A 57,671-nucleotide genomic window follows, 5' to 3' on the forward strand; every position below is an offset into this window, starting at 1 on the left:
TAAATCGGAACAAGATTTCTTTTGTTCCGATTTATTTTTTTCCATGTTTTCAATTTAACTTGATTTTGTAAATGTGCCTGATTTGGAGTAAGCATATTTATTGATAAATGTACTCTGATTTGATTGTAAAACAAGATAGATTCCTGAACCTGTTTTTTTAAGGCTTTAAAATCTTCAAAGGTTTCAAACAGTCCAAATTCTTCTTTCAAAATACCATTTACTCTTTCTGCAACTGCATTTTCATAAGGATCATAACTTTGAGTCATGCTTATTAGAATATTATTTTTAATTAAGTACTCCGTATATTCTTTACTGCAGTATTGCAATCCTCTATCTGAATGATGTATCAGATTACTATCTTTATTTTTATTGGCAACAGCCATTTTTAAGGCTTCCAATGTGGAACTCGCCATTAGATTATCTGATAAATTGTAACCGACAATTTTCTTGGAATAAGCATCAGTTATTAGATGCAGGTAATGTGTTTTCTCTCTAGTTCTAAGATAGGTAATATCCGCAACCCAAATCTGTTCGGGTCTGTTAATCTCTGCTTCTTTAATTAAGTTTGGATATTTGCGCATCCAATGCCTTGAATTTGTTGTCTTATAATATCTTCGAACTTTAGGAACTAACAAATATTCTCCTCGTAGAAAATCAAATAATTTGTCTCTGCCAATTTTTATTTGATGCTTCTTTAAATCATCCCTAAGCATGTAATATAATTTTCTGCCTCCGGTTTTTGGAAGTTTTTGGCGCACGGACATTATTAAACATCTGAGATTCTCCTGGTTTAAATCTGATTTTAATAAAAGTGATTTTCTTTTATAATAAGCCTGCTTACTATATCCAAACAATCTGCATATTTCACATGGACTAATCCTGTAGATATGATTTATTTCTTGGACTGCTTGGAACCAGACTTTTTTACAATTTCGACTTTTAGCTCACGTTCGGCTATTTCAATAAATTTTTTAAAGACTAATAATTCCTGCTCTTTTTTAGCCAATTGTGCTTCAAGTTCTTTTATACGCTGAGATTGAGGGTCTTTCATTGGACGTCCGATGGTTAATTTATCTTGATATGTAAATTTACCATATTTTTTTAACCAACGCGGTATGCAGCTGTTTCCAGAAATATTATAACGTCGGCGAAGTTCCGCTTTTGTGAACAAACCCTGTTCAAATTCTTTTACAACTTGTTTTTTGAAGACCTCACTGTAAATTTTAGGGGCGCATACTTTTTTTAATTCTTCTCTTTCTATTGACATAATTTATTTAATTATAGTCAACTTTTTTTAGGACGAGACAAACAATACAAAAAACTCCACTATGACAGTGGAGTTTTTTGTTTAGAAAGCTTTTCCTTTCGTTTACTATTTAAATAATTCCTTACTGGAACATCATAAAATATCATAACTAAATAAGCAAATCCAACTAATAGAATTACCGCCGTTGGAACTATAAAAGCAAGTTGCGTCACATCAGGTTTGTAATTAGTATAATAATTCCCGAACATCCATAAAACGGCATAATGCGTCATATACAACGGATAGGAAATATTTCCAGAAAACACACATACTTTTTCCAATCCAGGTTTTAAGACAGCTCCGGCTCCTAATGAAATCAATAATGGAAAATAAAACAAAACAACTAAAGGTTCTGTTAACCAATTCCATTCTGAAAATGGCATTATAAAAGCCAGCAATAATAATCCGCTCAAACTTATAAATCCTAATTTGTTTTTAATAACCAAATTGAAACGGTAGATTAACAATCCTGCCAAAAAAGAATAAGATATTCTCGCACAGCCATCCCAAAAAGTCGGCCCGCTCCAGCCGCCTAATAAATTTCCAGAATTGTATGCTACAAAACAAATTGCAAAAGCTGCGATGATAGTCAGAACAAACAGAAGACTTTTTCCAATTCTATAAAGCACCACAGCATAAACTATATTAGCAATATATTCCCAAAACAATGACCAGGCAGGTGCATTAAAACTAAATAAATTAAAACCTCGGTCGGCAATTACTGGTAACGGAATTAAAAATAGAGAACAGATAAAAGTCAAAACAATTTTACCAGCGTTGTACAATTCCAAATGTCCCCCAAAAGGATCAAATAAAAAGGCTAATAATCCTAAAACAGATCCCGCAATAACCAATGGATGCAGTCGAATAATTCTTGCCACAAAAAAATTCCAGATTCCCATTTTTGAAATACGATCATCATAAGCATAACCAATTACAAAACCCGAAAGACAGAAGAAAAAATCAACAGCTAAAAAACCATGTCCAATGAAGTTTTTACTAGGATCGGTAAAAATCCATTCCATAAAATGGAAAACAACAACAGCAAAGGCTGCAACACCTCTAAGTCCGTCAAGAATTTCAAAATGTTGTTTGGTCTGCAGAACTGACGAAGATATTTTATTCGTTTCCATTAAATTGAATGCGGTTTGGTTTTTAGTTAATCATTTGGAGCTGTCGCAAGTTCTACAAATTAATACTTAAATCAAAATTAGATTTACTCAATAATTTAAATCGCTTAGAAATTAGATTTTTCACATTTAAATAACTTTTTATACTTTTTCATTCCGTTCGTTTTTCCTAAGTTTGCTAAAATACAAAAACAAATATGCACGTAGCAGGTTGTCTTTCGCCACCAGAAAATTAATAATACTTCTTTAGTATTGACACTAGACTGAATACCTCAGTCTATTATTCTATGTCTTTACCTCAAATAAAAATTATTAATATTCAAAAATAAATCCTCAAAAGGGATAGACAACTTCTTATGAAAAAATCATATTTGATACTGCACACCGCAGTGTTACTAGCTGGCTTTACTGGCGTTTTCGGAAAACTTATTGCTCTTAATGAACTAACATTGGTTTGGTACCGAGTATTATTTGCTTCGATTATTTTATTTTTTATTCTAAAATCATATAAGCTAAAAGGACTTCAATCTTTTTCAGAAATCGCAAAAATTTCTAAAGCAGGAATACTTATTACCATTCACTGGATCTTTTTCTACGCCAGTATTAAATACTCCAACATTTCGATTGGCGTAGTTTGTTATTGTTTGACAAGTTTTTTTACTGCAGTTTTTGAACCTATCATTAATAAAAAGAAATTCAATTTAGTTCAAGGTCTTCTTAGTTTATTCACGCTTTTAGGAATAAGCCTGATTTTCCATTTTGATTCTTCCTATCAACTCGGAATCATGCTTGGCGTAATTTCTTCAGCATTTGCCGCTTTGTACACCATTTACAACGAAAGATTAGTTCAGTTTTATGATAGTAAGCTGATTAACTTTTATCAAATGTTAGGAGGAACCATTGTTTTGGGATTAGCACTGCCAATTTACTTTTATTATTTCCCAGAAGAATCTTTTATTCCGAGTTTAAAAGATACTTTTTATTTATTTGTTCTTGCTTCTTGTTGCACTGTAGCTTTGTATGTAATGTTTGCAGAATCACTTAAAAAAATTCCGGCATTTACTGTAAACTTAACTTTCAACTTAGAACCTATTTATGCAATCATATTAGCTTTTCTATTTTTTGATGAAGGAAAATCAATCAACTTTTCATTCTACATTGGGATTAGTTTGATTATGACCTCAATTCTATTACAATCCTTAATTTCAATCAAGAAAAAAAACATTGTCGAAGAGCAGATTTCCTAGACAGCTAAAACAGAAAAACTCCTTTGTTAAAAAGGAGTTTTTTTATGCTTTTGTTCAATCTAATCGTTTAAACCTTTACCCGCTAAAATTTGCGGAATATTCTTTTCTACTCTTGCCTCTCTCGTTTTCGATTGTTTTGGCTGAGAGAAATGAAGCAGATAAGCTCTTTGTCTTCCCGGAGTTAAAGCATAAAAAGCTTTTTTCAAATCAGGATTTTCATTTAATTTAACCTGAAACTCCTCTGCGATTTCAAATTCCGAAACTTTTTTCAATTCTACTTTTAAACCTGCTTTTTCAATTTCAGCCGCTTCGTAAATATAGTTTCTCAAAAAATCTTTTTTGCTAATAATATCTTCAATGCTGGTAAAACGAACCTGACGTGCGGCCTGAACATTTTCTGATTGTTGAATTAATATTTTATTCGGATCTTTCATCAGCGCTCCTTTAAAAAACAAAAAAGCACAATATTCTTTAAAAGCGTGAATCAAAACTATATTAGCCTTGTTAAAAGTATAACAAGGACTTCCCCACTTTAATTCTTCCACTAGATGACAATCCAAAGCGATGGTTCGCAATAGTTCTAATTCTTTTTGCCATTTCTCTGCTTTTTCGAAATAAAAATCAACTTTAGGATTTACACTATACTCTGTCATAAAATGGTCAATTAAAATAATTAACTAAAATTAGTAAAATTGAAAATTATACAGCAGACTCATTAGAATTAAAATCATTTTCGATAACCTTTTATAATACCGCGTTTTGAATGGCGTATAAAATCTAAAACTTTATCCCGTTCTATGGTCTGCTCAAATTCATTTTCTATTAATTGTAAAGCAAATTTTGTGTTTCTTTTTTCCTGAAATAAAATTCTATAAATTGCTTTAAGTTCTTCTAGCTTCTCAGAATTAAATCCTCTTCTCTTTAAACCCACTAAGTTTAATCCTAAATACTGCAAAGGATCGTGCGCCGCGATAATGTAAGGAGGAACATCCTTTACAACTCGGCTTAAACCACTAATCATGGTATGTTCTCCAATAATAGAAAATTGATGCACTGCAGTCAATCCACCAATATTGGACCAATCACCAACCTTTACTTCCCCAGCCATTCCAACACTAAAACCAATAACACAATTATTACCAATAATACAATCGTGTCCAATATGAGCATTAGACATAATCAAGTTCGAATTTCCTATAACAGTTTTCCTCTTTGAAGCTGTTCCTTTATTAATCGTAACAAATTCCCGAATCAAATTATCATCGCCGATTTCCAGCAAGGTATACTCATTTCTGTATTTTAAATCTTGAGGAATTCCGCCTAATATTGTATTGGAATGAATCTGACAATTTTCGCCAATTCTTGTACCGCTTAAGATCGTAACATTATTCCCAATAGAGGTATTGTCGCCAATAATAACATCATCCTCAATAGTCGTAAAATTTCCCAGAGTAATATTACCCCCTAAAGCAGCATTTTGATGAACCAAAGTATTTTTCAATTTCTGAACTTTTTAAAATAGTCCACAAAAATCAAAAGAAAAGAAAGAATATTTTTTGATGTAATATCAAGAAATTGAAGCTCGAATTCTGCTCAAAGTTTCCTGACTAACACCAATAAGTGAAGCGATATGTTTAAGTTTGGCTTTAATAACAATTTGAGGAAAAGAATGTAAAAGAAACTCATACTTCTGTTGCGCAGTCATTACCCTAAACAAATGATGAAATTCATTTATTTTAGAAAGATATAATCGCAACTGATTTACATGAAATTTTAAAAAGAGTGGATATTGCATCAAGATTTGTTCATCTGAATAAGATAACGAATAAAGCACCGAATTTTCACAAGCTTGAAAACTTTCAAATGAAGGTTTCTGCTCAAAAAAGCTACTCATAGAGGTCACAAATTGATTATTGGTATAAATCCATTTCGTAACTTCTAATCCTTCCTCAAAACAAAATCTGCGAACAGCCCCCGATTGAATGAAATATACTTTATTACATATTTTACCTTCCTGAATTACAAATTCATCTTTCTTAAAATTTTCAAGAACAAAATACTTTCGCACAGCAAGCTCCGTTTCTAAATCTAATTTTTGAAAACTATTTATGATCTGAATTAACTCATCCATTCTAATTAGTGTTTTTTAAAAGAAATTAAATTTAAAATTTTAATTATAAAGCAAGTTAAAAAGGAAAATAAACAATGAAAAAAAAAAACTTTAAATAATAAGCATTTTAAAAGCTTTTAAAGCAAGATTATTGTTAGCAAAAAGAAATTACATAGATTCAGCTAAAAGTAAAGTATTGAAATCAAATTATCCTTAAAATAATCATAGCGTCTCCCTCCGGGCCGGGCTGTCTGCTGTATCTTTTGTTTTTTAAAGAAAAAAACAAAAGGATGCCGCTTCCATCCCTGACGCATCCAGTTTAAAAAGAACTTTCGGGGATTTCAGCATTAAAACAAAAAAATGATATAAAACAAAAAACCCCGTTTCGTAAGAAACAGGGTTTTCAAAAGAAAGGCGACGACATACTCTCCCACAAAACTGCAGTACCATCTGCGCAGGCGGGCTTAACTTCTCTGTTCGGGATGGGAAGAGGTGAGCCCCGCCGCAATAACCACCTTAAGGTTTTCAGTAATTAATATCTAATTACCTTCCGCGTGCGGACAATATTTTAACATACTGAGATAAAGAAACATAAGTTTTTTAAGAAAGTTCCTTCTCTCCCGTCTGGGACGGGAGAGAAAAATTATGTACATAAGCTTACGGATTATTAGTACTACTCGACTATGACATTACTGCCTTTACATCTATAGCCTATCAACGTGGTCATCTTCCACGATCCTTAAAAGAAATCTCATCTTGTGGTGGGTTTCGCGCTTATATGCTTTCAGCGCTTATCCCTTCCAAACGTAGCTACTCTGCGGTGCCCCTGGCGGGACAACAGATACACCAGCGGTTTGTCCAATTCGGTCCTCTCGTACTAGAATCAGATCCACTCAAATTTCTAACGCCCGCAGTAGATAGAGACCGAACTGTCTCACGACGTTCTGAACCCAGCTCGCGTGCCACTTTAATGGGCGAACAGCCCAACCCTTGGGACCTTCTCCAGCCCCAGGATGTGACGAGCCGACATCGAGGTGCCAAACCCCCCCGTCGATATGAGCTCTTGGGGGAGATCAGCCTGTTATCCCCGGCGTACCTTTTATCCTTTGAGCGATGGCCCTTCCATGCGGAACCACCGGATCACTATGCTCTACTTTCGTACCTGATCGACCTGTATGTCTCTCAGTCAAGCTCCCTTATGCCATTGCACTCTACGCACGGTTACCAAGCGTACTGAGGGAACCTTTAGAAGCCTCCGTTACTCTTTTGGAGGCGACCACCCCAGTCAAACTACCCACCAAGCAATGTCCCCCGATACTCGGGGTTAGGCCTCAGATAAACAAAGGGTTGTATTTCAACAATGACTCCAGAGCGCCTGGCGACGCCCCTTCAAAGTCTCCAACCTATCCTACACATCATTTATCCAAGGTCAATACTAAGCTATAGTAAAGGTGCACAGGGTCTTTTCGTCCCACTGCGGGTAAACGGCATCTTCACCGTTACTACAATTTCACCGAGCTCATGGCTGAGACAGTGTCCAGATCGTTACACCATTCGTGCAGGTCGGAACTTACCCGACAAGGAATTTCGCTACCTTAGGACCGTTATAGTTACGGCCGCCGTTTACTGGGGCTTCAATTCAATGCTTCTCCGAAGATAACATCTCCTCTTAACCTTCCAGCACCGGGCAGGTGTCAGGCCCTATACTTCATCTTACGATTTTGCAGAGCCCTGTGTTTTTGATAAACAGTCGCCTGGACCTCTTCACTGCGGCCACGCCTGAGCGTGGCGACCTTTCTCCCGAAGTTACAGGTCTATTTTGCCTAATTCCTTAGCCATGAATCTCTCGAGCACCTTAGGATTCTCTCCTCAACTACCTGTGTCGGTTTACGGTACTGGTACTAATTACCTGAAGTTTAGAGGTTTTTCTTGGAAGCCCTTAGGCGCACTATCTCTTTGTCCGAAGACTCCGAGTACTATCGTATTTCACCAAAACCTGCGGATTTGCCTACAGGTCTTATAGCTAGGTACTTCAACGAACTATTCCGTCAGTCCGCGGCGCTTTCATCACTCCGTCACCCCATCACAGTAATTAGTAGTACGGGAATATTAACCCGTCGGCCATCGACTGTCCCTTTCGGGTTCGCCTTAGGTCCAGACTAACCCACAGCTGATTAGCATAGCTGTGGAAACCTTAGTTTTTCGGTGTGCGGGTTTCTCGCCCGCATTATCGTTACTTATGCCTACATTTTCTTTTCTGACCGGTCCAGCATACCTTACGGCACACCTTCTGCCCTGTCAGAATGCTCCCCTACCACTTGCAGTAAACTGCAAATCCATAGCTTCGGTAATATGTTTATGCCCGATTATTATCCATGCTCGTCCGCTCGACTAGTGAGCTGTTACGCACTCTTTAAATGAATGGCTGCTTCCAAGCCAACATCCTAGCTGTCTGGGCAGACAAACCTCGTTCTTTCAACTTAACATATATTTGGGGACCTTAGCTGATGGTCTGGGTTCTTTCCCTCTCGGACTTGGACCTTAGCACCCAAGCCCTCACTGCTGGCAAACATTATACAGCATTCGGAGTTTGTCAGGAATTGGTAGGCGGTGAAGCCCCCGCATCCAATCAGTAGCTCTACCTCTGTATAACTATGTCCAGCGCTGCACCTAAATGCATTTCGGGGAGTACGAGCTATTTCCGAGTTTGATTGGCCTTTCACCCCTACCCACAGGTCATCCGAAGACTTTTCAACGTCAACCGGTTCGGTCCTCCACTGTGTGTTACCACAGCTTCAACCTGCCCATGGGTAGATCACACGGTTTCGCGTCTAACACTGCCGACTAAAGCGCCCTATTCAGACTCGCTTTCGCTGCGGATCCATACCTGAAGTACTTATCCTTGCCGGCAACGTTAACTCGTAGGCTCATTATGCAAAAGGCACGCCGTCACCCCACTTAAGGGCTCCGACCGCTTGTAAGCGCATGGTTTCAGGATCTATTTCACTCCGTTATTCACGGTTCTTTTCACCTTTCCCTCACGGTACTGGTTCACTATCGGTCTCTCAGGAGTATTTAGCCTTAGCGGATGGTCCCGCCGAATTCAGACAGGGTTTCACGTGCCCCGCCCTACTCAGGATACTGCTGTCCATTACACTTGTTGCCCATACGGGGCTGTCACCCTCTACGGCGTTCCTTTCCAGAAACTTCCGGTTCCTTGTGCATGAAGTAGCGCAGTCCTACAACCCCACCCATGCCGTAACATGGATGGTTTGGGCTAATCCGCGTTCGCTCGCCACTACTTACGGAATCACTTTTGTTTTCTTCTCCTCCGCCTACTTAGATGTTTCAGTTCAGCGGGTTTGCCCACCTATCGGTGTGCTATATCTTCAATATAGCGGGTTGCCCCATTCGGATATCTGCGGATCAGTCTGTGTGTGCCAGTCCCCGCAGCTTTTCGCAGCTTATCACGTCCTTCATCGCCTCTGAGAGCCTAGGCATCCCCCATGCGCCCTTATTTTGCTTATTGTACCAATCCTGTTAATTAAAACAGGACCGTTTTTTTTGTTTTTATTATTGCTAATAAAAACGCTTTCTACTTTCTTATTATTTTCTTATCTCAATATGTCAATGAACTTTTATTTACTTCTCTGAGTAAATTCGTGGAGAATAACGGAGTCGAACCGTTGGCCTCCTGCGTGCAAGGCAGGCGCTCTAGCCAGCTGAGCTAATCCCCCGTTTTTTCAGTATGCAGTTAACAGTTTTCAGTTAACAGTTCAAAACGGTTCACTAAAAGTGCAACTCAACCTCTAAAATTTCCTTTTCCTAAGCCAAATAGTAGTCCCGGGCAGACTCGAACTGCCGACCCCTACATTATCAGTGTAGTACTCTAACCAGCTGAGCTACGAGACTCTGTTTTACTTAAGTTTTATCATTTTTTTAAATTAACAGCAAGAGTAATACAATCTTAAATCCAAAACCTTATTTAAGGCATCTTATTTCCCTGACGTGCATCAATGCTAACGGTCAGGGCTCTAGAAAGGAGGTGTTCCAGCCGCACCTTCCGGTACGGCTACCTTGTTACGACTTAGCCCTAGTTACCAGTTTTACCCTAGGCAGCTCCTTGCGGTCACCGACTTCAGGCACCCCCAGCTTCCATGGCTTGACGGGCGGTGTGTACAAGGCCCGGGAACGTATTCACCGGATCATGGCTGATATCCGATTACTAGCGATTCCAGCTTCACGGAGTCGAGTTGCAGACTCCGATCCGAACTGTGACCGGCTTTATAGATTCGCTCCTGGTCGCCCAGTGGCTGCTCTCTGTACCGGCCATTGTAGCACGTGTGTAGCCCAAGGCGTAAGGGCCGTGATGATTTGACGTCATCCCCACCTTCCTCACAGTTTGCACTGGCAGTCTTGTTAGAGTTCCCGACTTGACTCGCTGGCAACTAACAACAGGGGTTGCGCTCGTTATAGGACTTAACCTGACACCTCACGGCACGAGCTGACGACAACCATGCAGCACCTTGTAGACTGTCTTGCGAAAGTTCTGTTTCCAAAACGGTCAGTCTGCATTTAAGCCTTGGTAAGGTTCCTCGCGTATCATCGAATTAAACCACATGCTCCACCGCTTGTGCGGGCCCCCGTCAATTCCTTTGAGTTTCAAACTTGCGTTCGTACTCCCCAGGTGGGATACTTATCACTTTCGCTTAGCCACTGAAGTTGCCCCCAACAGCTAGTATCCATCGTTTACGGCGTGGACTACCAGGGTATCTAATCCTGTTCGCTACCCACGCTTTCGTCCATCAGCGTCAATCCATCAGTAGTAACCTGCCTTCGCAATTGGTATTCCATGTAATCTCTAAGCATTTCACCGCTACACTACATATTCTAGTTACTTCCTGATAATTCAAGTCCTGCAGTATCAATGGCCGTTCCATCGTTGAGCGATGGGCTTTCACCACTGACTTACAGGACCGCCTACGGACCCTTTAAACCCAATGATTCCGGATAACGCTTGGATCCTCCGTATTACCGCGGCTGCTGGCACGGAGTTAGCCGATCCTTATTCTTACGATACCGTCAAGCCTCTACACGTAGAGGTGTTTCTTCTCGTACAAAAGCAGTTTACAATCCATAGGACCGTCATCCTGCACGCGGCATGGCTGGTTCAGGCTTGCGCCCATTGACCAATATTCCTCACTGCTGCCTCCCGTAGGAGTCTGGTCCGTGTCTCAGTACCAGTGTGGGGGATCTCCCTCTCAGGACCCCTACCCATCGTTGCCTTGGTAAGCCGTTACCTTACCAACTAGCTAATGGGACGCATGCTCATCTTTCACCGTTGTGACTTTAATAGTGTGTTGATGCCAACTCACTATACTATGAGGTATTAATCCAAATTTCTCTGGGCTATCCCTCTGTGAAAGGCAGATTGCATACGCGTTACGCACCCGTGCGCCGGTCTCTGCACCCGAAGATGCATACCCCTCGACTTGCATGTGTTAAGCCTGCCGCTAGCGTTCATCCTGAGCCAGGATCAAACTCTTCATCGTATATTTTTATATTATTTATGCGATGCCTTATCTATCGGTTCTTTTTCGAATCTTCCGATTCTATTACTCTTATTCTTTCTGTTTCAGCATCTCTGCCGAAACGGCTGTCAATTCAATATGTCTACGAACGTGTATTTCTTTTTATCTCCGCCTGTATCTCAAAGCGGGTGCAAAACTAAAAATTCTTTTTGTTTCCTGCAAGGAAAATTTGAAAATTTTTGAAACTTTTTTTTCGTTTCATTTCTTCAGCATTCCCTCCCAATCTTTCAGTGAACTTCCCGTATTTGCGGGGTGCAAATGTAAAACGCTTTTCCCAATCCTGCAAGACTTTTTTAATCTTTTTTTTCGAAAATCTCTTTTCTCTTTCTGATCAGTCTCCTGCCGGTATTGCTGTGAACGTCTTCGCTTCTGCGGGTGCAAAAGTAGAACCTTTTTCCGCTTCTGCAAGCTTTTTATCCGCCTTTTTTTGTTCTTTTTACAATCTTTTTCTTAACTCACTCATAACAGCTGATTTACATGGAAAATTTTTTTGACGATTTGTCGGTTTTTTCTTTATATCGCCATTTATTGGGCTGTTTTGCCGCAAAGGCACTAAGCCACAAAGCCTTCTTTTACGCTTTTTTTATTCCCGCAAAGGCGCAGAGCCGCTAAGTTTTTCTCTTTCTTTCCTGAAACACCCCCCCCTTTTCTTCCGTGAAATCTCTTCTGAAAACCGATCCCCTAGCCCCGATAGAAGCGGAAATCCTTTTTGTGGCGGGGTTCGACGCAAAAAGATTGCAGCGGATAGCGGGAATTTGCTCCTAATCAGCATTAAATTTCTAATTGAATTATCGTAAATTTTATTTTCTATCACATCCCCGGTACACATTAGACACACTGCGGTACGTCTCTACAGAAAATTGGAATGCTACATTTAAATATCTATCTACATATATATGCAGAAAAAGCAAACCCGACAGGTTTTGAAACCTGTCGGGTTGAGATTATAGTTTAAATTATTTTATGCATCAATCATAACGAATAGCTTTGACTGGAGATATTTTGGTTATTATATAGGACGGTATTAACAGCACTAAAAAACAAACTCCAACCGTAAGTAGATTCAACAAAAGAATATAAATCCAATTCAAATAGACGGGTGCTTGATTTACATAATAATTTTCAGGATTTAACTGAACTATTCCGAATTGCTGCTGTATTAAAAGAATAGAAATACCAATTAGATTCCCCCATAACAATCCTCGAAGAATCAAATAAAATGCATTATACAAAAATATTTTTCGAACAGCCCCGTTATTAGATCCCATCGATTTTAAAATACCTATCATTTGCGTTCTCTCTAAAATAAGAACCAACAAAGCCACAATCATATTAATAGTAGCCACAAGAATCATAATCGCTAAAATAATTACAATATTAAAATCAAACAATTTAAGCCAGTCAAAAATATAACTGTATTTCTCAACGATAGTTTTAGCATCTAAATTCGAATTTATTTCCTGATAGACCTGATTACCGACATTTTTAATTTCATCAAAATCTTTAACAAAAATTTCAAATGCCCCGACCTGATCCTCATTCCATTTATTAATTCTCTGAATATGGCGAATATCCCCAATAATATAAGTTGCATCAAAATCTTGAAATCCAGAATTGAATATAGCAGCAATCTTAAAACGACGGCTATTCGGAAGTTTTCCTTGCTCTTCTTTTACAAAAAAAGTATTAAACTGATCTCCTACTTTTAAATTTAAACGATCAGCGAGAAACTTTGAAATAACAACATCCTCATTTACTGCTTTTGTAAAATCTGGCAATTTGCCACCAACTATATATTCATTAATACTATTCCAATCATAATCTGCTCCTACACCTTTAAACACGATTCCTTCAAACGCATTTTCTGTTCGGATAATTCCAGCCTTAGTAGCAATTGCCTGAACATGGCTCACTTCTGGAATCGATTTAAAATTGGGATAAAAATTCTGTTTTTTTGAAATTGGAACTATAGTAACTTCAGAATTATTATTGTCAAAATTCGAAATTATAATCTGTCCGTTAAATGCCGAAACTTTGTCGCGTATTTTTTTTTGCAAACCTATTCCAGTTGCAACAGAAACAATCATCATAATCATTCCTATAGCAATTGCCGAAATAGCAATTTTAACTATTGGTGCCGAAATACTGCTTTTATTATCTTTTGCAGCAATAAGCCTTTTGGCTATAAAATATTCTAAATTCAAATTAATAGTATTTCTTTAGATTGTTTGATCATTAGTTTTTCAAAAATACATCTTAAAAAAAGAAAACAAGATATTGTTTAAAAACATTTCTACTTTATAGCGGGAGTTTCTTTTTCATTTCTTCTACTATATTATAAGCCGCAGGACAAATTTCAACATTTTTCAGTGTTAAGTTAGAAATCTGATAAAACTTATTTCGATCAGTATGCGGAAATTCACGACAAGCTTTTGGGCGCACATCGTAAATCATACAATAATTTTCATTATCCAAAAAGGTACAAGGCACACGCTGTAAAACATAATCTTTATCTTCATCGATTCTAAGGTACTGCTCTATAAATTGTTGCGGCTTCTGCCTGAAATGTTTTGAGATTCTTTCGATATCCCCCATTGTAAACAAAGGACCTGTTGTTTTACAGCAATTAGCACATTTTAAACAGTCTGTTCTTTTAAATTCAGCATCATGCAAATCTTGCATAACGTAATCTAAATTCTTCGGCGGTTTCTTTTTGAGCTTATCGAAATACTTTTTATTCTCGATATGCTTATCTTTGGCTAACTTATTTAAGTTATTTAAAATCTGTTTCAAGTTTAAAATTTAAAGTTGATCTGCAAAATTAAGCAACTTTAAACTTGAAACCTTAAACTTTGAACTAAAACAATGAAAGATCTTTTTGGAAAAGCCATATTTGATTTCCATACCAATAATTCACCTGAAGATATTATAACCGAAACTTCAATTTCTGAAGAAGACGAAATGAGTGTTGAATATCTTTTTCGTACTTATAATGAAATGCCGAAAATTGAACAAAAAGCATTACAATTAGCTAAAGGAAAAATACTTGATGTGGGATGTGGTGCCGGAAGTCATGCTTTATCACTGCAAAATGAACGAAATTTAGAAGTAATAGCAATTGATATTTCTGAAAAAGCAATTGAAACCTGTCTTCTAAGAGGTGTTAAAAGCGCTAAAGTTCAAAATATTCTAGACTTTGAAGGAGAAAAATTTGATACCATTTTACTTCTAATGAATGGTACAGGTATTTTTGGCAAGTTAAAAAACTGCAATGAATATCTCACTAAATTAAAAATGCTATTAAATCCAGATGGACAAATTTTAATTGATAGCTCTGATATCATTTATATGTTTGACGAAGACGAAGATGGAGGTAAATGGATTCCTTCTGAAAACGACTATTACGGAGAACTTGTATTTAATATAAAATATAAAAATGAAAAAGAAGAACCATTTGACTGGTTGTATTTAGACTACAACACTCTTCAAAATGCCGCAATTGCTAATGGATTAAAATGCGAACTTATCCTTGAAGGCGAACATTATGATTATTTAGCAAAACTTTCTATCTAAACAAATTTAAAATTATGACAGAATTAGATTTAGAAAAATTAAAATATCCAATTGGAAAATTTACAGCTCCTGATCATTATTCTCCAGAATATCTTTCAGAAAAAATGGAAGAAATCAAGACTTTTCCTGATAGATTAGAAAAAGAGGTAATTCATTTAACCAACGAACAACTGGACACCCCTTATCGCCCTGATGGATGGACTGTTCGACAAGTAGTTCATCATTGCGCCGAAAGCCATATGAATTGCTATATTAGAATTAAATGGGCGTTAACTGAAAATAATCCTGTAATCAAAGCATATGATGAAGTTCTTTGGTCTGAATTAAACGATAATTTAACAATGCCAATTGAACCAACTCTAGAATTATTAAAAGGACTTCATTTTCGATTGGCCTATATTATGAAAAACCTATCTGAATCTGATTTAGAAAAGACCTTTGTTCATCCTTCTGATAATTCTGAAAACAAACTCAAAAAAATTATTGGAATGTACGCTTGGCACAGCAATCATCATTTAGCACATATCACTACTTTAAAAAGCTATAAAGACTGGAAATAGTTATTATAGATAAAAAAAAATCTCTTCAAATGAAGAGATTTTTAGTTTATGGTATGTTCAAATATTTATGTGTCTGCAATGAGACTCTCCATTTCGGGTTATTCATTACATAATCAACAATAAGCGGCGTCATTTCTTCTTTTTTACTCCATTCTGGCTGCAGAAACAAAATAGCATTATCATTAACCAATTCTGCTTGTTCTTCTGCAAAAATAAAATCGTGCTTATTGTAAATGATTACTTTTAACTCATGCGCATTGTCGTACACAGTCTGAGTTGGCAATTTATTTTTTTTAGGAGAAAGACAAATCCAATCCCAAGTTCCAGATAATTCAAAAGCACCAGAAGTTTCAATATGGACTTTTAAATTCTTCTCTTTTAATCTATTTGTTAAAAGAGTCATATCCCAAGAAAGAGGCTCTCCACCAGTTACAACAACCGTATCAGCATATTTTGCCGCATTTTCTACAATTAAATCAATGCTAGTTGGCGGATGAATTTCAGCATTCCAGCTTTCTTTCACATCACACCAGTGACATCCTACATCGCATCCTCCAATTCTAATAAAATAAGCAGCTCTTCCTGTATGCGAACCTTCTCCTTGAATGGTATAAAACTCTTCCATCAAAGGAAGCATAGCTCCTTTATTTACCTCTAATTGTATTTCTTTTGATAACATTATTCTATTTTAAAGTGCAAAGATAGTCAATAATATACGGAACAAAAAAAACCGATAGTTTATTGAACTATCGGTTTTCTATTTATTTTAAAAATCTAGATTATTTTAAAGATTTTATAGACTGCGCAGCGTATGAATTTGCTGGATCTAATACTAAAGTTTTATTGAAATATTCAATCGCTTTAGCTTTATCAGTATTAGCATAAGCTGCACCGATACTGTTGTAAGACTCTATAATTTTTTTAGCTGTAGCCGGTTTAGCTAATTCTTCAGCACCTTTAGCTGTCATTTTAGCAACATACTCTTCGTAGTTTTTTATGATCAAATCATCTTTATCTAGTAAAGAGTTGATTCTTGCTTTGTACAAATATGCTTCATCATAATTAGGAGCAGTAGTTAAAATTTTATCAAAAGCTGCATCTGCTTTACCTAAAGCTACTGCATCACGAGATTCTTTTGGTTTACTAGCATTTCCATAGTATAAAGAAATTCCATAATAAACACTATCATCTAAGTAATTTTTAGACTCTGGATTATTAGCTCCAAGTTCAAAAATAGCTGCAGCTTGATTGTATTGTTTTTTACCAAACAATTCTTTTCCAAAATCTGCAAATTCCTCAACTACTAGAGGCTCTAATTCGATTGCTTTTTTAATATCAGCCAAACCTGCATCAAAAGCAGCTTGATCAATTGTTCCGTCAGCAGCAGTTCCTTTTTTAATTTTTGACAATCCTAAGTAATAGTAATCTCTACCAATTGCTTTATTTCCTGGCGCTTTAATAAAATCCTCAATAGATTTGATAGCTACGTCAACGTTTCCATTTTCATAAGCAGCATATCCTAAATATCTGTAAATTCTAGGATTCACTTTATCCTCAGCAATCATTTTGTTTGCTACAGTTTCTAATTGCTTGTAATCTTTAACCAAGATCAAGAAATCTGCGTGACGCATTTTAGAATCTAAAGAGTAATCTGTTAAACTTAGATACTTCTCATAGTTTGTGATTGCGTTTTGTAAATTAACTTTAGCTGTAGAAGGTTTGTTTCTAGCCCATTTATAGTAAGTTTCAGCAAGCTCTCTGTAAACCGGCCCGTAATTAGCGTTTAAAGCAATTACTTCATTAAATGATTTTATTGCTTCATCATAAGATTTAGCTCCTTTTAACAAAACACCTAATTGCATTTTTGCTCTTAACAAAGTATTGTCAGCTGTAAATGCATCACGGTAAGATTTATAAGCATCGTTTTGATTGTTTGATCCATAATATGCATCCCCGATAGCTAAAAGAGCTTGAGCATTTTGCGGATCAACTAACAAAGCACGTTTCAAAACATCGACAGCACTTTTATAATCAGGATTTTCAGAGTTCATATAAGCTCTTGCGATATAAATAAATTCATTTACATCTTTCTTTCTCATATCTTTAGTTGCTAGCGTAAAATTTGCCTGAGCAGCAGCCGTATTTTTAGCATCTAAATCTAATTGCCCTAAACCAATATAGCTTAAGTTTTTCTTATCTGAAGCTTGCAATCCATTATTGTAGTAGATTTTCGCAGAATCTACAACAGACTGATTTAGATAAACATTCCCTAAAACAAAATTTGCCTCACCATCTGAAGGTTTAGATTTGATGATTGATTTAAGGATTGACTTTGCTTTATCAAACTGTTCTGCATCAATCGCTTTTTTTGCTTCGTTGATGTCTTGCGCTTTTGCCGTGGTAGCCGAAACAACTAAGGCAAGACTAAAAATTTTAAATTTATTCATCTTTATCGTAATTAATTTATTCTTTATCTTTTATAATTTCACTTCTAATATTAAGCTTACGTCCAGGAGTTTTATATGGCAGCAAACCAGATTTTAAAACAATACGCTGGCCAATATCTCCAGCTATAAACGAAGCAAACCCCATTCCTAATCCTGTGTATCCCTGACAATTAACAATAAACAAATCACGTGCCAAAGGATACTTACCTATCTCAAGGTCGTTTTGAGTAGGACTGTAGTATTCATTATCCTTCAATCCTTTAACATACAAAACATTTATTTTCTTTACAGTCTCCAACATATCTGGAGTTGGCTGGTAAATCCAATTTACTCCAATAACTCCAATCATTCCCTCATTCTCAGAAACAAACTTAATGACCTCATTATTTGTTTTAAAAGAAAAAACACCAGACTTAGGCACCTCGTTTATCTTAGCCAAATCTTTCATGTAACGAACAGTACTAGAATTTGGATTATCGAAAACTAAACCTTTAATTTTTGAATCTGATTTTCCCTGAAGAAAATCAATTACACTTTTCAACGCAATTAGTGTATCATTATTGCTCTTGCTTGAAATAAATGCAATAGCATCATGTGCAAAAGGTGTAACACGAGGATTAATCTTCTTTTTTTCAAAACGAGCCTTTTCTTCAGCTGTCAAATCTCTTGTTGTAATTGCAACTTTGGCTCTTTGATTTAGCAAATCATTAATGACTTCGGCTTCTGATTTTGGTTTAACTTTAATTTTTGCATCATAGTAAGTCCCTTCAAAAACAGCAACCTGATCGTCTACAATTTGCTTAACTGTTTCATCAACTGCAACATCAATTGAACCTTTCAAGATGGTTTCCTTTTCAGCTTCGTTCTTGTTTTTTTGGTTGCACATGACAAACAAAAAGACAAAAATTACCAATCCTAAAGTCTTACTATATTTCAACATAATTATTATTCTTTTGAATTAATTAATCTTAAAAATCTTATCCCGGAATATATAATAAGTAGACCACCAAAAGCATATCTATATTTCCATTCCATGTTAAGCGGAAGCTTCTCCCAAAACATGATCATTAAACCGAGTACAAGATAAATTAAAAAAAACAGTATTCCTAAAACAAGAAGAAATCGCTCTTTGAGCGATTTCTTCTGAATATTATTAAGTATATCTTTTAACATTATTCTGCAGATTGAATAGTAATAGGTAGAGAGTATAATACCCTAACTTTTTTACCATTTTGCTCGCCAGGAGTCCATTTTGGACATTTTTTAAGAACACGAATTGCTTCTGCTCCTGTACCGTAACCGATATCCCTTAAAACTTTAATGTCGGTTAATGAACCGTCTTTTTCAACTACAAACGTAACGTAAACTTTACCTTTTAAACCTTCTTCTTCTGGAGTCTTATAATTGTTTCCTACGAATTTGTAGAATTTCTCAATACCTCCAGGGAAATCTGGTTTTACTTCGATACCAGCTGTGTTATATACAGTGTTATCTTCTTGGATTACCTCCTGAACTGGCCCTTTACCAACTGGCTCGTCAACAGTTAAAACTGCATCTGGATCTCCTTTGATGGTTTCAGCACCAACTTTTTTGTCCTTCAAATCCACAATTTTTGGTGGATCTTCAGTAACTTCTTCAGCCTTTGCAACCACAGGTTTAACGAATTTAACCTGATCCACTTTTGGTGGTGGTGGTGGTGGTGGCGGTTGATTTGGTTTAATTTCCTCTTTTTTCTTTGGAGGTAATTTTACCGTTGCAATCTTAACATCGTTGTTTTCTTCCACTTCTTTAGAATCTGGTAAAAAACTCGCAATAAGAGGTGCAGCCACAGCAAAGCTAAAAATAAGTGAACCAATCACAAGTGCTTTCACAGTTGTTTTTCCGTTCGATTTTCTTAGCTCGTATGCTCCATATATCTTATTACGTCCTTCGAATACGATATCAAGCCACTGATTTTTTATAATATCTAATTTCATATCTCTTGATTTTTTAATTTGATAAAACTAAGATCGCTCTTATTTTTTATCTATTAATTTCGTTTCCTCTGGTGAAAACTCAGGAACAATCGCATAAGTATCTACTTCTGAAATTGCCATCTCATCCAAAATATCAACCAAATTACGATAATTTGATTTTTTAGTTGGTTTAATGATCACAATGATACCGTTTTTAGGTTTCCCTAATGCAGCAGAATAAGCTAAAACATTCTTTTTTTGTTTTAACAATTCTCTACGGATACCGTCTTTACCATACGTAATGTCTTTAGGGCCTACCTTTGGAGTAGCTAACAAACCCATATAGTAAACCATTTTGTTATCAGCACCTAACATTATTGTCATGGTACGATTCTCGTCTACCTTAGTATCAACTTTAGGTTTATTTGGATCATCGTCTTTATCTGGCAATGACAAATCCATCGATTGAGGTTTTGACAACGAAGTAGTTAACATAAAGAACGTAATCAATAAGAATGCCAAATCCACCATCGCCGTTAAATCGACTTTTGAATTCTGCTTTTTACTTCTTACTTTACCGCCTTTACCACCACCGCCGTCGCCAGTATTTAATTCAGCCATTTTAGTGTATTTTTTTAATTAAAAGTCTCTCCCTCTCTTACCTGTAACTAAGTTAAAGGAATTGATTTTCTGATCTTGTAAAATATCCATAATTTTTTTAATTTTTGGATATTCTTCCTTAGCATCTCCTTTAATAGCAATCTGCAATTCTTTGTCATCTAAATCAATTGTAGCTCTTCTAGAGATTAGAAGCCAATCTTTTAATTGATTATCTAGTGAATCCAATGGAATTCCAGGCTGTTGTGCTTTGGTTCTGTCCGCCGCTTTCATGTCAATGATCTGCTTTAAACCTGTAATTGGCACACCAAAATCGTCCATAAGAGCAAATTTGTTTTTGTCTTCTTCTGAAAACTCAACACCATATTTTGCTCCCATCCCTTCAAGAGTTTTTTTACGAACCTCTCTACCTTTGATGTCAAAAAACACTTTTCCTTGTCCTATTGTAATAATAGCCAAATCTGTATCTGGCAATTTAGTTTGAGCAACAGAAGAAGGCATGTCTACAGGAAGTGCCTCAGGCACTTTAGCAGTAGCGGTCAAAATAAAGAACGTTAGCAAAAGGAATGCAACATCACACATCGCAGTCATATCTGTCGATGTCGACTTTTTTTTCATTTTTATTTTAGCCATTATCTTTTATTTTATTTTTTTGATATAAATATCAAAAATTAATTATTGTCTTAAACTTCCTCTGAATTTTCTGTAAGTATTAACGATAGTAGTACCAGCCTCATCGATAGAGTAAGTTAAATCGTCAATTTTAGCAGTAAAGAAGTTGTAAGAAACAATTGCCAAGATAGAAGTAGAGATACCTGTAGCAGTGTTGATAAGTGCCTCAGAGATACCTGTTGCAAGAGCAGCCTGGTCAGGAGTACCAGCAGAAGCTAACGCACCAAACGCTTTAATCATACCAGATACAGTTCCTAATAATCCTCCTAATGTACCTAAAGATACTAAAGTAGAGATAATAGTCATGTTTTTCTCTAACATTGGCATTTCTAATGAAGTTGCCTCTTCAATTTCTTTGTGGATTACTTCTGAAGCTTCCTCGCTGTTGAATCCTTCTTTTTTAACATCTTGGTATTTTACCAAAGCAGATTTAATTGCATTTGCAACTGAACCTTGTTGTTTGTCACATGAAGCGATAGCAGCTTCGATGTTTCCTTCTTTAATACTAGCTTGAACACTTTTCATGAATTTGTCAAGATTAGTTTTTCCAGCAGCTTTACCGATAACAATAAATCTTTCAATAGAAAAAACAACAACCATTAAAAACATACCTAATAATACTGGTACGATGAAACCTCCTTTATATACTTGTCCTAATGTATTGATTGGATGTCCTGTTTCTGGATTACCTCCTTCGAAGTTAGCAGAATCCCCCATGATTACTTTCCAAATAAACACCCCTACTAAGATACACGCTACAATAATGATTCCCGTAATCATTCCTCCGCCATTTGAAGTGCTTTCTTTTTTAACTTTAACGTTTGCCATTTTTTTTAATTTTAATAGTTTTAAATAATTTTTATTTTTTAGTTATATTTAACTTGTAGAGGAGCAAATTTATACGTTTAGTTTAAATAAAAAAACTTTTTTTAATTTTATTGATCGAAATTTAACTTCAATTTAAAAAATATCTCATTAAATTGCCAGCATCATTTTTTAGATAAAACAAAAAATGGGACGATAATTAGAAAAATTACAACGTTTTAGTAAATATTCAAAGATTCCTTTGATATCTTCTTAAAAAGCTGCGAATTTTTTTTTTATTAAATTTTCAATCAAAAAAAGCTTTTTCTTACTAAAAAAAACATATAAAAAACGCCCAAATACAGAGCAATACTCATATAATCACCTAAATTACAAATAAAAACATGAATAGAAAAGATAATTTTATTGAAGCTATAAATAAAGGGTATTCTTCTAAGGGAGACAGCATCATTCTTGGAGGCGCAATCCTTGACGGTGAGCCACTTGCAGAAGCACATGTTAAGATTCCATTAAAAACTTTAAATCGACATGGATTAATTGCTGGGGCAACAGGAACAGGTAAAACTAAAACTATTCAAGTTTTTTCAGAACAACTTTCAAACGCTGGAATTCCTGTTTTGATGATGGACATAAAAGGGGATTTTAGTGGTATTGCAAAAGAAGGAAAAGAAGAAGGTTTTATCACAGAAAGACATACAAAAATAAATATTCCTTATAATGTAAGCGCGTTTCCTGTAGAACTGATGTCATTGTCAAAACAGAATGGAGTTCGTCTGCGCGCCACAGTTTCTGAATTTGGGCCTGTCCTATTTTCCAGAATATTAGATCTCAATGATACACAAGCAGGAGTTGTGGCGGTTATCTTTAAATATTGCGATGATAATCAAATGCCTTTATTAGATTTAAAAGACATAAAAAAAGTCATTAATTATATTACTGAGGAAGGCAAAGATGAAATTACAGCAAATTATGGTAAAATCTCCACTGCCACAACCGGAACTATCCTGAGAAAGATAATCGAATTGGAACAGCAAGGCGGTGATTTATTCTTTGGTGAATTATCTTTTGAAACCGACGATTTAATGCGAATTGATGAAAATGGAAAAGGTTACGTAAATATCATCCGCTTGACGGATATTCAGGATAAACCTAAACTTTTCTCTACTTTCATGTTAAGTCTTTTAGCTGAAATTTACCAAAAAATGCCTGAAAAAGGAGATGTAGATCAGCCTGAATTAGTAATTTTTATAGATGAAGCACACTTAATATTTAATGAAGCCAGCAAAGCTTTGTTAGAGCAAATTGAAACTATTGTAAAGTTAATTCGTTCTAAAGGTGTCGGCGTTTATTTTGTAACTCAGAATCCGATGGATGTCCCTAGTGGTGTTTTGGCTCAATTGGGATTAAAAATTCAGCATGCATTAAGAGCTTTTACAGCAAATGATCGTCAGGCTATTAAAAAAACTGCCGATAATTACCCAACTTCTGAATTCTATAAAACAGATGAATTGTTAACGAGCTTAGGAATTGGAGAAGCATTGGTTACAGCGCTTAACGAAAAAGGTGTTCCAACACCACTTGTGGCTACCATGATGCGTGCTCCTCAAAGCCGAATGGATATTTTATCTGCATCAGAAATTGATGAAATAAATGGTAAATCGAAATTGGTTAAGAAATATGCCGAAGAAATTGACCGCGAGAGTGCTTTCGAAATCCTGACTAAAAAACTAACTGAGGCTGCTGAAGTCGCTGCTCAACAAGAAGAACAAGCTCCAGCTAGATCTTCAAAATCGGAACCAAGTACAGCTACAGTTGTTGGAAAATCGGTTTTAAAAGTGGTAACCAGCGCAACTTTTATAAGAGGTGTTTTTGGCGTATTGAACAAAATATTTAAAAAATAAAACAATATCAAAAAGCAATAACAATATCAATGTCAATTCAAAATTGATTTTTGATATTGTTATTGACATTGATTTATTTCTTTTGAAGTAACTCTAGAATTTTGTTTTCAACTTCTGGAGCATTCCAGATATTTTCAATATTATCCATTCTTAAAACTTCTTCCATAATTCCGTTTTGATAATCTCCAATTGCCAAAGCTTCGGCATACGGGCGATCGCTGAAAGTTACACGACTGTAAAGCGGAATCCATTTGTCTGGATGTTTATCTGAAAAGACTTTTTCTATTTTCTTTTGCAGCAAGAATTTCTCATCTGCTGTTTTGGTGCTCATTTCTAAGAAATTTCGATACGAAAGTTCTGCAATGGCATCTGCGTTTGGCTTACGTGAAATTTGATATTCTGCAAAAATCTTTTTCCAATCATCTCCGTACTTTTCAATCATTTCGTTTAAAACCGTGATATCTTCAAAGCCAGCATTCATTCCTTGTCCATAAAACGGAACAATAGCATGGCAAGCGTCTCCAATTAGAGCGATTTTATTTTCAAAAGTCCACGGAAAACATTTCATGGTTACCAAAGTACTAGTTGGATTTTTGAAGAAATCATTTGCCAATTCCGGAATTACCTCTATCGAATCTGGGAAGTTTTTCTCAAAGAAATCTTCTACCATTTTACGATCTGTAAGTGATTCGAAAGAGTTTGCTCCTTCAAAAGGCATAAATAAAGTACAGGTAAAACTTCCATCCAGGTTTGGAAGCGCAATCAGCATGTATTCTCCCCTTGGCCAAATATGAAAAGAGTTCTTGTCCAGTTTATGTGTTCCATCTGGATTGGCTGGAATATTTAATTCTTTATATCCCATGTTTAAAAATTCCTGAGAATAATTAAACATACTCTGACGCTGCATTCTGTGGCGGATTCTAGAAAATGCTCCATCGGCACCAAAAACCATATCAAATTTTCTTTCCTCCCACTCGCCTCTTTCACTTTCTCCAATATGAAGTGTTGCGTCATTCAGCGTTACATCCCAAACTTTTTGTTCAAAATGAAATTCGGCTCCAGCTGCTTCCGCAAGATCAATCATTTTGCGGTTTAGCTTTCCTCTTGAAATCGAATAAATAGATTCTCCTTCCTGTCCATAGTTTTGAAAATTCAATTTATCCACTAAATGAATGGCGCGTTTGTCCATCGGAATCGCAATTTCACGCACCGAATCGCCAACACCGACAGCATCAAGTGCTTTCCAGCCACGATTAGACATGGCCAGATTAATAGAACGGCCAGAAAAGTTAATCTGACGAATATCGGGACTACGATCATAAACATGAACGGTGTGACCAGCTTTTTTTAGATAAATTGCCAGCAGTGATCCTACAAGTCCAGAACCTACAACTGCAATTTTTAGTGAAGTTTGCATCAGGGATAATCTAATATTGGGTCGTAAAAATAACTAATAATTGTACATGAGCTTTAAAATAACTCAAATATTTGCCCATAAAGTCTAATATTTAGTTGGGCATGTCCCCGCAAAAAAAGCGGGGTCGGGCTTTCGGCTATATCTTTTATTCCGTTTCACTTCATAAAAGGATACCGCCTCTATCCCTCATGCTAATCCGTTTTCATAACAAAATCCCGATTTATTCAATTTATTTAGATTTTCAAAAGAACTAATTTAGCTTCAACCACAACGATCTATCTTTCACTATTAAATTAAAATTGATGAACAGCGAACTTTTACAATCTGAGATTATTCTGGAAAACGAGAAAGTATTATTGATTCCATTTGAGAACGAAAGAAACATCGAACTCAAAGAAATTATTTTTAATGATGAAATCTGGAAATACATGGGAATGTATGTTCGAAACGATCAAGATTTCGAAAACTATATTCAAAGTACATTAAAACAAAAAGCAGACGGAATTTGCTATCCTTTTCTAATAATTGATAAAACAACTGACAGCGTTGCGGGAAGTACTCGTTACGGTTATATCAACCATGGAAGTGAAAAATGTGAAATCGGCTGGACTTGGTACGGCAAAGATTTTCAGGGAACTGGATTAAACAAAGCTTGTAAATATGAGTTGCTGCATTTTGGTTTTGAACAAATCCAGTTTAGAAGAATCCAATTCAGTGCCGATCTTGAAAACGAAAGATCGCAAAGAGCTATTGAAAATCTGGGCGCTTTAAAAGAAGGTTTGTTCCGAAACAATTATATCGATTCTCAAGGAAACAGTAGAGATGATGTTTATTATAGTATTATTTTGGAAGAATGGAAAAATACTAAACGAGATTATTTTGGGGAGTTTGTTTAATAAAAACTTATAATTAAAAAAGTGTTATTTTAGTCTGCGATTTAGTTATACAATAAACTAATTAAAGAACAAACTAAAATGAACCTCTACTCAGAACATTACGTATCGCAAAAAACGGAAAGGTTCATCAATAAGATTTGGTGTCTGGATAACGGCATCGGCGAAAGCCTGATTGAAAACAAACTCGTTTTACCAAATGGCTGTTTTAATCTCGCCATTGTAACTGGAAATGGAATCGAAGTTCATACGAGTAAAAACAAATACCACATGAACGAAGGAATTTACTTTTGTTCTCAAATGACAAACAAAGTTTTGGTTAATATACAGCCCAAAACAAAAGTCACTATTATGCAGCTTCATGCGTGGACACTTTCGATGTTTCCAAAATACGATTTAAGTAATTTTGTAGATTCGATTCTAAAAATAGATACTTCAGAATTGCCTTTTAAAATTGAGATTAATAGTGACATTGAAACTTTATTAGAAACCATTAATCTTTATTTTGAAGAATTATCCAATGCAAATCCGAACAAAAACAGTATTGAAAAAATAGCCGATTTTATCAAATCACATGAAGACATTTCGGTTTCTGAAATTAGTTCGGCGTTGAAGAGTTCACAGCGTTTATTGCAGATTAAATTTAAAGCCGCGACAGGATTAACCATTAAAAAATACATTCAGATTTTAAAGTTTAGAAAATCGGTTGACCAAATGGTGAATGCTGATTTACAAAAAATGAGTCTGACCGAAATCGCTCTTTATAATAAGTATTTTGATCAGTCACACTTTATTAAAAAATTCAAAGATGTGACCAAAACAACTCCTAAAATGTTTGACCCAGCTTCCTATTTCCTTTCTCAAAAAAGATAAGATTTCGCTTTTATACAATTTTGTGAATTCTGATTGGATTATTTTTGCAAAATCATCAATCAATCATCAATCACAATGAAAATAAATCCTTCCTTTTTTCCATTAAAAATCTTTTTAGTAGGAATCTTATGTTTGCAATTCCAATTGGGAATTTCTCAGGAGCAAAAAAACTCTCCATTGTACAAAACCATTATGTCAAAAGACAGCCTTTTATTTAATATTGGCTTTAATACCTGCGACATTTCTGTATCCGAAAGTCTTTGTAGCGATCAGTTAGAATTTTACCACGATAAAAATGGTCTTTCGAACAAAACGGATTTTGTAAAAACAATGAAAAGCGGCTTATGTGCGTCTCCATCAACGTATCAATCTAGAAGAGAACTAATTGAAGAAAGCACTAAAATTTATCCGTTATACAAAAATGGGGTTCTGTACGCTGCTTTACAAAACGGAATTCACTATTTCTATGAAAATAAAACAAACAAAGGTGAGCCATTTTTAAAGGAAAATGAAAAACTAGTTGGAAAAGCGAGATTTTCACATCTTTGGGTTTTAGAAAATAATGTTTGGAAATTAAAACGAATTTTAAGTTATGATCATCAGCCAACCAACTCTATAGAAGAAAAAAGTGACCTTTTTGACAACGAACAGGAAACCGAAAAATGGCTGAAAGAAAACAATGTTCCAACTTTAGGAATTGGAGTTATTTCTGACGGAAAACTAAAACAGGTAAAGGTTTTTGGCAATCTTAAAAGAGAGGTTTCTGCTCCATATAATACCATCTGGAATGTCGCTTCGTTAACAAAACCTGTTACAGCAATTGTAACCTTAAAATTAATCAGTCAAGGAAAATGGGATTTGGATGAACCCCTTTCTAAATATTGGACAGATCCGGATATTGCAAAAGATCCTTATTTAAAACTGCTGACAACGAGATTTGTTTTGAGTCATCAGACTGGTTTTCCAAATTGGAGATATTTAAATGAATCTAAAAAACTGGATTTCAAATTTAAACCAGGAACCCAATATCAATATTCCGGTGAAGGTTTTGAGTATCTGAGAAAAGCTCTGGAAAAGAAATTTCATAAAACTTTAGATCAATTGGCTTCAGAATTAATCTTCGAACCTTTAAAGATGAATGATTCTCAATTGGTTTGGAATGATACAATTGACCTTTCCAGATATGCCATAAATTATGACAATCAAGGAAGTGCTTACGAACCCACAAAAAACAAAACCGCAAATGCAGCCGATGATTTATTGACTACAATTGAAGATTATGGAAACTTCCTTTGCAGTGTAATGAACAGCGATGGTTTGAGTCCGAAAGTTTTTGATGAAATGATTTCACATCAGGTTGCAACTAAAAAAGATAAATATTTTGGTTTAGGTTTTGAAATCTACGATCTCGGCAATCAAGATTATGTTTTATCGCATGGCGGCGCAGACAAAGGCGTTCAAACGATTGTTTTTATGCTTCCAAAAACCAAACAAGGTTTAATCATCTTTACTAATGTTGATGATGGTTATAAAGTTTATGGAAAGACAATTCAACATTATCTAGGAGAAATTGGAAACCGAATAATTTCCATAGAAACAAACTAAATGTTAAACCATAAAATATGATACCGATGATCAATACATTAGTACTTTTTATGCTGTTTTTAAGCAGACAGGCGCTTGCCTATACGAAAAATGAACACATTAGAAAAAATCTTTTACATAATGAAATTATCGAAATGGATCATCAGCTTTTTGATTATGCTTTTAATCAATGTGATGCGGCGCTTTTTAGAAAGATAATTGCCGATGATATCGAATTCTATGATAATCAATATGGACTAAACATCTCCAGAGGAGAAAATGTAAAAGATTTAATTGGCAGGCAAACGCGTTTTCAAAAAGTAACAAGAAAGCTAAATTTCTGCACAGTTGAAAAACTAGGTGATTTTGGCGCTTTGCAAATTGGTGAACATACTTTTTTATCTAGTGATATTCCGCATCTAACTGGAAAATTCATTCACATTTGGGAAAGAAAAGGTAAAAATTGGAAACTAAAAAGGGTTATTAGCTATGAACATAAACCTTTTGAAGACAATTTGGATTAAATTTTAAGATAAAAATGAAAAAACTGAATAATTTATGAAACCAAATCAATAAATGATCGTCTAACTTTTTGAGAGCATTAATTTATTGCAAGTGAAAAAAACGGAATTTTATTTAAAACACTGAATATCTTTATGTTATTAAGTTTCAATCATCAATCAAAAACGAATCATTTTTATCAATCCAAAACCATAATCATCAATCATTATGAAAAAACCGATCAAACTCTTTGTACTCTTTTTCATTTTTCAACTCTCGGCTTTGAGTGTTTTTGCTCAGGATAAAGCAAAGCAAATCGAACAGCTTTTAGGTAAGTACAACGAATACGGACAATTTAACGGTTCCGCTCTAGTTGCTGAAAACGGAAAAGTTATTTTTAAAAAAGGATTTGGCTCTGCCAACATGGAATGGAATATTCCGAACCAACCTGATACAAAATTTAGACTAGGTTCTATCAGTAAACAATTTACAGCACTTTTAATTGTAAAACTGGCCGAAGAAGGAAAACTAAAACTGGATGTTCCAATTACTACTTATCTTCCAGATTATCCAAAAGAAAACGGAGATAAAATAACCACTCATCACTTATTAACGCATACTTCAGGAATACCAAATTATACCGATTCTCCAAATTTCTTTAAAGATAAAGCTAGAAATCCTTATACTCCTGAAGCATTTGTAAAAACATTTTCAAGTCTTCCTCTTGAATTTACGCCTGGAGAAAAATTTAATTATAGTAATTCAGGATACTTTTTGTTAGGTTATATTATCGAAAAAATCACTGGAAAAACTTACGAGCAATATCTACAGGAAGTTATTTTTACACCTTTAAAAATGGTAAACAGCGGTTATGACCACAGCGACGTAATTTTAAAAAATAGAGCTGCCGGATATGAAAGAAAAGGAAAGTTAATTACGAATGCTGCTTATCTTGATATGAGTATTCCTTATGCAGCAGGATCTTTATACTCAACTGTAGAAGATTTGTATTTATGGGATCAAGCGTTGTACACCAATAAACTTCTTTCAGCAAAATCGATGGAATCGTTGTTTAAACCTTACATAAGCGCAGGAAGAGCATTTTATGGCTACGGCTGGTTTGTTGACGAAGTAAATAATGGCGATAAAGGAAAGCTGAATAGCGTGGGCCACGGAGGCGGCATTAACGGTTTTAACACTATTATCTCACGCTATCCTTCAGATAAAAACTTAATTGTTTTATTGAATAACACAGGCGGAACGGTTTTAGGCGAAATGAACGATGCTATTCGTGCCATTTTATACAATCAAAAATTTGAACAGCCAAAAAGATCTTTAGCATTTGAGCTACTAGAAACATTCGCTAATAAAGGAACAAAAGCTGGAATAGACTCTTATAACAAATTAAAAAACGATCCGACTTATAATATTAAAGAAAATGATATGAATAGGGTTGGCTACCAATTATTACAAGACGGAAAAAAGAAGGAAGCAATTGAAATTTTTAAAATTAACGTTGAAACTTTCCCTAAATCTGGAAATGTTTATGACAGTTTAGGAGAAGCTTACTTAGCCGATGGAGATAAAAAACTGGCTATTGCCAATTATACAAAATCGGTTGAATTGGATCCTTCGAACGAAGGAGGAAAAAAAGCGCTCGCGGAGCTTTTGAAAAAATAAAATCTAATAATACTTTATCCATAGCACTTACAGAATCTTCTTAAAATTGATTTTGTAAGTGTTATTTTTTGTAACAACTTGATCTTTTCACTTGGAGGTTTATCGTTGAAAATACTATTTTAGCTCTACCCTAAAACAATAAATTAACCTATGAAAAATTTCAAAAAGCACAGTTTCTTAACTGTTTGTTTCTGCTTGTTTATTTCCTTTAAAAGTGTATCTCAAACCAATTACACTTCTGCAAAAATGCCGTCTCAGCAAAACAAAATTATTATAGACAAAATCGTAGAAGCGACGCATTATAAAAACTATGTAGTTGATTTTTGTCTGTCTAAAATAAACGAAACTTCTGCAAAAGAAGGCTGGAACGAACAAAAAGCAATGGAAATCACTCAAAGCATTAATTACAAAAATTTCAGAGACGCCATCTACAACAGCTTTGTTGTTTTCGATGAAGTAGAACTGGAGACATTATTGAAAGCATACGAAAAAGACACCGCTTATCAGACCAAAAATGTAATGACCAATAATAAAGTGCTCATTAATAATTTGAACATTTTTGCCAATGATATTGTGCTTGGTAAGTATGTTTCTAAGTAAGGTTCAAAGGGACAAAGTGACAAAGGTTCAGAGGTTTTAAAATGAAAACCTTTGAACCTTTCTATTTTTAGATTTTAATTGAAAAACTTGAAATTTGAAACAAAACTAATTCTTCGGTTTCAAAACCAATTTAGTCGAAGTCTTTATAATCTCTTCTTTATTCAGTTTCATTTTTCTGAATTTTCCAGCGTTGTACATTTCGGCTTGATCATCATAATGTTTGCTGAATGGATTTCCGGATTGTCCTGTTGGCAAAATACTCCAGCTGTTTTCGATATCAGAGAAATCTACAATTCTTCTGGTTGAAGGGCCTCCTTTGGTGTAATATTTTCCTTCCTCATTAAATCCAAAAAATAAATTATTGATGACTTCGTTTGAACCTGGAGAATTAAACGGACCAACATTAAATAATCCTCGAAGTGCTTTCACTTTTCCCAACGGATGTTCATGTTCTACTGTGTGAACTTGTCCCCATTTCCAATCTGAAACTTTATTTCCTAACTGATTTTGTAATGCTTTAATCGCATCGTGAAATGATTTAGTAACGATTTGTTTTCTAGTTTCTTTTATATTTTTGGTTTTGATATCATCCCACCAAACCGAATTTTCATTTTTAATCTGATTGGCGATAACTTGTTTTCCAACTGAAATTCCGAGAAATAAATTGAAGTTTTCTTTACCCATTTCGTCTTCAAAAGTATTTTTTAGATACAAATAAATCCATTTGTTGTAAATCGTTGGCGCAACATCTTCCAGATTGGTTGTGCCCTTCCAAGATTTTAAAACATTAATGACTTCTTTTTCTTCTGCTGAAGCAGAACTAAGATCAGTATTTGAAATCAAGTTTTTCACGACCTCAACTGCAACATCCGAAGTATTATCATAAATCATTTTACTAATTGCTTCTTTATCCCAATCTGATTTTGCATCGAGAATTCCGGAGATTCTTTTCGCACGATCTTCTGGCAGATAATATCCTGGATACAAGTAACCATTGTCTATAGTTTCAGGCTGATTATTGGCAGAATAAACATAACCCCATTCTGGATTTTCTGCCGACGGATTTTGTTTGAAATCTAAATATTTTACAATATCATCTTTCCCGCTTGCGCCGTCTAGAATTAAATGAGTATTTACACCTTCGTTATGTCTGTATAATTTTCCTGTTGCCCACCAGCCTACATTTCCTTTAGCGTCTCCATACATTACATTCAATCCTGGCGCAGCGATTAAACTGGCTGCTTTTTTAAATTCTTCTTTGTTTTTAGCATGCGAAAGTCCATATGCCGCATCCAGAATCTGAATGGGCTGATGCGTATAAGTCCACATCATTGCAATTGGATTTTTCTTTTCCAGACGTTCCATAAAATCATTCATAATTGGCCCATGACGACTCGATTTAATCGTCAGAACCACATCTGAAGAATCTTTTACTTTTATTGTTTTTTTTCTGATTTCATATTTTGCAAAACCAGTTGGTATCTGATATTGATTAGTATCGTCAGCTTTATTTTTTTCCTGATAAAAATCGATATCATCATTTTCAAACATCGTTAATCCGTAGGCATAATCACGGTTATGTGCCAGTAACGGAAATGGAGTTCCGGCCAAATAACAGCCATACAATTCTTGTTGTGGCGTTACTAAATGCGCTTCGTACCAAGTGGCAGGTTGTGAAAAACCAATATGCGGATCATTAGCAAATATTACTTTTCCGCTTTTTGATTTCTTCGGTCCAACAACCCAGCTATTACTGCCTATAAATGGTGGAATTGGAGACTGATCCAACATTGCTGTAATAGACTTTGAAATTTCTGCATATTCTTCAGTATTCTGTTTTGAAATTTTGATTCTAGTGGTATTAAACTCGCCTTCAATGCCTAAATCTTTCAAATAAGAATCCCCATATTTATTGCGAATATCAGTCAACAACGGATCCGTTTTTTGAGCCATCGCAAAACTGAAAGACATATACCCGAAAATATTATAAACGTCTTTTATTGTGAATTTTTGTTTTTTAACTCCAACCAAAGTGAACTCAATTGGCGTTACACCTTCTTCTAAATATTGATTAATTCCATCCAGATAAGCCTGAGTCAATTTATAGCTTTCACTGTTTTTGTCTAATTGGGCAATCGCTTTCGCGGAAGCTTCTTCGATCCCAATTCCTGCAAAAAACTGATCATTTTTAAGTGCAACTCCACCAAAAATTTCAGCCAATCTTCCTGGAGCAATTCGGCGCAATAATTCCATCTGCCACAATCTTTCCTGCGCGTGTACATAACCAAGTGCTGTCATCGCATCTTTTTCTGAGTCGGCGTAAATATGTGGCACTCCAAATTCATCAAAATATACTGTTGTGGGTTTATCCAAATTTTTCAATTGTAACTCTCCTTCGTATTTGGGTTTTAAATGAAAAATATAACCACACAAACCAATCCCAAGAAGTACAATAAGTACCAATAAAACCAACAGAATCTTTTTAAGTATTTTCATATCGAGCAAAAAAATATAAATAAATGAATTCTAAAAAATGATGTAACGAAATTGAAGAATAATGTAAATATCCTTCTTTTTAAAACTCTAAATTTATGTATTTAAAATTAATAGAGTAAATGTCAATCTATAAAAAAATAGCGATCGGAATAATTTCTTTGTTTATCATTGTGCTTTTAGCCAATTTTGGACTGAATTACTGGATTAAAAAACAGCTTCCGATTATTATCCATGAGAAGAATAAAACAGCCTACAATATCAATTACGAAAAAATAGAAGTTTCTCTTTTCTCCCGAAATATCTACGCACATACTTTATTGGTCAATCCGAAAAATGAGCCAAAAGACAGTAAAAATGGTCTTTTTACCAAAATAGAATCCATCACAATCAAACACTTTAATATTTGGGATCTGGCTTTTCGCGATATTATTCAGGCCGAAAGTATTATCATCAACAAACCACGTGTAATTCTATATAAAAAAGGCGAGAAACTTTTAAATAACAGTAAAAGCATTAAAAACGAAATCGTCGAACCATTTCGAAAAATTATCGGCGTTTCGAATATTTATCTGAATGACGGAACTGTTGATGTGGTTTCTTTGGATACTCAAAAACCCATTTTCAGCGTTAAAAAAATTCTTCTAAAATTAGAAGGCATTTTAATAACCGATGCGACTTTGAAAGAAAAAATTCCGCTTCAGTATAAAAGTTATGCCTTAATATGTGATAGTTTATTTTATCGTCCAAGTGCTTTTTATCATATCACAATTGGTAAAATCAATACTGAAAAGAACTTTTTAGCAATTAATAATTTTGCTAATATTCCGCAGTTTTCCCGTCCAGAATTTGTAAAAAGACTAAAAACAGAGAAAGATATTTACACTCTGAAAGTAGATTCAGCCAGTATTCAAAAAATGGATTGGGGATTTAAAAATGATCGTTTTTTCTTTAAAGCAAATTCGCTTGTCATCAATCATTTTGATGCAAATATTTATCGCGGAAAAATGCCAAAAGACGATTTGAGCAAAAAATATCTTTATAATCATTTACTACGAAATATAAAATTTCCGTTGCAAATTGATACACTTCAAGTATTAAAATCAAAATTGGTTTACGAAGAAGAAATAGATTTTTCTAAAGGCCCAGGAATTTTAACTTTTGACAAATTCAACTTGCAGGCAACCAATCTGCGAAGTGGTTTTGGGTTGAAAAAAACAGCTGATGTCAAAATCAAAGTGAAAACCATTTTCATGAAAAACTCTCCGCTCGATGTAGATTGGAGTTTTAATGTTTTGGATAAAAACGACGGCTTTCATATTCAGGGTGTAATTTCAAATTTTGATGTGAGAGCCATGGGACAGTTCAGCAAACCTTATATGAATGCTTCCTTTACCGGAGTTTTCAATAAATACCGTTTTAATTTCTATGGAAATGACAATATTTCAAAAGGAAATGCTTCTCTTGATTATGACGATCTAAAAGTAAAATTATACAAAAAGAAAAACCCAGAGAAAGAAGCCAAACTAAAATCGGCAATCGCTAATTTATTGGTGAAAAACGATTCTAAAGACAAAGCCAAAACTGCCGATGTTGAAATCGAACGAATTCAGGAAAAATCATTCTACAACTTTTTATGGCGAAGCATTGCGGAGTCTTTGAAGAAGATTTTGATATGATTTTTTTTCGCCACGAATTCACGAATTTTATTTAAAATGATTGTGTTGACAAACAATATTACGAATTGTAAATAAACATCGCCCGTGGTTTCAATCAAAGAGAACATATTGTGGGAATTCATTATGGAAATTCGTTGTGTTCCTGCGGTTTCAACCGCAGGCTATGCAGCCAGACATTTAAAATAAAATTCGTGAATTCGTGGCTAACAAAACTTTACCCGCAAACCTGACAATTATCAGCTTTTAAAAAAATCCTTTTTCCAATATTTGTCTCTATTTTAATTGGAAGACAAATGACAAAAACACCTATACACACTTTTCATATTCCCGTAATGGGGCTTGCGTACACAATTGACAGTCCGATTCGTGTGGCGCAGTACGGGATTTCGTCTGTTATCGCTCTTGCTGATGACGATTTAATTGAAAAGATGCGTAATTTTTATAGCAATAAATTCAATATCCCGTACGAAGAAATCACACAGAAATTTCATGACTACCGCGCCGAAAGAATTACTTCTTATCTCAATTTGGTTGACAAAATCGTCAAAGAAAAATTTGAAAATTTTAAAACAGAATTAGCAGAAAGCAAAACCGCTCTTGAAAATTTTATGTCGATGTTACCAAACACTTCTGACATCAAAAAAGGATTTCAGAATTTATTGGATGACGGAATCGCTTTTAAAGAAAACATTCAGCAGTATATCGAATCACATCTTTTTCCTGGCGAAATTGATGTGAACATTATGACGAAATTGGACAAAGATAACTTCGTAAAAAACGAACAACTTCCAGTTGAGTTTAATGATGCACATGCCGCTTTAAGAGGTTTTGCGAACAGTAATTTAGAATCTTCTGTGGTACTTTCTGCTGGAATGAATCCGAGATTGTTTGGTTACTTCGAAAATTTTGCAGCCTTTTTCCCGAATGAAAATAACGAACTCAAAAAGAAAATCATTCTAAAAGTAAGCGATTTTAGATCGGCAATGATTCAGGGAAATTTCCTGGCTAAAAAAGGGCTTTGGGTTTCAGAATACCGAATTGAGTCAGGATTGAACTGCGGTGGCCACGCCTTCGCTACCGATGGACTTCTTTTAGGTACCATTTTAGAAGAATTCAAGCAGAAAAAAGAACAATTAGTACAATCTGCCCACGATTTAATGATTAAAGCTTTACAGGCAAAAAATCAAGCTTTTCCTGAAAAACCTTTAGAATTAAAAATCACAGTTCAAGGCGGTGTGGGAACTTCAGAAGAACATGAATTTTTATTGGACGAATACAAAGTCAATGCTGTTGGCTGGGGTTCTCCATTTTTATTGGTTCCAGAAGCTACTTCTGTAGATCAGGAAACCCGCAATTTATTGATGAAGGCCAAAGAAGATGATTTTTACTTAAGTAATATTTCGCCTTTGGGAGTTCCATTCAATACTTTGAAGGGAACAACAAATGAATTTCTGAAACAAAAAAGAATTCACGAGAATAAAGCGGGAAGTTCCTGTCCTAAGAAGTTTTTAGCATTAAGCAAAGAATACGATCCACACGGAATTTGTACAGCTTCTAAAAAATATCAGGATATTAAACTCGAAGAATTAGAAAACAAAAAAGACAGTTTATCTGCAGAAGACTTCGAAAAAAGCAAAATCAAAATAACAGAGAAATCGTGTTTGTGTGTTGGTTTAGCCAATGCTTCTTATCTTGAAAATGATATTAAAATAAAAGGTCAGGCACAAGGTGTAGTAATTTGCCCAGGGCCAAACTTAGCTTATTTTGATCAGGAAGTTTCTTTAAAAGAAATGATACAGCATATTTATCAGGGAAAATCAGTTTTGAGAACCGACCGACCTAATTTGTTTGTAAAAGAATTAAAAATGTATGTTGATTATTTCAGAAATGAAATTGAAAACATTTCTGGAGAAGTAACTGCCATTCAAATTAAAAAATGGAATTCTTTCAAAACAAATATTTTGGGTGGCATTGAATATTATCACAACCTTTTCTCTTCTACTTTTTACTTTAAAACGGATGAAAAGAAAATTAAAGACCAATTCGATTTTTATAAAACAGAATTAAATGCCATTCAAATTCCTACGCTGGAATTAGTATAAGCTAAACCGCCGATTTAGAAATTCTAAATCGGCGGTTTTATTTTATAGAAATTAAACTCTATTCTTTCTTTTTGTTTTTACTGTCAATAACAGCACCTGTTCCTGTTCCTAAAGCAGCACCGGCTAATCCACCAATAATAGCACCTTCGCCTTTTTTCTTACTCACAATTGCTCCGGTTGCAGCTCCTACTCCAGCACCAATTACAGCACCTTTAGCAGTTGCACTCCATCCTTTCTTTTTAGTCGTCGTTGTGGTAGTTGTAGTTTGCCCATTTGCTGGCTGTTGTACCACAACCACTTTTTGAGATTCAACTTTCTGCTCTTCTTTTATCTTCGCCATTTCAGTCTTCATTGAATCGATAACACGTTGTTTGTTAATTTCAACTTTCATGGAATCAATACTGGCTTGTTTGGCTTTGTTTACATCTTCTTTACTTTGATGCTGACATGAAGTAAAAATTATCGCTGCTAATAAAATATATAAGCCTTTCATGATTGTAGTGATTTAAAATTATACACTACAAAATACGGAATATCTGCTATAATAGTTATTACAGAATTCTTTTGAAAATTTATAAGATTAGAAGATTTTGTATTGTTTCTCGAAGAATTTTTACTGAAAGTTTAAATGATTTAATCTCGCAGAGGCGCAGAGGGGCAAAGTTTATTCTCATTTTTGTGGTTAAAGATTTTTTCACGCAGATTTAAAAAGATTTAAGCAGATGTTCGCGGATTATTTATAGAAATCATTTTAAATCTGCTAGAATCTGCAAAATCTGCGTGAAATAATTTACTTCCCTAAAATCCCTTTTTTCAGAATCTGTCCAAAGTCATACATATCTTCGTAAGAGCAATATAATGGAACTGGTGCCAGACGAATTACGTTTGGTTCACGCCAATCTGTGATCACTCCGTTTTTCATTAAATAGTCAAATAAAGCTCTTCCTTCTCCGTGCAAAAACACTGATAATTGAGAAGCTCTTTCTTCTGGGTTTGTTGGTGTAATGATTTCGAAAGTACTTTCGACCTCCTTGTCAATTTCGTGAAGAATAAATTCTAAATACGACGTAATATGATCGCGTTTTTTAATTAAAGCATCCATTCCAACTTCAGCAAACATTTCTACAGAAGCTAAGTAAGGTGCTAATGAAAGAACTGGAAGATTACTAATCTGCCATCCGTCTGCCCCATGAACGGGATCAAAGTTTGGTTCCATTTTAAAACGGCGTTCTTTGTTATGTCCCCACCAACCTGCAAATCTTGGAAGTTCAGAATTATGATGATGTTTTTCATGAACAAAACAACCAGAAGCATTTCCTGGACCTGAATTCATATATTTATAACTGCACCAAGCCGCAAAATCTACATTCCAATCGTGCAGTTCTAATTTAATATTTCCTGCTGCGTGTGCTAAATCCCAACCTACTTTTGCTCCTGCTTTTTGTCCAGCTGCGGTTATCGTTTTAATATCGAAAACTTGTCCGGTATAATAATTTACGCCGCCAATTAGAACTAACGCCAGCTCATCTCCTACTTCTTCAATTTTAGCTAAAACATCCTCTAAACGAATATTATGTTCGCCTTCACGACGTTTGATTTCGACAATCGCATCTTCTGGTTTGTATCCATGAAAATGAACCTGACTTTGAAACATATATTGATCTGATGGAAATGCTTTTTCTTCACAGATAATCTTATAACGTTTCCCTTTTGGCTGATAAAAAGAAACCATCAGTAAATGAAGATTCACGGTTAAGGTGTTCATTACCGTAACTTCAGATGGAAGTGCTCCCACAATTTTACTCAATGGTTCAGAAAATCTTTCTTGATAATCCCACCAAGGTTTCTCAGCATAAAAATGACCTTCAACAGCCAGTTCTGCCCAATCATTCATTACTTCATCTATGTAGGTTTTGGTACGTTTTGGCTGTAATCCTAAAGAATTTCCTGTAAAGTAAATTACTCGTTTGTCATTTACTTTAGGAAAAATAAATTGTTCCTGATAATGGTTTAATGTGTCTTTCGAATCTAGCTCTCGTGCAAATTCGCGTGTATTTTGAAAAGTCATTGTGTTTTTTGTTTTGTCTGCTAAAATAACAAAAATTGTTTGTTTTGTTTCAGGTTTAAAGTTTGAAGTTGAAATGCTTTGTGTGATTTAACGCAAAGAGCGCAAAGATTTTTTATCAAGCTTAACGTTTACAAACGCTAAGTACGCAAAGCTTTGCGTTCTTTTGCATCTGCCAAACACAAACCGAGCAAAAAAATCTTTGCGCTCTTTGCGGTAAATTTCGCAACAAACATCAAATCTGAAACTTGAAACCATTAAAAACAAAAAACCCGACAGATTAAAAACTTGTCGGGTCTTCCTTATAAGATAAATTCTAATTAAAGAATTAACATCGCATCTCCGTAAGAATAGAATTTGTATCCTTCTTTGATTGCTTCTTCGTATGCTTTTTTCATTAAATCATGTCCACAGAAAGCAGAAATCATCATTAATAATGTTGATTTTGGTGTGTGGAAGTTTGTAATCATACAATTCGCAATGCTGAAATCATGAGGAGGGAAAATAAATTTATTTGTCCATCCTTCATAAGGATTCAAAGTATTTGCAGAAGAAACAGAACTTTCGATGGCACGCATAGAAGTTGTTCCTACAGCACAAATACGTTTTTTATTTGCTTTTCCTTCGTTTACAATATCACAAGCCTCTTGAGTAATAATCAATTCCTCAGAATCCATTTTGTGTTTAGATAAATCTTCAACTTCAACTGGGTTAAAAGTTCCTAAACCAACGTGTAAAGTTACCTCAGCAAAATTCACTCCTTTGATTTCTAATTTTTTCAAAAGGTGTTTTGAGAAGTGTAAACCAGCAGTTGGTGCCGCTACGGCTCCTTCTTCTTTTGCGTAGATTGTTTGGTATCTTTCAGCATCTTCTGGCGTAACGTCTCTGTTGATGTATTTAGGAATTGGAGTTTCTCCAAGTTCTGTCAATTTATTTCTAAATTCTTCATAAGAACCATCGTACAAGAAACGCAATGTTCTACCGCGAGAAGTTGTATTGTCTATTACCTCAGCAACTAAAGAATCGTCATCACCAAAATAAAGTTTGTTACCAATACGGATTTTTCTAGCAGGATCTACTAAAACATCCCATAAACGTTGCTCAGAATTTAATTCTCTTAACAAGAAAACTTCAATTCTAGCTCCGGTTTTTTCTTTGTTTCCGTACAAACGTGCAGGGAAAACCTTTGTATTATTTAGAATTAAAACGTCTCCGTCATCAAAATAGTTGATCACGTCTTTAAACATTTTATGTTCGATAGTGTTTTTTTTACGGTCAATTACCATTAAACGAGATTCATCTCTATTTTCTGCTGGAAATTCAGCCAAAAGTTCTTTCGGTAAATTGAAATTGAAGTGTGATAATTTCATATTTGAATTGTTGATTTTAGAGTGTAGCTTTTAGATTTGTTTATCTAAAAATTTAAATCGGATGCAAATATACGATTGTGAGATAGGCGTTGTCAAGTGTTTTGACGTTTATTTTCAAAAGTCCTTGATTTTGTGAGGTTTTCAGAATCTTTAAAAATGTGTTTTTGTATAAAAAAAACTAATTCCACATTTTTTTTGTCATTTCGACGAAGGAGAAATCACACCAGAAACTCCACACAGCATATCGCCAATCTTTGTAGAATCCCGAGTGTGATTTCTCCTTCGTCGAAATAACATACTTTGCGATAATATCCAAAATGACGCATAAAAAAACCTCTGGTTGAAACCAGAGGCTATATGATTAAGCTTTATTTAAATAAACTTATATAACTTATAGGATTCAAAAAATTTTACAATTCTGAGATTTGAAAATTTAACGCTTTTAAATCATTCCAAAAATCTGGATATGATTTAGAAACTACCTCAGCATCATCAATAATAATTGGAACTTTAATGGCTAAAGGTGCAAATGCCATTGCCATACGGTGATCGTTGTAGGTTGCAACATGTACATCATGGTTAATAGCTTCTGAACGCTCTAAAGTCAAACTATCATTAGTTACCGAAATATTCGCTCCTAATTTTGTAAGCTCGATTCTCAATGCTTCTAATCTGTCAGTTTCCTTAATTTTTAAAGTATGAAGACCTGTTAAGTGACATCCAATTCCTAAACCTAAACATGTTACAACTATTGTCTGAGCAATATCTGGAGTATTATTCAATTCAAAATTTACATCTTGATAATTGAAACCAGCTACTTTTTCCAAAGTCATTTTGTTATTCTGGAAAGTCGTTTTCACACCCATTTTTTCATAAAGAGAAACTAATTCTGAATCTCCCTGAAGACTGTTTTCTTTATAACTGCTCAAAGTGATTTTTGCAGATTCAGATAAAGCTACCAAACTAAAGAAATAAGAAGCCGAACTCCAATCTGATTCTACAACCATTTCTTTTGATTCAACCGATTCTTTAGGGAAAACTTTGATTACATTTCCTTCAAAGCTTGTTTTGATATCTAAATCATTAAGCAAAGCCAAAGTCATTTTGATATATGGAATCGAAGTGATTTCTCCTTCTAAAGTCAGTTCTAAACCATTATCTAATTTTGAAGCCACCAATAAAAGCGCCGAAATATATTGACTGCTTACATTTGCAGCTAATTTTACTTTTGATTCTGTTACTTTTTTTCCTTTGATTCGGATTGGTGGATAACCTTCTTCTTTTTCATAAGTGATTTCAACACCTAACTGCGCTAAAGCTTCAACCAAAATTTTGATTGGGCGTTCCTGCATTCTGCTTGATCCTGTCAAAACTACTTCTCTTCCTTCGTTAACCGAAAAATAAGCTGTAAGAAAACGCATTGCTGTTCCAGCATGGTGAATATCTACAATTTCGTCATTTCCAGCCAAAGCTTTTTGCATTACTTCGCTATCATCAGAGTTTGAAGTATTGGCTAAAGTAATATTTGGGAATAAAGCTTTTAGTAATAATAAGCGGTTGGTTTCGCTTTTAGAACCTGTAATATTGAGTTGCGAATCATCAATGGTGAATGGTGAATTCGTCGTTAATTTTAAATTCATGATATTAGTTATGAGTTGCGAATTATGAGTAACATAATCCAAGCGTGCAATTTACCACTCCTCGCCCGTAAATCAAAATTCGCATTGAAATTTCACAATTATTTCAATTTATCATTGTTTTTGTGACGATCTTTATCTCTAACCGATTTTAAGTCCATTTTTTTATCAAAAGCAGCTTGTAAATCGATTCCTGTTTGATTGGCCAAACATAAAACCACGAAAACAACATCTGCCAATTCTTCGCCTAAATCTTTGTTTTTATCACTTTCTTTTTCTGATTGTTCTCCGTAACGGCGGGCAATAATTCTGGCAACTTCTCCAACTTCTTCTGTAAGTTGTGCCATATTAGTCAATTCGTTAAAGTAACGAACTCCGTGTTCTTTTATCCAGGTATCGACGTCTAGTTGTGCATTTTTCAAATCCATTTTTAAGCTTTTTTAAGGACAATTTTTTCATTTTGACTAGCAATCATTTTTTGAAACAGTGTTTTCAAAGCATTGTAGTGGTCAGCTGCAAAAATACTATTGTTAATGTCTTTTGAAAAGCTAAATTGAATTTTGTTTCCATCATTTAAAAAATTTAATGCCATATTTATAGATTTATCTTCTAAAGAAAGTCTTATAGGAGCTGGCAGTGTTTCTATCACATAACCATCTGGAATTTCTAAATTCACAAAAAGCTTTTCTTGTTTTGGATAGCCAAAATAAATTCCCATCTGTCTATTTTCCTGAACAAAAGGATTTTTGGTAGTCCCATAAAACAGCATTGGATTGATGTATAACTTACCTCCAATACTTTCCACAAAATTTTCAGTTTCAAAACTAAAAGTCTCCACTATTGGATCAGATATGTTGGTGATTTTATTTGTTATTGCATAATCCGTAATCTTTAAATTACCTAACTTCTCTTCTAATTTCTCAAGATAACTATCTTGATTTCTGTTTCCATTTTGAACCCTAAATTTATAAGCCTCATAATCTGTTCGCTGAATCCTTATTTTCCCATCAATCTTTCCGTTTTCGTTTAATTTGATAGTGATACTGGCATTTTCTCTAGATGGTTTTATAGGAACTAAATCAATTTCCTTAGAAGTTCCGTCGCTCTTAATTAGTCTTCCTTTCCAATTTAAAACATTCAAAGGAAGAATATCAATCGTAGTGTATTTTCTAGAAGCATCTAACAAAACTTGTTTGTCGTCTATCTCTACCGCAACAATCACATAATTAAACCCTGTTCTTGTTGGATAAACAGGCACACCATTTTCAATGGTACTCACTAGAACAGGATTTGCCCCTATTCCAGCCCATTTCAACATATTGAGTAATATAAAATTGATTTCGGCAATATTTCCGGTTTGCTCTTTGTATGCTTTTTCAACTCCTTTATCCGTATAGTAACCATTCTTTTCATTCCAGTTCATTTTGCTTTGAACGAACTGAAAAATGACATTCATTCTGTCTTTTGGTGATTGCACATTTGCAAGTATCTTTTTTACATCTTCAAGCAAAAAACTATTCTTATTAATTTCTTTACCAAAACGATCATCCTTAAAAATTGTTAAAGCAACGCCTTCCCATGTAAGTGCATAATCTTTGACCGGCTGTTCTGGCATTCTAACGCGTTCCAATTCGTGTTTAATTGAACCTCTGTAATTTTCTATATTATTGACATAAGGTTCTTCTTTTAGAGCAGGAATATTCTTTGCAGCATAAAAAGAATTAATCTGCTTGTATGACATACTTCGGCTCTGGCCATATTCATTGCTGAAATTCTGGCTTCCCATTACAATTTTCGAATCACTTTCTATTTTATGAGTTCCTAGTAAAAGAGTTTTGTAAATATAAAACTCTGGGAACTCCGTTTTATACTCAAAATAATTCAACGGAATACTGTACTGAAAATCAAAATCTGGAAACTGAACAATATTTTCAGACTTCAAAACATATTTGTATTCTATGATAGAGCCCTCTTTGACGTTTGGAAATGTTATTCCTTTTTCATTCCAATATTCGTTGATCTTTCTTTTAAATGCTCCCTGATTCTCCAGCTTTGTTTTCTCAATTTTACCATTTTCCAAATTATAAGTTACCACATTGGAAAAAGACAGCAAATCTTCATTTAAGTTTTGGTATCCAACATAATACTGTACTTTTTGATCCGCCCATTTTAAACCTTCTTTTTTATAAATTTTGATTTTAAACTCATAAGTATGAATTGCAGAAAAACCGTTTTTTTCATCATAGGTAAAGACAGTTTTTCCTTTTTTAAACAAAATTGCTGCTGGTGCAGAAGAATCTATCGGATGTAATTTTTCCTGAAGTTCAGCAACAGTAACTTTTCCAAGCTCATAATTTTGAGCTTGGATAGTAATAAGATTTCCAAAGAAAATCAAAAACAAGAGAAAAGATCGCATCAACATATTAAATGCGTTTCAAAACTATTTTCTCCGTTTGTTTTGCAATCATGCCTTTATAATAATCTTTCAGCATTTCGTATTCATCGGTTCCAACAATTGCTTTGTTAATTTGATGTACTATGCTTAATTGCAAAAGACTATCACTTGCCGCAATGTTAAATTTGAAGCTTCCTAAATTGTTTTCCATATTAAAAACTACTGCTTCTGGAAGTGTTTCTACTGTAAAACCATCAGGTATTTTAATTGTAATATTGTATTTATCCAAAAAAGGATAACCAAAATCGACTGGATACTCACGTACCTCCTGTTTAAAAGGGTTTTTATTCTGAGCAAAAAACAACATCGGATTTACATAAATCTTCCCTCCAATAACTTCACATAAATTATTTCCTGTAAATGAGTATGTTTCAACAATTGGAACAAGTAAATCTTTCTCGTTTGTTCGCGAATATTCACTTATCTCAATTTTACCATTATTATTTTCCAATTTCTCCAAATACTCTTCCTCTTTCAATTTTTCGAAATTTTCTCTCGTTATCATCGCATTATAATCAGAACATTGTCTTCTGGTTTTTCCTTTAATTTTACCTTCTGCATCGATATCATAATTCATAAACACAATATCGTTGGATGTTTTTGTAGGCATTAAATTAATTTCTTCTGAAGTACCATCTTTTCTTATCAATCTTCCCATCCAATTCAAAGCTCGCATAGGAAGCATATTTGGAGTTGAATATTTATCGGTTGCGTCTAGTAAAACATATCCGTTTGGAGTTTCTACTGCTGCTATGACATAATTAAAAGCGTTTCTATTTGGAAAAAAGGCAATTCCATTAGAACGTGTACTCACTAAAACAGGATTTGCTGTTAAACCAGCATAACGAAGCATTGCAGTTAGCATTAAATTAATATCAGCAACATTCCCCGTTTTCTCCTTATAGGTTTTCTTCACACCACTATCACAGCTGTAACCTGAATAAGTATTCCATTTCACATTTGATTTTACATGATTTAGAATCACTAATATTTTTTCTTCTGGAGTAGTAACGCCAGCCAATATTTTTTTCAAGTCTTCTTCAAAATATCCTGTTTTGTTCAACTCTGGCCCAAAATCGTCATAATCGTAAATTGTTTTCACAACTGAATTCCAATCGGTAGAATACTCTTTAATTGGACTATTTGGAAATTGTATTATTGACAACTCATGCTCAATACTTGCTCTGTAGTTATTAATATTGTTCACAAAACTTTCATCTTTTAAAGCAGGAACATCTTGAGCTGTATAAGTTACCTCAGTCTCTATATAATCTATTTGATTTCTCTCATGCCCGCTTGCAAATGTAAAACCGCTTCCTCCTCTCACTGAAGTAGTAAAGGCAACTGATTTTGAGTTTTTTGTTGTTTTAACTTTTGGAAATATATACCCTTTCTGTCTTGGTTTAAAAACATAGTATTCTGGATATGCCACTTTAAATTCAGAATAATTTACAGGAATAGAAGTCTGAAAATCCCAGTCACGAATCATTCCATCACTAGGAGATCTAACAGTATAACGAAATTCTATTACAGAACCTTCTTTAACATTAGGCATTGTAATTTTTTTCTGTCCTCTATATTTTGAAAGTACTTCATCAAAAGCTCCATCACTTTTTAGTTTTGTTTTTTCTATTTTTCCACCAATTAGATTATAAGTAACGGCATCTGTAAAAAAAACTTTTTCCTTTAAACTATTGTAATTATAATACCAAACCTCTTGATTAGCCCATTCATAACCTTCTTTTTTATAGATTTTGATACGGGTTTCTACATCCGTAATCATACAAAAACCTTCATTTGGATCTAGCTCCATTCTAGAAACTCCTTTTTTATAAAGAACGGCTGCTACTGCTGAAGTATCCTTTGGATGTACTTTCTGCTCTAATTCTGCAACAGAAACTTTTCCTAATTTAAAATCTTGTGCCGTTAATGTCGAAATAAAAAACAGCAGCAATACTACACTGAGATGTTTGGTAATTTTCATTGGTTTGGTAATTTTTGGTTTTTGGATTCGTTTTGGGTTAATTTTTGGTCAATATTATTTTGGCATTATCATTTCTTGAAACTTGTTCCATAAACAAACGATATTCATCGTATTCTTTGTTTGAATATTTCCCTTTATTTAGAAACATCGATCTTTTATAGATAAGCTTGTTTGAGTCGTTTTTGATGATTTCAGTTTTGTATTCACCAAATTTTCCTTTAAGCTCATAATTTTGAGGTAAAAATTCAATACTGAAACCCGTTGGAAGATTTATTTCTATTTCATCTGTATCTGAATAACCACGCTGGATTTGAAATGGATTTTTACGATTTCTGACTCTCTTTACATTTTCAGAATTTTGATTAAAAGCATCCACAGTAAAAATCATTTTATTTCCTGATATCACTCCATAATTTGATGCTGTTAATTGAACATCTTCTGTAAAACGGATATTCTCCTTATCATTTGTAAAAGCTATTCTACCAAGTTTTAAATTGTTTATGTTACTCCAATAATCTTTGTAATGTTTTTCCTTTTCAGTAGGATGAAATCTTTCTATTTGCTGTTTTCTTCCATATTGAGATCCTTCAGAGCTAATATTTATTACACCAGAAAAAACACCATTTTCGTCTAAAGAATAATTTCCTTTACTAATCTGAGCATTACTCCTTGGTTCATATATTTTTGTTCTAATTATTTCTCCTCCTTCGGGTTTAATTACGATAACTTTTCTATTATCTGTAAAATTAGCTTGATATCCAAAAGGATCATATTGACTCGTACATTCTAAAAAAACATAATTTTCTTTATCTGGTATACATAAAACTGCATGATTTCCTTCTATTGCAAAGAAATCTTCATCAATATCTCTTAAGTCATTATCACCATATAATTCTGTATAATATGATGGAACTCCAACAGCATCTAGAAGTGCTCTTGTATAATTTGATAATGCTTTACAATCACCATATCCTAAACGATCGACATCTGCAGCAAGCATAGGTTTAAATCCGCCAATGCCTAATTGAATACTTACATATCTGGATTTTTCTTGTACATAATGATAGATAATTTTTGCCTTTTTTATAGGATCAGATTCATTTCCTACAAGTGCTTTTATTTTACTTTTAGTTTCTTCGGGTAATATTATAGTTTCTGTTAATATTTTTTCTGAAAACCATTTTCCGTATTCTTTCCAATTTTTTGCATTTCCATCAATTCCTTCGAGATTAAAATATTCCAAGCTCATTGTTAGTTTTGGATATAGTTCTGAAAAAGCTGGACTATAATCTTCAGGTTTGTGAGCTAAAATATTTTTAACAGAATAAGAAAGCTTTGTATCTGTTTCATCAGTCTTTTTTATATCAAAAACCGAAAACTGAGATTCTTTTTTTCTAAATCCAAGTGCATTAGGATATTTGACATTTATAACGCTTTTCTCCACACTTACAAAATAATTATCCAAAGGAAGCCAGCGAGGAATAAATGCAGTATTTGAGGTCTCTATTTCGCTACTATAAACTACTGTGTAAGGATATGATATTGGAGTATATTCTAGATAGATATATCTGCCGTCAGAAGCAAGTGTCGCACCATCTGCAGCACTTACATCTTTAAAATCTTTCTTTTTGATCTTTTTGATTTCGTTTCCAAAAGCATCATATATTGTTGCTTCTATATTTTTAACGGAAGTTCTTTTATTATAACTTTCGAAAGCATTTACAGCACGTGCACCTTTTTCGTTTAGAACTGTTACTGCACGATCTGTTTTAATAACCATATTCCTTTGTGATAAAATAGAGATATCGGTTAAATCAAATCTTACTACAGCATTTGCATTATCTTTAAGGCTGTCTGAAATTTTAAGAATAGAATAATCATTCTTTTGAGCAAAAGAATAAGAGGTAAAAATTAAAAAAAATAATGCGCAACACAGGTTTTTCATTAGTAGGGATTTTCGTCAAATATATATTATTTTCAGAAATCCTTAACAAATGTTTAATAATATTTTACTCCTTGTTTTTACTGTCCATTAAAATCGTGACAGGACCATCATTTAGGAGATTTACTTTCATATCTGCACCAAAAATTCCAGTTTGTATTTTTTTATTAAATTCTTTTTCCAATGTTTTGACAAAGTTCTCATACATTGGAATTGCGAAGTCTGGTTTAGCCGCTTTTATATAAGATGGGCGGTTTCCTTTTTTTGTTGAAGCGTGAAGTGTAAATTGGCTTACAACAATAATATCTCCGTCAATATCCTGAACCGAGCAGTTCATGACATCATTTTCGTCTCCAAAGATTCTCATCTTAATAATTTTTCCGGCAAGCCAATCAATATCTTCTTGAGTATCGGTTTCTTCTATTCCGACTAAAACTAATAAACCTTTTTGAATATCGGCTGTTTTTTGACCATCGACTGTTACTGATGCTTCTGAAACTCTTTGGATAACTACTTTCATTTTTATTTTGATCTAAACGCAGCATAATTAATTAGCCACAGATTACATGGATTAAAAAGATTCTAAATTCTGGCGTTAGATACACTGCAGTGCATCTTTACAAAACAAAAAGATTGGAATTGGGATCCGAGCGTTAACAAACTGGCGAAGCAATTTAAAAATTGGAATTTAAAATTTTTACTTTCTTGTTTCATCACTAGCTGCACGATCTTCACCATAAGTATCTGTGCGGTAATGCTCTTCATCTCCTTCCAAAATTTTCAGATAACTATTGTAACGAGACCAAGCAATTTCATCTTTTTCTAAAGCCGCTTTTATGGCGCAGTGTGGTTCTTCTTTATGCAAACAATTGTTAAACTTACATTGATCTTTCAATCTGAAAAACTCTGGAAAATAACCACTGATTTCTGATGGTTCCATATCTACGATTCCGAAACCTTTGATTCCAGGTGTATCGATAATTCTAGCATCAAAAGACAAATCATACATTTCTGCAAAAGTTGTGGTGTGTTGTCCTTGTTTGCTTTGTTCTGAAATGACAGAAGTTTTTAAATGAAGACTTGGCTCCATAGCATTTACCAAAGTTGATTTTCCAACTCCCGAATGTCCAGAAAACATGCTTACTTTGCCAATCATCATTTCTTTCAGTTGGTCAACACCTTTATTTTCTGTTGATGAAATTCGGAGACATTTATATCCAATTTCCTGATAAATATGCTGGAGATACAATTGATCGTCTAAAGTCTGATCGTTTAGTGTATCAATTTTATTAAAAATAAGAATAGCTTCAATCCCGTACGCTTCTGCAGTAACCAAAAAACGATCAATGAAGCTTGTCGTCGTTGGCGGATTGTCAATCGTAACCAATAAAAAGACCTGATCAATATTAGAAGCAATAATATGAATCTGTTTAGACAAGTTAACCGATTTACGAACGATATAATTTTTTCTTTCGTGAATCTTATGAATCGTACCCGTAATGGCATCTGAAGTTTCCTCTAATTCATAATCCACAATATCGCCTACAGCAATAGGATTGGTACTTTTAATTCCTTTTATTCTAAATTTCCCTTTCATACGGCATTCCACAAAATCTCCATTTTCAGATTTTACGGTATACCAGCTTCCTGTAGATTTATATACGGTTCCTGTCATTCTTTTACTTTAGATTTCTGATTTTAGATTTTAGATTCAAAACCTAAATCTTCGCAAAGATAAATGAATAATTTTAAACATCGTTCAAGGTTTCAACCGCGAGCTATATTATACAAAACAAAAATCCCCATCACTTCTTTCAAAGTAATAGGGATTTTAAAAAACAATCTATTTTTAATATTTTGCTATAAGAAAACTCAAGACCAAAGTTTAGTATAAACTTAAATTATCTTATATCACTTATAGGATTTAAAGAAAATTATGCGTTGAAAATTTTCTCTTGGTGACCAATACTTTCTTGGTGAATTGCTTTGAACATTCTTAAAACGAATTCTTCAGTAAGACCTTTTTTCTCTCCTTCTAAAATCATTTTTCCTAAGATTTCGTTCCAACGGTTATTTTGAAGAATCGCAACATTAGCGTCTTTTTTCACCTGACCAATTTCGTCAGCTACTTTCATACGTTTTCCTAATAACTCTAATAAGTTAGCATCCAATACGTCGATGTTAGCTCTTAATTTTTTCATTTTTTGGCTGTACTCATCTGTAGTATCATCCGTTTTTCTGATAGTCAAATCTTTGATGATTTGTTTCAAAGCATCTGGAGTAACTTGCTGCGCTGCATCAGACCAAGCGTTGTCTGGATCGATGTGCGTTTCGATGATCATACCATCATAGTTCAAGTCTAAAGCTTCTTGCGTTACTTCGAAAATCATTTTACGATCTCCAGTAATGTGAGATGGATCAATGATTAATGGTAAATCAGGGAATTTATTTTGCAATTCGATAGCAATCTGCCATTCTGGAATGTTTCTGTATTTTGTTTTTTCGTAAGTAGAGAAACCTCTGTGGATAACTCCTAATTTCTCGATTCCAGCCATGTGTAAACGCTCAACACCACCTAACCATAAAGCTAAATCTGGGTTTACTGGGTTTTTAACCAAAACAATTTTATCAGTTCCTTTTAAAGTATCTGCAATTTCCTGAACTGCGAAAGGATTTGCCGTTGTACGTGCTCCAACCCATAAAACATCGATATCGTATTCTAAAGCTAATTTACAGTGCGCTGCAGTTGCTACTTCAGTTCCCATTAATAAACCAGTTTCAGCTTTTGCTTTTTGTAACCATTTTAATCCGATTTCTCCAATACCCTCAAATCCTCCTGGACGAGTTCTTGGTTTCCAGATTCCAGCTCTGAAAACACTTACTTTTGAATCTTTCAATTCGTGAGCAATTTTCAAAACCTGATCTTCAGTTTCTGCACTACAAGGTCCAGCTATCACAAGTGGGTGATTTAAATTGAAATCTTCTAACCACTTTCTCATTTCTTTCTTATTTTCCATTTTATTTTAGTTTTTACTTTTTAATTGTTAATCCGTTTAATATCTCTTTTATTTTATTTGTGCTTTCCATTTCTTCAAAAATGGCGTTGTAATCTTCTTCTTTCAGCAGATCCCTAAACCGACTGAGGTTTGCAATATAAGCTTCTAAAGTTTCTAGAACATGTTCTTTATTCTGCTTAAAAATGGGTGTCCACATCGCCGGTGAACTTTTTGCTAAACGAACAGTGCTTTCAAATCCACTACCCGCCATATCAAAAATATCTTGTTCGTCCTTTTCTTTATTCATTACTGTTTTCCCAAGCATAAACGAACTGATGTGCGATAAATGCGAAACGTAAGCAATGTGTTTGTCATGCGAAGTCGGATCCATATATCGAATTCTCATTCCTATTGAAGTGAAAAGATTCAAGGCTTTTTCCTGTAATTTAAAAGCCGTCTTTTCGACTTCACAGATAATGTTTGTTTTTCCTTGAAACAAACCTCTTATTGCTGCCGAAGGCCCAGAAAACTCTGTCCCAGCAATTGGATGCGTGGCGATAAAATTTCTTCTTTTCGGGTGGCTTGCTACCGCTTCACAAATTGGCTTTTTCGTCGATCCAACTTCAAAAACAATTGTTTTATCTCCTACTGCGTCCAAAACTTTAGGTAAAACCGTCAGCGCTACATCTACGGGAACCGAAACAATTACAAAATCGGCTTTTTGAAGATCCTCAAAACTTCCCGCTTCGTCAATAACACCTAAATCAATTGCCTGCTGCAAATGCTCTTCGTTACTGTCGATTCCTAAAATAGTCGCATCAGGATAACGTCCTTTGATGTCTAACACCATCGAACCGCCAATTAACCCTATTCCTATTACGTATACTTTCATATTTCTTTTTATTTGAAGCTGTTCCTGCAAGGTTTCCTAAACCTTGTAGGTTTATATAATTAAGACCTTCAATCCTATACCTACAAGGTTTTGAAAACCTTGCAGGAAATCTTGATACTAAAATCTATCGATTGCTTCTTGTACTTTTTCTTCTTTTACACACAATGAGAATCTGATGTAACCTTCACCATTGCTTCCAAAAATGGTTCCCGGCGTGATGAAAATATGTTTCTCATATAATATTTCGTCAATGAACTTCTCTGCTGATTCGATTCCTTCTGGCAATTTTGCCCAAACAAAAAGCCCGACTCCTTCTTTATACACTTTACAGTTTAACTTTTCAGCTAATTTCTCTGTTAATTCTCTACGGCGTCTGTAAATTTTGTTTTGATCTTCGAACCAAGACTTATCACATTTTAATGCTGCGATGGCACCTTTCTGGATTCCGTAATACATCCCGCTGTCCATGTTACTTTTTACTTTTAGAACTGCATCGATAATTTCAGCATTTCCTAAAACCATCCCGACTCTCCAGCCTGCCATGTTGAACGTTTTACTCAATGAATTTAATTCTAAAGCCACATCTTTTGCTCCTTCAACCTGCAATAAACTCATCGGATTATCATTCAAAACAAAACTATACGGATTGTCATTGATTAATAATATATTGTGTTTTTTAGCAAAGGCAACCAATTTTTCAAATAACGCTAAACTTCCTCTAGCTCCTGTCGGCATGTGCGGATAACCAAGCCACATAATTTTTACTTTCGAAAGATCCAATTTTTCTAAAGCTTCGAAATCTGGTTCCCATCCGTTTTCTTCTTTCAAATCATAATAAACCGGAACTGCTTGAACCAAATTGGTTACCGAAGTATAAGTTGGATAACCTGGATTCGGAATTAAAACATGATCGCCTTCATTTAAAAATGCCAATGAAATGTGCATAATTCCTTCTTTCGACCCCATCAAAGGCAAAATTTCATTATTCGGATTCACTTCAACACCAAACTGATCACGATAAAAATCTGCCATCGCCTGCCTCATTTCTGGCAATCCCTGATAGCTTTGATAACCATGCCCGTTTTCATCTTGAATTGCCGCAGCGACTGCTTCAATTACTGCTTTTGACGGACTCAAATCAGGGCTTCCAATTCCCATATTGATGATCGATTTTCCTTCAGACATCAACTGACGAACTTCTCTCAATTTTGAGGAGAAGTAGTATTCTTCAACTGTATCTAATCGTTTTGCTGTTGTAATCATGATTTCTATTTATTCTCTTTTAGAGTTTTTTTTTATTTCTTAAGCAAAGACTTTTAACTTTCTTATGGTCTGGTATTTTTATATTCTCCCAATACTTTAAAATACTCTGCCATGATATTTAATAATGCTTTGGCTTTTGCAAAATCTTCGTATTTCTCGAATGTCACGTCTACGAAGAATGAATATTTCCAAGGTGTTTCAATTTTTGGAAGCGACTGGATTTTTGTCAAATTCAATTTGCAATCACTCATTACATTCAAAACTGCTGCTAAACTTCCTCTTTTGTGATCTAATTCAAACTTAATAGACGCTCTATTAATTTCGCTTTCCGGCAAAAATGAATTTTGCTTTTTGATAATCACGAAACGTGTCATATTGTTTTTAATCGTTTGAATCGATGACGCGATAATATCAAGATCGTACATTTCAGAAGCTGTTACACTTGCAATTGCTGCAATCCCGGTTAATTGTTTTTCCTGAATTCTTCTTGCCGTTTCGGCTGTATCTTTATCCTCAATCAATTTGATATTTGGATATTGTTTCAAAAAATCCATACACTGCAAAAGTGCCATTGGGTGTGAATGAACTTCCTTTATGTCTTCAATTTTCTGGCCTTTTAAAGCCATTAAATTCTGCTGAATGTTTAAATAATGCTCTCCAATTATGTGTAAATTATTCTTGTCAATCAAAGCATAATTCGGAATAATAGGCCCTGCAATTGAATTTTCGATCGCCATTACGGCCTGATCAGATTTTCCGGCAATAAGGCTGTCGATCAATTCTTCAAAAGACAAACATTCATCAATATCCACATTTTCAGAGAAATACTCCTTTACAACCTGATGATGAAATGATCCTTTAATACCTTGTATTGCAATTTTCGTTGTCATATAGTCAAAAAAAAATCCTGATTTGCATCAGGATTGTATATTAGTTTTATTTGTCTTTTATATTTTTCAAATAACCATAGCACAATCCTCACTTCTACTAAAGAAGAAATAAAAGTTGTTGCTAAAATAAAAACGGTTAGTTGCCATTTTGTTTGTGTTATTTTGTAAATTCTTTGCGAATGTATAAATTATTTTCAGCGCACCAAAAAAAATAATGCATTTTATGAAACAAAAAAGGATTTCTTAACAAATTTAGGATGATTTGTATGATAATATAAAAATATGGGCTTAAAATGAGATATTTATAATGAGGTTCTGAGGTTCTAAGCTGCTGAGATACTAAGTTTTTTTCGCCACGAATTCACGAATTAGCGCAAATATCTGTGAAATTAGATCTAATCACACAGATTTTCAAATAAAAATTCGTGAATTCGTGGCTATTAAAATAATCCTGAAACCGGTTTATTCATAATCCCGATCTTAGCATAATCAAAATTCATTTTTTCTTTTAATAAAGATGCATACACACTTCTGAAATCTATTTCATATTTTAAATCGCCATTATCTAAGTCGGCCAGATTTGGATTTTTGCCTAAAATTGTGCCTTTGTTATTTCCACCAATTATAAACATTGGCGCTGCAGTTCCGTGATCTGTTCCATTTCCGTTATCTTTTACTCGTCTTCCGAATTCGGAGAAAACCACAACTGTAACATTTTGCAATAATTGAGCTTCTTTTAAATCAGAATAGAAACTAAATAAAGCATCATTTAAATCGGTTAGTTTTCTTTCGTGAATGTAAAGCTGATTATCGTGTGTATCAAATCCGTTAAGAGACGTATAATATACTTTTGAGTTTAGGTTTCCTTTTATTAAACGTGCAATCCATTCCAGGTTTTTCGATAACTCTGTTTTGGGATAACTGATTTCTGTTTTGGATTTTGCTAATGCTTTTTGGATTTCATCTGAACCTTCTGTAACGGAATTAGCAATTTTTCGAACAAAATCTAAATGCGGATTTTTAGATAAAGTCACATTTTCTTCTTTTGATTTTACTTTAAATCGATCCGGATCTTTTACGGTTATAAAATTTGGTTCAACTCCTTTTAAAGCCAAATTATCAATCGAATCTAAATTTATTCCCGCTGTTGCCTGATGTCCGTTGCATTGCAGATCTAAAAATCTTCCAAGCCAGCCTTCGTTTATATATTTATTAGAATCGGTTGCCGTCTGCCAAATTTCCTGACTTCTAAAATGCGAACGAATTGGTTCTGGATAACCGACATTTTGAATTACGGTTAAATCGCCATTTTGCTGCATTTGAGCAAAATCTTTCAACGAAGGATGAAATGCCATTCCTTTATTCTTTCCAACAACTAAATCTTTATTTAAAGCAATCTTCGTTCGTAAATCATAATATAACGGATCATCGTACGGAATGAAAGTATTTAAACCATCATTTCCGCCATTCAACTGAACAAAAACGACACATTGTTCTCCCACAACCAAATTGTTTTGAGAACCAAAAGCGTGTAAAAATTCAGGAAGCACAAGCAGTCCGCCTGTGAAAGTTCCTGTCAATGTTAGAAAGTTTCTTCTGTTCATGATTACTGCTTTTTAGATTAATTGATATTCCGGAAGTTTTGTGATGTAATTAAAAAGTCTGACCACGGCAAAATCAGCGTGTGGATCTTTGGGATCAAAATCGTATTTCAAAAGATTCTCCATGTCTTTCTGAGCCGAATCGCTGACAGTAAATAATAATCGGTCTGACAATTCAGAAATGATGGTTTTGTTATTTCCTTCTGAATCAAAATTGACTTTTACCGCAACTTTTTCATATTCCGATTTTTCTTTTTCAACTCCGTTCATCATCGTTTTCAAAACTCTTCTATTTAGGCTTTTACCACTGCACAATAAATCGGCCGTATTATTTCTTTGAAGATAAATCTGTGAAGTCAACCAGGAATTTCCGCCATCCCAACCTTTTACATTAACCTGATTATACAAATCCATTCCCTGCTGTTTTACAAATGCCATAATCGCTGCGTCATCAACATTCTGTATCTGCAATTCCTCACAAAGCTGTAAAATATAAACCAGTGGATTTTTGATTTTATTTCCAGAATTTTCTTTTTTAAATTCTTCAGTAAAGATTTTAGTCAATAAAGGTTCAATTTCAAACTTTTGCTTTCGAAAATAATCGCCATAATACACTACCAGATCTTCGGGCGGATTATCATAGACAAACCATTTCAGAATTTTTCTTGTAATGAGATATGGAATGTTTTTTTGTTCGAAAATAATATCTACTAAATCATCTGCTTTCCAGTTTCCAGTTTTTCCGAAGTAAGTTTTATCGCTGTTGTCTTCGATATTTTTTCTGTAAACAGCACCTTCATCGCCAATATTCAATCCAGC

Annotated in this window: 45 protein-coding genes, 2 tRNA genes and 3 rRNA genes (2 of these 50 running past the window's edge); 12 read left to right on the forward strand and 38 right to left on the reverse strand. The window is 34.4% G+C overall.

The annotated features are described in order from the left end of the window. Positions 1-1,267, reverse strand: a protein-coding gene (locus tag P2W65_RS02480) for an IS3 family transposase (RefSeq protein WP_289658758.1) whose coding sequence is annotated in 2 segments (ribosomal slippage) — positions 1-928 and positions 928-1,267 — 1,269 coding nt in all (it extends 1 nt beyond the left edge of the window). Because the reading frame shifts where the segments join, the coding sequence is not laid out codon by codon here. 59 nt (positions 1,268-1,326) lie between these two features. Next, positions 1,327-2,439 carry an acyltransferase family protein gene (locus tag P2W65_RS02485; RefSeq protein WP_289663351.1) on the reverse strand — a complete coding sequence of 371 codons (1,113 nt, stop codon included), beginning with the start codon at positions 2,437-2,439 and terminating at the stop codon, positions 1,327-1,329. A 353-nt stretch (positions 2,440-2,792) separates the two neighbouring features. Between P2W65_RS02485 and P2W65_RS02490 the strand changes: the two genes are divergently transcribed. Continuing rightward, a complete protein-coding gene (locus tag P2W65_RS02490; protein WP_289663353.1) occupies positions 2,793-3,683 on the forward strand; it encodes a DMT family transporter in 891 nt (296 codons plus the stop codon). Positions 3,684-3,742: 59 nt separating this feature from the next. Here the strand turns inward: P2W65_RS02490 and P2W65_RS02495 are convergent, their stop codons facing one another. The 10 genes from P2W65_RS02495 to P2W65_RS02540 all read right to left on the reverse strand — a co-directional run bounded on the left by P2W65_RS02495 (position 3,743) and on the right by P2W65_RS02540 (position 14,177). Next, positions 3,743-4,336, reverse strand: coding sequence for a YdeI/OmpD-associated family protein (locus P2W65_RS02495; RefSeq protein WP_289663354.1), 594 nt, complete (start codon positions 4,334-4,336; stop codon positions 3,743-3,745). 74 nt (positions 4,337-4,410) lie between these two features. Further along, positions 4,411-5,184, reverse strand: a complete 774-nt coding sequence (lpxA, locus tag P2W65_RS02500; RefSeq protein WP_289663355.1) for an acyl-ACP--UDP-N-acetylglucosamine O-acyltransferase — start codon at positions 5,182-5,184, stop codon at positions 4,411-4,413. 66 nt (positions 5,185-5,250) lie between these two features. Next, the gene (locus P2W65_RS02505; RefSeq protein WP_179002054.1) at positions 5,251-5,814 is read right to left on the reverse strand and encodes a Crp/Fnr family transcriptional regulator; all 564 of its coding nucleotides are present in this window, start codon (positions 5,812-5,814) and stop codon (positions 5,251-5,253) included. Positions 5,815-6,202: 388 nt separating this feature from the next. After that, positions 6,203-6,312 (reverse strand): 5S ribosomal RNA (rrf, locus tag P2W65_RS02510). Between the two features lie 128 nt (positions 6,313-6,440). Further along, positions 6,441-9,322 (reverse strand): 23S ribosomal RNA (locus tag P2W65_RS02515). 134 nt (positions 9,323-9,456) lie between these two features. After that, positions 9,457-9,530 (reverse strand) — tRNA-Ala (locus P2W65_RS02520). Between the two features lie 101 nt (positions 9,531-9,631). Beyond that, positions 9,632-9,705 (reverse strand) — tRNA-Ile (locus P2W65_RS02525). A 126-nt stretch (positions 9,706-9,831) separates the two neighbouring features. Beyond that, positions 9,832-11,345, reverse strand: a 16S ribosomal RNA gene (locus P2W65_RS02530). Together the 16S, 23S and 5S rRNA genes with 2 tRNA genes alongside form the textbook arrangement of a ribosomal RNA operon. Positions 11,346-12,352: 1,007 nt before the next feature. Further along, complete coding sequence (locus P2W65_RS02535) at positions 12,353-13,588, reverse strand: ABC transporter permease (protein ID WP_289663356.1); 1,236 nt, start codon at positions 13,586-13,588, stop codon at positions 12,353-12,355. Positions 13,589-13,682: 94 nt separating this feature from the next. After that, positions 13,683-14,177 carry a YkgJ family cysteine cluster protein gene (locus P2W65_RS02540; protein WP_289663357.1) on the reverse strand — a complete coding sequence of 165 codons (495 nt, stop codon included), beginning with the start codon at positions 14,175-14,177 and terminating at the stop codon, positions 13,683-13,685. A 72-nt stretch (positions 14,178-14,249) separates the two neighbouring features. Here P2W65_RS02540 and P2W65_RS02545 point away from each other — a divergent pair, with 72 nt between their 5' ends. Continuing rightward, positions 14,250-14,957 carry a class I SAM-dependent methyltransferase gene (locus P2W65_RS02545; RefSeq protein ID WP_289663358.1) on the forward strand — a complete coding sequence of 236 codons (708 nt, stop codon included), beginning with the start codon at positions 14,250-14,252 and terminating at the stop codon, positions 14,955-14,957. A gap of 14 nt (positions 14,958-14,971) precedes the next feature. Then, entirely contained in the window at positions 14,972-15,517 is a 546-nt protein-coding gene (locus P2W65_RS02550; RefSeq protein WP_289663359.1) for a YfiT family bacillithiol transferase, read from the forward strand. A gap of 46 nt (positions 15,518-15,563) precedes the next feature. Here the strand turns inward: P2W65_RS02550 and P2W65_RS02555 are convergent, their stop codons facing one another. The 8 genes from P2W65_RS02555 to P2W65_RS02590 form a co-directional block, all read right to left on the reverse strand. Then, entirely contained in the window at positions 15,564-16,196 is a 633-nt protein-coding gene (locus tag P2W65_RS02555) for a 7-carboxy-7-deazaguanine synthase QueE (protein WP_144217423.1), read from the reverse strand. 100 nt (positions 16,197-16,296) lie between these two features. Continuing rightward, on the reverse strand, positions 16,297-17,964 hold the full coding sequence (locus P2W65_RS02560; RefSeq protein WP_289663360.1) for a tetratricopeptide repeat protein: 1,668 nt from the start codon (positions 17,962-17,964) through the stop codon (positions 16,297-16,299). Positions 17,965-17,980: 16 nt separating this feature from the next. Beyond that, positions 17,981-18,904, reverse strand: coding sequence for a PstS family phosphate ABC transporter substrate-binding protein (locus tag P2W65_RS02565; RefSeq protein ID WP_289663362.1), 924 nt, complete (start codon positions 18,902-18,904; stop codon positions 17,981-17,983). A gap of 5 nt (positions 18,905-18,909) precedes the next feature. Then, positions 18,910-19,137 carry a hypothetical protein gene (locus P2W65_RS02570; RefSeq protein WP_289663364.1) on the reverse strand — a complete coding sequence of 76 codons (228 nt, stop codon included), beginning with the start codon at positions 19,135-19,137 and terminating at the stop codon, positions 18,910-18,912. Continuing rightward, positions 19,137-19,940 carry an energy transducer TonB gene (locus tag P2W65_RS02575; protein WP_289663365.1) on the reverse strand — a complete coding sequence of 268 codons (804 nt, stop codon included), beginning with the start codon at positions 19,938-19,940 and terminating at the stop codon, positions 19,137-19,139. Before P2W65_RS02575 ends, P2W65_RS02570 begins: the two co-directional genes overlap by 1 nt. Before the next feature lie 39 nt (positions 19,941-19,979). Further along, complete coding sequence (locus tag P2W65_RS02580; RefSeq protein WP_289663367.1) at positions 19,980-20,540, reverse strand: ExbD/TolR family protein; 561 nt, start codon at positions 20,538-20,540, stop codon at positions 19,980-19,982. An 18-nt stretch (positions 20,541-20,558) separates the two neighbouring features. Further along, positions 20,559-21,170: an ExbD/TolR family protein gene (locus P2W65_RS02585; protein WP_289663369.1), complete on the reverse strand. Its 612-nt coding sequence runs from the start codon at positions 21,168-21,170 to the stop codon at positions 20,559-20,561. Between the two features lie 42 nt (positions 21,171-21,212). Next, the gene (locus P2W65_RS02590; RefSeq protein WP_289663370.1) at positions 21,213-22,037 is read right to left on the reverse strand and encodes a MotA/TolQ/ExbB proton channel family protein; all 825 of its coding nucleotides are present in this window, start codon (positions 22,035-22,037) and stop codon (positions 21,213-21,215) included. 380 nt (positions 22,038-22,417) lie between these two features. On the opposite strand from P2W65_RS02590, the gene P2W65_RS02595 reads away from it, so the two are divergent. Continuing rightward, positions 22,418-23,935 carry a helicase HerA-like domain-containing protein gene (locus P2W65_RS02595; protein ID WP_289663372.1) on the forward strand — a complete coding sequence of 506 codons (1,518 nt, stop codon included), beginning with the start codon at positions 22,418-22,420 and terminating at the stop codon, positions 23,933-23,935. Between the two features lie 73 nt (positions 23,936-24,008). On the opposite strand, the gene P2W65_RS02600 is transcribed toward P2W65_RS02595, so the two are convergent. Then, the gene (locus P2W65_RS02600) at positions 24,009-25,352 is read right to left on the reverse strand and encodes an FAD-dependent oxidoreductase (protein WP_289663373.1); all 1,344 of its coding nucleotides are present in this window, start codon (positions 25,350-25,352) and stop codon (positions 24,009-24,011) included. A gap of 302 nt (positions 25,353-25,654) precedes the next feature. Here P2W65_RS02600 and P2W65_RS02605 point away from each other — a divergent pair, with 302 nt between their 5' ends. The 6 genes from P2W65_RS02605 (at position 25,655) to P2W65_RS02630 (ending at position 31,483) form a co-directional block, all read left to right on the forward strand. After that, positions 25,655-26,248, forward strand: coding sequence for a GNAT family N-acetyltransferase (locus P2W65_RS02605; protein WP_179001705.1), 594 nt, complete (start codon positions 25,655-25,657; stop codon positions 26,246-26,248). A gap of 78 nt (positions 26,249-26,326) precedes the next feature. Beyond that, complete coding sequence (locus P2W65_RS02610) at positions 26,327-27,118, forward strand: helix-turn-helix domain-containing protein (RefSeq protein WP_289663374.1); 792 nt, start codon at positions 26,327-26,329, stop codon at positions 27,116-27,118. A gap of 75 nt (positions 27,119-27,193) precedes the next feature. After that, a complete protein-coding gene (locus P2W65_RS02615) occupies positions 27,194-28,723 on the forward strand; it encodes a serine hydrolase (protein ID WP_289663375.1) in 1,530 nt (509 codons plus the stop codon). A 26-nt stretch (positions 28,724-28,749) separates the two neighbouring features. Further along, complete coding sequence (locus P2W65_RS02620; RefSeq protein WP_289663376.1) at positions 28,750-29,226, forward strand: nuclear transport factor 2 family protein; 477 nt, start codon at positions 28,750-28,752, stop codon at positions 29,224-29,226. Positions 29,227-29,431: 205 nt separating this feature from the next. Beyond that, a complete protein-coding gene (locus P2W65_RS02625; protein ID WP_289663377.1) occupies positions 29,432-30,883 on the forward strand; it encodes a serine hydrolase in 1,452 nt (483 codons plus the stop codon). Positions 30,884-31,033: 150 nt separating this feature from the next. Then, the gene (locus tag P2W65_RS02630) at positions 31,034-31,483 is read left to right on the forward strand and encodes a hypothetical protein (RefSeq protein WP_289663378.1); all 450 of its coding nucleotides are present in this window, start codon (positions 31,034-31,036) and stop codon (positions 31,481-31,483) included. A gap of 105 nt (positions 31,484-31,588) precedes the next feature. Here P2W65_RS02630 and P2W65_RS02635 read toward each other — a convergent pair whose 3' ends face one another. After that, positions 31,589-33,979, reverse strand: a complete 2,391-nt coding sequence (locus tag P2W65_RS02635) for a penicillin acylase family protein (RefSeq protein ID WP_289663379.1) — start codon at positions 33,977-33,979, stop codon at positions 31,589-31,591. A gap of 119 nt (positions 33,980-34,098) precedes the next feature. Here P2W65_RS02635 and P2W65_RS02640 point away from each other — a divergent pair, with 119 nt between their 5' ends. Together P2W65_RS02640 and P2W65_RS02645 are read left to right on the forward strand one after the other, a co-directional pair. Next, positions 34,099-35,655, forward strand: a complete 1,557-nt coding sequence (locus P2W65_RS02640; RefSeq protein WP_289663381.1) for a hypothetical protein — start codon at positions 34,099-34,101, stop codon at positions 35,653-35,655. A 293-nt stretch (positions 35,656-35,948) separates the two neighbouring features. Next, positions 35,949-37,757 (forward strand): hypothetical protein, encoded by a 1,809-nt coding sequence (locus P2W65_RS02645; protein ID WP_289663382.1) that lies wholly within the window; start codon positions 35,949-35,951, stop codon positions 37,755-37,757. Positions 37,758-37,815: 58 nt separating this feature from the next. Here P2W65_RS02645 and P2W65_RS02650 read toward each other — a convergent pair whose 3' ends face one another. From P2W65_RS02650 to P2W65_RS02725, 16 genes are all read right to left on the reverse strand, one after another. Next, positions 37,816-38,250, reverse strand: coding sequence for a YMGG-like glycine zipper-containing protein (locus P2W65_RS02650; protein ID WP_179001723.1), 435 nt, complete (start codon positions 38,248-38,250; stop codon positions 37,816-37,818). Positions 38,251-38,547: 297 nt separating this feature from the next. Beyond that, complete coding sequence (gene kynU, locus P2W65_RS02655) at positions 38,548-39,825, reverse strand: kynureninase (RefSeq protein WP_289663383.1); 1,278 nt, start codon at positions 39,823-39,825, stop codon at positions 38,548-38,550. 317 nt (positions 39,826-40,142) lie between these two features. Beyond that, on the reverse strand, positions 40,143-41,192 hold the full coding sequence (gene queA, locus P2W65_RS02660) for a tRNA preQ1(34) S-adenosylmethionine ribosyltransferase-isomerase QueA (RefSeq protein ID WP_289663384.1): 1,050 nt from the start codon (positions 41,190-41,192) through the stop codon (positions 40,143-40,145). Between the two features lie 410 nt (positions 41,193-41,602). After that, positions 41,603-42,832 carry a 3-phosphoshikimate 1-carboxyvinyltransferase gene (aroA, locus tag P2W65_RS02665; protein ID WP_289663385.1) on the reverse strand — a complete coding sequence of 410 codons (1,230 nt, stop codon included), beginning with the start codon at positions 42,830-42,832 and terminating at the stop codon, positions 41,603-41,605. 98 nt (positions 42,833-42,930) lie between these two features. Then, positions 42,931-43,257: a nucleotide pyrophosphohydrolase gene (locus P2W65_RS02670; protein WP_012022600.1), complete on the reverse strand. Its 327-nt coding sequence runs from the start codon at positions 43,255-43,257 to the stop codon at positions 42,931-42,933. A gap of 2 nt (positions 43,258-43,259) precedes the next feature. Further along, positions 43,260-45,251, reverse strand: a complete 1,992-nt coding sequence (locus P2W65_RS02675) for a DUF3858 domain-containing protein (RefSeq protein ID WP_289663395.1) — start codon at positions 45,249-45,251, stop codon at positions 43,260-43,262. 1 nt (position 45,252) lies between these two features. After that, positions 45,253-47,268 (reverse strand): DUF3858 domain-containing protein, encoded by a 2,016-nt coding sequence (locus tag P2W65_RS02680; RefSeq protein ID WP_289663397.1) that lies wholly within the window; start codon positions 47,266-47,268, stop codon positions 45,253-45,255. Positions 47,269-47,305: 37 nt separating this feature from the next. Continuing rightward, positions 47,306-49,213, reverse strand: a complete 1,908-nt coding sequence (locus P2W65_RS02685) for a DUF3858 domain-containing protein (RefSeq protein WP_289663398.1) — start codon at positions 49,211-49,213, stop codon at positions 47,306-47,308. Between the two features lie 64 nt (positions 49,214-49,277). Then, positions 49,278-49,730, reverse strand: a complete 453-nt coding sequence (dtd, locus tag P2W65_RS02690) for a D-aminoacyl-tRNA deacylase (RefSeq protein WP_289663399.1) — start codon at positions 49,728-49,730, stop codon at positions 49,278-49,280. Positions 49,731-49,907: 177 nt separating this feature from the next. After that, positions 49,908-50,885 (reverse strand): ribosome small subunit-dependent GTPase A, encoded by a 978-nt coding sequence (gene rsgA, locus P2W65_RS02695; protein WP_289663401.1) that lies wholly within the window; start codon positions 50,883-50,885, stop codon positions 49,908-49,910. Positions 50,886-51,144: 259 nt separating this feature from the next. Then, positions 51,145-52,227, reverse strand: a complete 1,083-nt coding sequence (locus P2W65_RS02700) for a bifunctional 3-deoxy-7-phosphoheptulonate synthase/chorismate mutase type II (RefSeq protein WP_091494827.1) — start codon at positions 52,225-52,227, stop codon at positions 51,145-51,147. 13 nt (positions 52,228-52,240) lie between these two features. Next, positions 52,241-53,098 carry a prephenate dehydrogenase gene (locus tag P2W65_RS02705; protein ID WP_179001743.1) on the reverse strand — a complete coding sequence of 286 codons (858 nt, stop codon included), beginning with the start codon at positions 53,096-53,098 and terminating at the stop codon, positions 52,241-52,243. A gap of 117 nt (positions 53,099-53,215) precedes the next feature. Further along, entirely contained in the window at positions 53,216-54,361 is a 1,146-nt protein-coding gene (locus P2W65_RS02710) for a pyridoxal phosphate-dependent aminotransferase (protein WP_289663404.1), read from the reverse strand. A 62-nt stretch (positions 54,362-54,423) separates the two neighbouring features. After that, positions 54,424-55,251 (reverse strand): prephenate dehydratase, encoded by an 828-nt coding sequence (locus tag P2W65_RS02715; protein WP_012022608.1) that lies wholly within the window; start codon positions 55,249-55,251, stop codon positions 54,424-54,426. Between the two features lie 440 nt (positions 55,252-55,691). Then, positions 55,692-56,855 carry a DUF1501 domain-containing protein gene (locus tag P2W65_RS02720; protein ID WP_289663405.1) on the reverse strand — a complete coding sequence of 388 codons (1,164 nt, stop codon included), beginning with the start codon at positions 56,853-56,855 and terminating at the stop codon, positions 55,692-55,694. 12 nt (positions 56,856-56,867) lie between these two features. Continuing rightward, positions 56,868-57,671 carry the 3' portion of a DUF1800 domain-containing protein gene (locus P2W65_RS02725; protein WP_289663406.1) on the reverse strand. 594 nt of this gene lie beyond the right edge of the window, so only the last 804 of its 1,398 coding nucleotides appear in the window; its start codon lies off the right edge, out of view; the stop codon is at positions 56,868-56,870.

It is taken from the genome of Flavobacterium panacagri, assembly GCF_030378165.1.
In the GTDB taxonomy this organism is placed as follows: domain Bacteria; phylum Bacteroidota; class Bacteroidia; order Flavobacteriales; family Flavobacteriaceae; genus Flavobacterium; species Flavobacterium panacagri.

Bases quoted from the DNA above. Each gene is read 5' to 3' on its own strand.
- P2W65_RS02485 (WP_289663351.1), bottom strand. From the start codon at position 2,439: ATGGAAACGAATAAAATATCTTCGTCAGTTCTGCAGACCAAACAACAT.
- P2W65_RS02490 (WP_289663353.1), top strand. From the start codon at position 2,793: ATGAAAAAATCATATTTGATACTGCACACCGCAGTGTTACTAGCTGGC.
- P2W65_RS02495 (WP_289663354.1), bottom strand. From the start codon at position 4,336: ATGACAGAGTATAGTGTAAATCCTAAAGTTGATTTTTATTTCGAAAAA.
- P2W65_RS02505 (WP_179002054.1), bottom strand. From the start codon at position 5,814: ATGGATGAGTTAATTCAGATCATAAATAGTTTTCAAAAATTAGATTTA.
- P2W65_RS02545 (WP_289663358.1), top strand. From the start codon at position 14,250: ATGAAAGATCTTTTTGGAAAAGCCATATTTGATTTCCATACCAATAAT.
- P2W65_RS02550 (WP_289663359.1), top strand. From the start codon at position 14,972: ATGACAGAATTAGATTTAGAAAAATTAAAATATCCAATTGGAAAATTT.
- P2W65_RS02555 (WP_144217423.1), bottom strand. From the start codon at position 16,196: ATGTTATCAAAAGAAATACAATTAGAGGTAAATAAAGGAGCTATGCTT.
- P2W65_RS02560 (WP_289663360.1), bottom strand. From the start codon at position 17,964: ATGAATAAATTTAAAATTTTTAGTCTTGCCTTAGTTGTTTCGGCTACC.
- P2W65_RS02565 (WP_289663362.1), bottom strand. From the start codon at position 18,904: ATGTTGAAATATAGTAAGACTTTAGGATTGGTAATTTTTGTCTTTTTG.
- P2W65_RS02570 (WP_289663364.1), bottom strand. From the start codon at position 19,137: ATGTTAAAAGATATACTTAATAATATTCAGAAGAAATCGCTCAAAGAG.
- P2W65_RS02575 (WP_289663365.1), bottom strand. From the start codon at position 19,940: ATGAAATTAGATATTATAAAAAATCAGTGGCTTGATATCGTATTCGAA.
- P2W65_RS02580 (WP_289663367.1), bottom strand. From the start codon at position 20,540: ATGGCTGAATTAAATACTGGCGACGGCGGTGGTGGTAAAGGCGGTAAA.
- P2W65_RS02585 (WP_289663369.1), bottom strand. From the start codon at position 21,170: ATGGCTAAAATAAAAATGAAAAAAAAGTCGACATCGACAGATATGACT.
- P2W65_RS02590 (WP_289663370.1), bottom strand. From the start codon at position 22,037: ATGGCAAACGTTAAAGTTAAAAAAGAAAGCACTTCAAATGGCGGAGGA.
- P2W65_RS02595 (WP_289663372.1), top strand. From the start codon at position 22,418: ATGAATAGAAAAGATAATTTTATTGAAGCTATAAATAAAGGGTATTCT.
- P2W65_RS02600 (WP_289663373.1), bottom strand. From the start codon at position 25,352: ATGCAAACTTCACTAAAAATTGCAGTTGTAGGTTCTGGACTTGTAGGA.
- P2W65_RS02605 (WP_179001705.1), top strand. From the start codon at position 25,655: ATGAACAGCGAACTTTTACAATCTGAGATTATTCTGGAAAACGAGAAA.
- P2W65_RS02610 (WP_289663374.1), top strand. From the start codon at position 26,327: ATGAACCTCTACTCAGAACATTACGTATCGCAAAAAACGGAAAGGTTC.
- P2W65_RS02615 (WP_289663375.1), top strand. From the start codon at position 27,194: ATGAAAATAAATCCTTCCTTTTTTCCATTAAAAATCTTTTTAGTAGGA.
- P2W65_RS02620 (WP_289663376.1), top strand. From the start codon at position 28,750: ATGATCAATACATTAGTACTTTTTATGCTGTTTTTAAGCAGACAGGCG.
- P2W65_RS02625 (WP_289663377.1), top strand. From the start codon at position 29,432: ATGAAAAAACCGATCAAACTCTTTGTACTCTTTTTCATTTTTCAACTC.
- P2W65_RS02630 (WP_289663378.1), top strand. From the start codon at position 31,034: ATGAAAAATTTCAAAAAGCACAGTTTCTTAACTGTTTGTTTCTGCTTG.
- P2W65_RS02635 (WP_289663379.1), bottom strand. From the start codon at position 33,979: ATGAAAATACTTAAAAAGATTCTGTTGGTTTTATTGGTACTTATTGTA.
- P2W65_RS02640 (WP_289663381.1), top strand. From the start codon at position 34,099: ATGTCAATCTATAAAAAAATAGCGATCGGAATAATTTCTTTGTTTATC.
- P2W65_RS02645 (WP_289663382.1), top strand. From the start codon at position 35,949: ATGACAAAAACACCTATACACACTTTTCATATTCCCGTAATGGGGCTT.
- P2W65_RS02650 (WP_179001723.1), bottom strand. From the start codon at position 38,250: ATGAAAGGCTTATATATTTTATTAGCAGCGATAATTTTTACTTCATGT.
- kynU (WP_289663383.1), bottom strand. From the start codon at position 39,825: ATGACTTTTCAAAATACACGCGAATTTGCACGAGAGCTAGATTCGAAA.
- queA (WP_289663384.1), bottom strand. From the start codon at position 41,192: ATGAAATTATCACACTTCAATTTCAATTTACCGAAAGAACTTTTGGCT.
- aroA (WP_289663385.1), bottom strand. From the start codon at position 42,832: ATGAATTTAAAATTAACGACGAATTCACCATTCACCATTGATGATTCG.
- P2W65_RS02670 (WP_012022600.1), bottom strand. From the start codon at position 43,257: ATGGATTTGAAAAATGCACAACTAGACGTCGATACCTGGATAAAAGAA.
- P2W65_RS02675 (WP_289663395.1), bottom strand. From the start codon at position 45,251: ATGTTGATGCGATCTTTTCTCTTGTTTTTGATTTTCTTTGGAAATCTT.
- P2W65_RS02680 (WP_289663397.1), bottom strand. From the start codon at position 47,268: ATGAAAATTACCAAACATCTCAGTGTAGTATTGCTGCTGTTTTTTATT.
- P2W65_RS02685 (WP_289663398.1), bottom strand. From the start codon at position 49,213: ATGAAAAACCTGTGTTGCGCATTATTTTTTTTAATTTTTACCTCTTAT.
- dtd (WP_289663399.1), bottom strand. From the start codon at position 49,730: ATGAAAGTAGTTATCCAAAGAGTTTCAGAAGCATCAGTAACAGTCGAT.
- rsgA (WP_289663401.1), bottom strand. From the start codon at position 50,885: ATGACAGGAACCGTATATAAATCTACAGGAAGCTGGTATACCGTAAAA.
- P2W65_RS02700 (WP_091494827.1), bottom strand. From the start codon at position 52,227: ATGGAAAATAAGAAAGAAATGAGAAAGTGGTTAGAAGATTTCAATTTA.
- P2W65_RS02705 (WP_179001743.1), bottom strand. From the start codon at position 53,098: ATGAAAGTATACGTAATAGGAATAGGGTTAATTGGCGGTTCGATGGTG.
- P2W65_RS02710 (WP_289663404.1), bottom strand. From the start codon at position 54,361: ATGATTACAACAGCAAAACGATTAGATACAGTTGAAGAATACTACTTC.
- P2W65_RS02715 (WP_012022608.1), bottom strand. From the start codon at position 55,251: ATGACAACGAAAATTGCAATACAAGGTATTAAAGGATCATTTCATCAT.
- P2W65_RS02720 (WP_289663405.1), bottom strand. From the start codon at position 56,855: ATGAACAGAAGAAACTTTCTAACATTGACAGGAACTTTCACAGGCGGA.